This is a genomic window from Streptomyces sp. NPDC003284 (genome assembly GCF_053589675.1).
Window position 1 is genome coordinate 56666 of sequence record NZ_JBSFSI010000012.1, and the last position, 56771, is coordinate 113436.

Sequence of the window (56771 nt, forward strand, 5' to 3'; positions counted from 1 at the left end):
CCGGGCAGCAGGTTGCCGCGCTGCCCGAAGACCGCGCGGGACAGCGCCATGCCGGGCGCTCCGCCGCGCTTGCCGGAGATGCCGATGAGCCCCACCAGACCGTAGGAGACGACGGGCGCGGCGACGGCCACGACGAGCGCCTGCCACAGATTGAGGTGGTACGCCACGACGAGGCTCGCGCCCATCGTGAGCAGCAGCACGCTGATGTTGGCGCCGACCCAGGTGGGGAACAGCTCGCGGGTCCTGCCGGTGCGCTCATGATCGGGCACCTGTTCGATGCCGCGGGTTTCCAGGGCGCCTTCGACCTCGGCGGTCTTGCTCATGGGGAAGGTCCGTGCCTTGTTCGTGGGGGGAGTGGTCGCGGGGGAGTGTCTGTGGGGGGTGAGTCTCTGCGGGGGAGCGGAGAGGCGCACTCCGTGCTCGGGAAGGAGTGGCGGACGCCGTCCGCGGGCGGCGACGTCGGGGACTCTACGCGTGTTGACCCGCGCTCCACCATCGTACTTTGATACTACTCGCGTCTTTAGGTGGCGTTTGTCTCTCGGGGGAACCCACAAACGGCCTGTGGCCGGGACCCATGGCCGATACTGGACGCGTTATGGAAACCATCATCCTTGCTGTAGTCATCGCCGTGGTGGTGCTCGGCGCGCTCGGCGGGCTCGTCGTCGGAAGCCGGCGCCGCAAACCGCTGCCCCCGCCCCCGCCCGGCCCGCCCGACATCACCGCCGCCCCGCCGGCCGAACCGCACGTCGGCGAGGAGGCCGAGACGCCGCGCGAGGAGCCGCGGCGGACCATCGAGGAGGTGGACCTTCCGGGCGGCTCGGCCCCCACCGCCGTGGAGGAGCCGCCCGTCGTCGAGGAGCTGCCGGCTCCCGAGATCGAGGTCCCGGAGCCCACCGCAGGCCGTCTGGTCCGGCTGCGCGCCCGCCTCTCCCGGTCGCAGAACGCCCTGGGCAAGGGCCTGCTCACCCTGCTGTCCCGCGAGCACCTGGACGAGGACACCTGGGAGGAGATCGAGGACACCCTGCTGACCGCCGACGTCGGCGTCCGGCCCACCCAGGAACTGGTCGAGCGGCTGCGCGAGCGCGTCCGCGTGCTCGGCACCCGCACCCCCGAGGAGCTGCGCGCCCTGCTGCGCGAGGAGCTGCTCACCCTGGTCGGCCGCGACCTGGACCGCGCCGTGCGGACCGAGCCGCCCGGCGGCGGCCCCGGCATCGTGATGGTCGTCGGCGTCAACGGCACCGGCAAGACCACCACCACCGGCAAGCTCGCCCGGGTCCTGGTCGCCGACGGCCGCAGCGTCGTGCTCGGCGCCGCCGACACCTTCCGCGCCGCCGCCGCGGACCAGCTCCAGACCTGGGGCGAGCGGGTCGGCGCGCACACCGTGCGCGGCCCGGAGGCCGGTGACCCCGCCTCCGTGGCCTTCGACGCGGTCAAGGAGGGCAAGGAGCTGGGCGCCGACGTGGTGCTCATCGACACCGCCGGCCGCCTGCACACCAAGACCGGCCTCATGGACGAGCTGGGCAAGGTCAAGCGGGTCGTGGAGAAGCACGCCCCGCTGGACGAGGTGCTGCTCGTGCTCGACGCCACGACCGGCCAGAACGGCCTGGTTCAGGCCCGGGTCTTCGCCGAGGTCGTCGACATCAGCGGCATCGTGCTCACCAAGCTCGACGGCACCGCCAAGGGCGGCATCGTGGTCGCGGTCCAGCGCGAGCTGGGCGTCCCGGTCAAGCTGATCGGCCTCGGTGAGGGCGCGGACGACCTGGCGCCCTTCGAGCCGGAGGCGTTCGTCGACGCCCTGGTCGGCGACTGACGGCCGACGCGAGCGCGGTCGGCCGGCCGCCCCGCGCCCCGCAGCGGCGCCCGCCCCCGGATCCCGGTGGGGACGGGCGCCGCTGCCGTACGGCACGGGCCGCCCGGCGCGGATCACAGCGCCAGCAGACCGGCCGCCGTCTCCCGGAAGCCGCAGGCGTCGAGGTAGAAGGGGCGCAGCCGCGCCTCGTGGTCGACATGCAGCCACGCGCATCCGGCGGCACGCGCCCGCCGGGCCGCCGTCGCCACCAGCTCCGCCCCGATTCCGCGCGACCGGTGCTCCCGGGCCACCACCGTGTCCAGCACGAACGCGTGCTCGCCGCCGTCCCAGGCGACATTGACGAACCCGATCAGCCGGCCCTCCGACCGGGCGCACACCCAGCCGAGACTGTGCCGCAGCAGCCGCGCCCGCCACCCGGTCCGCCCGACGGGATGCCCGAACCCCTCCGCGTGCAGCGCTTCGAGCGCGGCGTCCTCGAACTCGCCGCGCCACTCGTACGTGATCGCCTCGCCGCCCGTGACCGTCTCGTCCGTGATCGTCATGCCGCGATCGTACGAGCACGCCCGCCCGGCTTCTCCGGGCGAGCGCGGAACCTCCCCGGGGCTACCCCCGGAACCGGTGCGCCACGTACGCCAGCGTGCCCAGCAGCAGCCGGGCCTCCGGCGGGTCGGCCGTGTCCAGGGCGGGGGAGCGCAGCCAGCGGGCCGGGCCGAGGCCCGCGCGGTCGGACGGCGGCGCCGTGAGATACGTACCCGGGCCCAGGCCGCGCAGGTCGAGGCCGGAGGGATCGTCCCAGCCCATGCGGTAGAGCAGGCCGGGCAGCTCGGCGGCGGCGCCGGGGGCCACGAAGAAGTGGACCCGGCCGTCCGGGGCCGCCGTCACCGGGCCGAGGGGCAGCCCCATGCGCTCCATCCGGGCCAGCGCCCGCCGCCCGACGGGCTCGGCGACCTCGATCGCGTCGAACGCGCGCCCGACCGCCAGCATCACCGCGGCGCCCGGCAGCTCGGCCCACGCCCCGCTCACCTCGTCCAGGGTCGCCCCGGCCGGGATCGGCGGCGCGAACTCCAGGGGATGCGCGCCCGGCGCCGGGCAGTCGAGCCGGCCGCACGAGCAGGCGCCGCCCGCGGCCCGCGCGCCCCGCACCACGTCCCAGCCCCACAGCCCGGTGTACTCGGCCACCGCGGTGCACTCGGACGAGCGGAACGACCGGCCGCGCCGCCGCGCGCCGGAGCGGATCTCGCGAATGCCGCCGATCGTGAACCCCATACCCCCTCCAACGGGCCCGTCCCCCCGATGGTTACGAGGCGGATGCGGAACGTGACGTTCTGTTCCCACCGGCTCCCCGGCCGCGCCCGGACCGGACGGCGCCCGGATGTGACGGGGGTGGTGCGTGAGGCGGCATGCGCCTCGCGGTGCATCGCTCCACCCGCTCGCGGTGGTCCCGTGTCAAGTGAATCGCGACGCGGCCACCGGGAGTTCATTCGAAGGGGTGGCGAATGGTGGCGTTTCCGGAATCCCCATGGCCGGGCCCGTGATCGTAGGATTACTGTGAGTGTGCGAGTCCTGGGGGTACACACGCTCGTGGGTATGCCGGAGGCAAGTCGGTATTCCGTTCGAAGGGTGGCAAGCACCGGACGGCGGCCGACGCCGACCGGCATTCTGATAGGGCTTGGCGCACTCGGCGGCAAGTGGTCTCAGGATTGGGGGCGTTCCAGTGAGCGGCAACGGCGGTGGCGGGACGAACTCGGCGGGCGCGGACAAGCGCCCCAACGAGCTGCTCGCCTCGTGGTTCGTGCGCAGCGGCTGGTCCAAGGGCGAACTGGCCCGCCAGGTCAACCGCCGCGCCCGCCAGCTCGGGGCGAACCACATCTCCACCGACACCTCGCGGGTGCGCCGCTGGCTCGACGGGGAGAACCCGCGCGAACCGATCCCGCGCATCCTGTCCGAGCTGTTCTCCGAGCGCTTCGGCTGCGTCGTCCCCGTCGAGGACCTCGGCCTGCGCACGGCCCGCCAGACCCCCTCCGCCACCGGCGTCGACCTGCCCTGGACGGGCCCGCAGACCGTCGCCCTGCTCAGCGAGTTCTCCCGCAGCGACCTGATGCTGGCCCGGCGCGGCTTCCTCGGCAGCGCGCTGGCGCTCTGCGCGGGCCCCTCCCTCATCGAGCCGCTCCAGCGCTGGCTGGTCCCCGCGCCCCCGGCCCCGCTCGCGCCGCCCGAGCAGGCCGCCGCCCGCCGCCCCGGCCGCCTCTCCCGCCCCGAGCTGGAGCTGCTGGAGAGCACCACGGTGATGTTCCGCAAGTGGGACGCCCAGTGCGGCGGCGGCCTGCGCCGCAAGGCCGTCGTCGGCCAGCTCCACGAGGTGACGGACCTGCTCCAGGAGCCCCAGCAGGAGGACACCACCCGGCGGCTGTTCCGGGTCGCCGCCGAATTAGCGGAGCTGGCCGGCTGGATGAGCTACGACGTCGGACTCCAGCCCACCGCCCAGAAGTACTTCGTGCTGGCCCTGCACGCCGCCAAGGAGGCCGGTGACAAACCGCTCGGCTCCTATGTGCTCTCCAGCATGAGCCGCCAGATGATCCACCTCGGCCGCCCCGACGACGCCCTGGAGCTGATCCACCTAGGCCAGTACGGCAGCCGGGACTGCGCCGGGCCGCGCACCCAGTCCATGCTGTATGCGATGGAGGCCCGCGCCTACGCCAACATGGGCCAGCCCGGCAAGTGCAAGCGGGCGGTGCGGATGGCCGAGGACACCTTCGCCGACGTCGAGGACTGGGACGAGCCCGACCCCGACTGGATCCGCTTCTTCTCCGAGGCCGAGCTGTACGGCGAGAACTCCCACTCCTTCCGCGACCTCGCCTATGTCGCCGGCCGCAGCCCCACCTACGCCTCCCTGGCCGAACCGCTCATGGACAAGGCCGTCCAGCTGTTCGCCGCGGACGACGAGCACCAGCGCTCCTACGCGCTCAACCTGATCGGCATGGCCACCGTCCACCTCCTCCAGCGCGAACCGGAGCAGAGCACCCGCTACGCCGCGCACGCGATGGACGTGGCCAAGAAGGTCCGCTCCGAGCGCGTCAACACCCGTATCCGCAAGACCGTCGGCAACGCCGTACGCGACTTCGGCGAGCTCGGCGAGGTCATCGACCTGACCGAGCAGCTCGCCGCCGAACTGCCCGAGACCGCCGAGGCGGTCTGAGCCCGGCCCCCGCAAGGCCCCCGCGCCGCTCCGGCACCACCCCCGGCGCCCCCCGCACCGCCCCCCCCGACGACCACCCTCGTACCCCCGGACGGCCCCGGCACCGCGCCGGACGACCCCGGAACCCCGGCCGCGGCCGGCCCTCCCGAACCGCCCGACTCGGCTCCCCCAGCCAGGTCATCGGAAGGCCGTCCGCGGCCGGTCCGGCGTCCGCCCGCAGTTCACCGACGCGTAACACTCCAGGCGCCTTCGTCACCCCGGCGAAACAACGAGGGGCACCCGCCGAAACCGCGCTGCGCGAATCTCATGGCGCAGAACCGGCCCACCCCTCACCCCCCGGACTCGCTGCCGGGACCGCTCCAGGCTTCGCCCGCACGGGGCCGTACAACCGACGAGGAGACGCCGATGGCACCAGCCATCATGCTTGCGGCGGACGCACCCCGGCTGTCGTCCGCCAACACCGGCTTCATGCTGATCTGCTCCGCCCTGGTCATGCTGATGACCCCGGGCCTCGCCTTCTTCTACGGAGGCATGGTCCGCGTCAAGAGCACCCTGAACATGCTGATCATGAGCTTCGTCAGCCTCGGCATCGTCACCCTCCTGTGGGTGCTCTACGGCTTCTCCCTCGCCTTCGGCACCGACAGGGGCTCCCTCATCGGCTGGAGCTCCGGCTTCGTCGGCTTCAGCGGCATCGGCAAGACGGACCTGTGGCCCGGATACACCGTCCCGGTCTTCGTCTTCGCCGTCTTCCAGCTGATGTTCGCCGTCATCACCCCGGCCCTGATCAGCGGCGCCCTGGCCGACCGGGTGAAGTTCACCGCCTGGTCGCTGTTCGTGGTGCTGTGGGCGACGATCGTCTACTTCCCCGTCGCCCACTGGGTCTGGGGCAGCGGCGGCTGGGCCTTCGACCTCGGCGTCATCGACTTCGCCGGCGGCACCGCCGTCCACATCAACGCGGGCGCCGCCGCCCTCGGCGTGATCCTCGTCATCGGCAGGCGGACCGGCTTCAAGAAGGACCCGATGCGCCCGCACAGCCTGCCCCTGGTCATGCTCGGCGCGGGACTGCTGTGGTTCGGCTGGTTCGGCTTCAACGCGGGCTCCTGGCTCGGCAACGACGACGGCGTCGGCCCGCTGATGTTCGTCAACACCCAGATCGCCACCGCCGCCGCCATGCTCGCCTGGCTGGCCTACGAGAAGATCCGCCACGGCGCCTGCACCACCCTGGGCGCCGCCTCCGGCGCGGTCGCCGGACTCGTCGCCATCACCCCCTCCGGTGGCGCGGTCTCCCCGCTCGGCGCCATCGCCGTCGGCGCGATCGCCGGTGTCCTGTGCGCCATGGCGGTCGGACTGAAGTACCGCTTCGGCTACGACGACTCCCTCGACGTCGTCGGCGTCCACATGGTCGGCGGCATCATCGGCTCCCTCTTGGTCGGCCTCTTCGCCAGCGGCACCGGCCAGTCCGACGTCAAGGGCCTCTTCTACGGCGGCGGCCTGGACCAGTTCTGGAAGCAGTGCGCGGGAGTCTTCGCCGTCCTCGCCTATTCTCTGGTCGCCTCCGCGGTCCTCGCCTTCCTCATCGACCGGACGATCGGGATGCGGGTCACCGAGGACGAGGAGATCTCCGGCATCGACCAGGCCCAGCACGCCGAGACCGCCTACGACTTCAGCGGCGCGGGCGGCGGTGTGGCAGGCGCCGTCACCGCCCTGGCCGCCGCCGCGCAGGGCAGGCCGGGCACCCCGAACAAGAAAGTGGACGCATGAAGCTCATCACCGCCGTCGTCAAACCGCACCGCCTCGACGAGATCAAGGAAGCCCTCCAGTCCTTCGGCGTCCACGGGCTCACCGTCACCGAGGCCAGCGGCTACGGCCGCCAGCGCGGGCACACCGAGGTCTACCGCGGCGCCGAGTACACCGTCGACCTGGTCCCCAAGATCCGGATCGAGGTGCTCGCCGAGGACGACGAGGCCGACCAGCTGATCGAAGCCGTCGTCAAGGCGGCCCGTACCGGCAAGATCGGCGACGGGAAGGTCTGGTCCCTGCCCGTCGACACCGTCGTCCGGGTCCGCACCGGCGAACGCGGCCCCGACGCGCTCTGACGGCTTCGGCAGACCCGCCGGTGCGACCGCTCCGCAGAACACTCCGGACCGGCCGCACCGGCGGGCGATCGAGACAGGAGTCACCGGTGACGAGCAGCAGCAGCGACCCCAGCGCCCCCAGCGGCGCGACCGGCCGGACGACCGCGACCGGCGGAAGCGGGAGATCCGGGGGAGACGGCACGCCCGCCGGATCGGGCGAGCCCCCGCGCCCGCACCCCGGCGGCTACGCGGCGGCCCGGCTGCGCCTCCTCCAGCAGGAGACGCGGTCCGGGCCGCCGCGCCGTACGGCCCTCGCCCGGCTCACCGACGACTGGCTCACCGCCCTGTTCACCGCCGCCGGGCCCCGCACGGGCGCGGCCCTCGTCGCCGTCGGCGGCTACGGCCGCGGCGAACTGTCCCCGCGCAGCGACCTCGATCTGCTCCTGCTGCACGACGGCCGCGACCCCGCCGCCGTCGCCGCCCTCGCCGACCGCCTCTGGTACCCGGTGTGGGACCTCGGGCTGGCCCTCGACCACTCCGTACGCACCCCCGCCGAGGCCCGCCGCACCGCGCACGCCGACCTCAAGGCCCACCTCGGCCTCCTGGACGCCCGCCACCTCGCCGGTGACCGCGGCCTCACCACCGCGCTGCGCACCACCGTCCTCGCCGACTGGCGCAACCAGGCGCCCGCCCGCCTGCCCGAACTCCGGGACCTGTGCGCCGCACGCGCCGAACGCCACGGCGAACTGCGCTATCTGCTCGAACCCGACCTGAAGGAGGCGCACGGCGGCCTGCGCGACACCACCGCGCTGCGCGCCGTCGCCGCCTCCTGGCTCGCCGACGCCCCGCGCGAGGGCCTCGCCGACGCCCGCCGCCGCCTCCTCGACGTACGGGACGCGCTCCACCTCACCACCGGCCGCGCCACCGACCGGCTCGACCTCCAGGAACAGGACCAGGTCGCCGCGGAACTGGGCCTGCTCGACGCGGACGCCCTGCTCCGCCAGGTGTACGAGGCCGCGGGGGTCGTCGCGTACGCGAGCGAGGTCACCTGGCGCGAAGTGGGGCGCGTGCTCAGGGCGCGCGCCGTACGGCCGAGGCTGCGCGCCCTGCTGGGCGGCGGCAGACCGGCCGCGGAACGGTCCCCGCTCGCCGAAGGGGTGGTGGAACAGGAGGGCGAGGTGGTACTCGCCCGCACCGCGCGCCCCGAACGCGACCCCGTCCTCCCGCTGCGCGCCGCGGCCGCCGCCGCACAGGCCGGACTCCCGCTCTCCCCGCACGCCGTACGCCACCTCGCCACCACCACGCGCCCCCTGCCCACGCCCTGGCCCGCCGAGGCCCGCGAGCAGCTCGTCACCCTGCTCGGCTCCGGCCGCCCCCTGGTGCGGGTCTGGGAGGCACTGGAGGCGGAAGGACTCGTCACCCGGCTCCTGCCCGACTGGGAACGCGTGCGCTGCCGCCCGCAGCGCAACGCCGTCCACCTCTGGACCGTCGACCGCCATCTGATCGAGACGGCCGTCCGCGCCTCCGCGCTCACCCGCCGCGTCGGCCGCCCCGACCTCCTCCTCGTCGCCGCGCTGCTGCACGACATCGGCAAGGGCTGGCCCGGCGACCACGCGACCGCGGGCGCCACCATCGCCGCCGACGTCGCCGCCCGCATCGGGTTCGACGCCGCCGACGCCGCCGTCCTCACCACCCTCGTACGCCACCACCTGCTCCTCGCCGAGACCGCCACCCGGCGCGACCTCGACGACCCGGCCACCGTCCGCGCGGTCGCCGACGCCGTCGGCACCCCGGGCACCCTCGAACTGCTGCACGCCCTGACCGAGGCGGACGCCCTCGCCACCGGCCCGGCCGCCTGGTCCTCCTGGCGCGGCTCCCTCGTCGCCGACCTGGTCCGCCGGGTCGCGGCGCACCTCGCCGGACACACCCCCGAGGCCCCCGGGCCCACCGCCGCCGAACCCACCGCCGAGCAGGAACGGCTCGCCGTCGAGGCCCTGCGCACCGGCGGCCCCGTCCTCGCCCTGCGCGCCCGCACCGAACCTCTCTCGGAGGGGACCGGCGGGGACCCGGCCGGGGCCGAACCGCTGGGCGTGGAACTGCTCATCGCCGTCCCCGACCAGCCCGGCGTCCTGCCCGCCGCCGCCGGGGTGCTCGCCGTGCACCGCCTCACCGTCCGCACCGCCGAACTGCGCACCGTCGACCTGCCCGGCGCCGTCGGCGACCGCGCCGTGCTGCTGCTGGAGTGGCGGGTCGCCGCCGAGTACGGCTCCCTGCCCCAGGCCGCCCGGCTCCGCGCCGACCTGGTCCGGGCGCTGGACGGCTCGCTCGACATCGCGGCGCGCCTCGCCGAACGGGACGCCGCCCAGCCGCGCCGCAAGGGCCTGCTGGCACCCCCGCCCCGGGTGACCCTCGCCCCGGCCGCCTCCCGGCACGCCACGGTGATCGAGGTCCGCGCCCAGGACGCCCCCGGCCTGCTCTTCCGCATCGGCCGCGCCCTGGAGGACGCGAAGGTCCACGTCCGCAGCGCCCACGCCGGCACCCTGGGCGCCAACGCCGTGGACGCCTTCTACGTCACCGGCCCGACCGGCACCCCGCTGCCGGACGAGGAGGCGGCAGCGGCGGTACGGACGGTGGAGGAGGCGTTGCGGGCACGACCGTGACCCGGTTCTGCCCGGCCGGGATACCCTGGAGGGCGATTCCTTCAGCCATCCCCGACCCCGAGGACCGCGAGCGCCGTGTTCGACACTCTCTCCGATCGCCTGTCAGCGACTTTCAAGAACCTGCGCGGCAAGGGACGGCTCTCCGAGGCGGACATCGACGCCACCGCGCGCGAGATCCGTATCGCGCTCCTCGAGGCCGACGTGGCCCTGCCCGTCGTCCGGACGTTCATCAAGAACGTCAAGGAGCGGGCCCTCGGCGCCGACGTCTCCAAGGCGCTGAACCCGGCCCAGCAGGTCCTCAAGATCGTCAACGACGAGCTGGTGACCGTGCTGGGCGGCGAGACCCGCCGCCTCCGCTTCGCCAAGCAGCCGCCGACCGTGATCATGCTGGCCGGTCTCCAGGGTGCGGGCAAGACCACCCTGGCGGGCAAGCTCGGCCGGTGGCTCAAGGAGCAGGGGCACTCCCCGCTGCTGGTCGCCTGCGACCTCCAGCGGCCCAACGCGGTCAACCAGCTCAGCGTCGTCGCCGAGCGCGCCGGTGTCGCGGTCTACGCGCCCGAGCCGGGCAACGGCGTCGGTGACCCGGTCAAGGTCGCCGAGGACTCGATCGAGTTCGCGAAGGCCAAGGTCCACGACATCGTGATCGTGGACACCGCGGGCCGCCTCGGCATCGACCAGGAGATGATGCAGCAGGCCGCGGACATCCGGGACGCGGTCCGGCCCGACGAGATCCTCTTCGTCGTCGACGCGATGATCGGCCAGGACGCGGTGAACACCGCGGAGGCGTTCCGCGACGGCGTCGGCTTCGACGGTGTGGTGCTCTCCAAGCTCGACGGCGACGCCCGCGGCGGCGCGGCCCTGTCGATCCGGCAGATCACCGGCAAGCCGATCATGTTCGCGTCCAACGGGGAGAAGCTCGACGAATTCGACGCCTTCCACCCGGACCGGATGGCCTCCCGCATCCTCGACATGGGTGACCTGCTCACCCTGATCGAGCAGGCGGAGAAGACGTTCAGTCAGGAAGAGGCCGAGAAGATGGCCTCCAAGCTGGCGTCGAAGAAGGGCCAGGACTTCACCCTGGACGACTTCCTGTCCCAGATGGAGCAGGTCAGGAAGATGGGCAGCATCAGCAAGCTGCTCGGGATGCTGCCCGGCATGGGGCAGATCAAGGACCAGATCAACAACCTGGACGACCGCGAGGTCGACCGCGTCGGCGCCATCATCAAGTCGATGACCCCGGGCGAGCGCCAGGACCCGACGATCATCAACGGCTCCCGCCGGGCCCGTATCGCCAAGGGCTCCGGTGTCGAGGTCAGCGCGGTGAAGAACCTGGTGGAGCGGTTCTTCGAGGCCCGCAAGATGATGTCGCGCATGGCGCAGGGCGGCGGCATGCCGGGCATGCCGGGGATCCCCGGCATGGGCGGCGGCCCCGGCCGCAGCAAGAAGCAGCCGAAGAAGGCCAAGGGCAAGCAGCGTTCGGGCAACCCGATGAAGCGCAAGCAGCAGGAGCAGGAGGAGGCCGCGCGGCGTGCCGCCGGGGCCCAGGGCGGTGCCCTCGGGCTGCCGCAGCAGGGCGGCCAGGACTTCGAGCTGCCGGACGAGTTCAAGAAGTTCATGGGCTGAGCGGTTCATGGGCTGAGATTCCGTACGACGTTCGAGGGCGCTCCCGTTCGGCGGGGGCGCCCTCAGCGCGTGCCGGGCCCCGCCATGTGCCGTAACGTCCAGATATGAGCAATGCCGCGCCACCACGCAAGGCCCCAGACCAGCCGTGGCGCACCGAGGGCACGCCGGACGAGCCGCCCCGGCGGCCCGGCGGCCGGCGGATGCGCGGCCGCTGGTGGGGGCTGCTGGTCACCGCGGTGGTCGTCTTCCTGGTGGCCTACGGCGCGCTGAGCTACTACAGCACCGGCAACGAGCCGACGATCTCGTACACGGAGTTCAGCCGGCAGGTGGACGCCGGCAACGTCAGCAAGATCTACTCCAAGGGCGACGCCATCCAGGGGCAGTTGAAGAGCGCCCGTGCGAAGCCGAGCGGCAGCGGCACGTACACGAAGTTCAAGACGCAGCGGCCGGCCTTCGCGGACGACAAGCTGTGGCAGAGCCTGAGCAGCCACCAGGTGACGGTGACCGCGCAGCCGGTCGTGCAGGAACGCGGTCTGCTGTCCAATCTGCTGCTGTCGCTGGCCCCCATCGTGATCATCGTCGCGCTGTGGGTGTTCTTCGCGCGGCGGATCGGCTCGGGGCTCGGCGGGCCGGGCGGGCTGCTGGGCCGCAAGGCGCCGCCGCGCCCGGTCGAGCTCCAGCCGGGCACCCAGCGCACGACGTTCGCCGATGTGGCGGGCATCGACGAGGTCAAGGGCGAGCTGGACGACGTCGTCGACTTCCTCAAGCATCCCGACGACTACCGGCGGATGGGCGCGAAGATGCCGCGCGGTGTGCTGCTGACCGGACCGCCGGGCACGGGCAAGACACTGCTGGCGCGGGCGGTGGCCGGTGAGGCGGGGGTGCCGTTCTTCTCCGCGTCCGCGTCGGAGTTCATCGAGATGATCGTCGGCGTGGGCGCCTCCCGGGTGCGGGAACTGTTCGCGGAGGCGCGCAAGGTGGCCCCGTCGATCGTGTTCATCGACGAGATCGACACCATCGGCCGGGCGCGCGGCGGCGGCGCGTCGATGGGCGGGCACGACGAGCGCGAGCAGACGCTGAACCAGATCCTGACCGAGATGGACGGCTTCTCCGGCTCCGAGGGCGTGATCGTGCTGGCCGCGACCAACCGCGCGGACGTCCTGGACCCGGCGCTGACCCGGCCGGGCCGGTTCGACCGGGTGGTGAGCGTCGCCCCGCCGGACCGCGGCGGCCGGGAGGCCATCCTGCGCATCCACACCCGGGAGATCCCGCTGGCCGCCGGTGTGGACCTGGCGCGGGTGGCGCGTACGACGCCGGGCATGACGGGCGCGGAACTGGCCAACCTCGCCAACGAGGCCGCCCTGCTGGCCGTGAAGCGGCGGCAGAGCGAGGTGACGCAGGCCGACTTCTCGGAGGCGCTGGAGAAGGTGCAGCTCGGCGCGGAACGCGCCCTGGTGATGCCGGAGGAGGAGCGGCGGCGCACCGCGTACCACGAGAGCGGGCACGCCCTGCTGGGCATGCTCCAGCCGGGCGCCGACCCGGTCCGCAAGATCACCATCGTGCCGCGCGGGCGGGCGCTGGGCGTGACCCTGTCCACGCCGGAGTCGGACAAGTACGCGTACACGGAGGAGTATCTGCGCGGCCGGATCATCGGCGCGCTCGGGGGCATGGCGGCCGAGCAGGTGGTGTACGGCGTCATCACGACCGGCTCGGAGAGCGATCTGGAGCAGGTCACGAACATCGCGCGCGGCATGGTGGCCCGCTGGGGCATGAGCGAGCACCTGGGCCGCCTGTCCGCGCTGCCGAACGACGCCCAGCAGGCGTACGGGCTCTCGGCCGCCCCGCAGACCCTGGACGCCATCGACACGGAGATGCGGCGGATCGTCGACGAGTGCTACGAGGAGGCGTGCCGCAAGCTGCGCGAGCACCGTCCGCAACTGGGCGCGCTGGCCGCGGCGCTGCTGGAGAACGAGACGCTGGAGGAGGCCGACGCCTACCGGGTGGCCGGTGTCACCCGCCTGAAGAAGGACCTGGAGGCGGAGGTGGAGTGAGGGCGGCGGGCCGGGCGGCGCCCGGAGGTCCGGGGGCCGCTCAGGGGGTCCGGGCGATCAGATAGCGGAACACATTGGGCATCCACACCGTGCCGTCCCGCCGCCGGTGCGCGTGGAGCGCCTCGGCGAGTTCCTTGACGACCTGGTCGTGCCCGGCGGTGGCGATCGCAGGGTCGAACCATCCGGTGGAGAGCATGCCGCGCACCGCGCTGTCCAGGTCGGCGTAGCCGAAGGGGCAGGCGACGCGTCCGGAGCCGTCCGGGCGCAGTCCGGCGTCGCGGGCGACGTCCTCCAGGCGGTCGCGGACGACGGGAAGCGGGTCGGCGGGCCGGGTGGCCACGCGCAGGACGTCGGCGGCCGCGCAGCGCTCGGGCGGGCCCCAGCCGGCCAGCACCACCGGTGCGCCGCGCCCGGCGAGCGGGACGGCCGCGGCGAGCGGCGCGGCGGGTTCCGGCGGATCACCGGCGGGGCAGCCCAGGGGCTCGAAGGCGGTCACGAGGGTGTACGGGGCCCGGTGGCCGCGGGCGGCGGGCGGGCCCTCGGTGAGCCGGGCCGTCGTCCGCGCGGGGGAGGCGGCGTCCGCGCACGCGCGCGTGCCCGCCGTCCCGGGAGCGCCGGGCGCCGCGGGCAGCAGCCGTTCGCGGGCCAGGGCCAGGTGTGCGGAGCGGGTGTCGGTGCCGGTGACCTCCGCGCCCCGGGCCGCCGCCAGGAGCAGGGCGAGCCCGGTGCCGCAGCCGAGGGCCAGCAGGCGGGTGCCGGGGCCCACGCCGAGCCGTTCGTGGACGGCTTCGTAGAGCGGTACGAGCATCCGCTCCTGGATCTCGGACCAGTCACGCGCGCGTGCACACTGGTCCACCCGGGGCGCGGGCCCCGTGAGGGACGGGTGCCGACGCACGAGCGTAGGTGTCATGGATGAGCGCCCCAATCCGCCGAGCTTTTGCCGCTGTGCCGGTTCCGTGGCCCCCGTGCTTCCCGTATGCCAGGTAACTCCCCGCTCCGCACGGCGTCCAGGGGTCGGGTGGGACTGTTCGTCCGTTCCGGGGGCCGGGTCCGGAGATTTCACATCCCGGAAACCGGGGGCTCACCCGGGCGTGACGGACGCACGGGGTGGGCCGGTGCGGGGCGGTGGGGGCGTGCCCGGTAACGTCACCGATGTCACAGACGCTGAGGGAGATACGGCACCCGTCCGGGAAGCGGCCGAAACGTCTCTTGTACACCGCGGGAACACCTGTACACCGGCGCGCGTGGAGATCCGCGCGCCCGGTGCGTACGCGGGGCTACGCACCACCTTGGTATGAGCTGTGAGGCTTCTCCGCAGATCAGCGCACCCGCCCGCGTCAGGACGCATCGGTGCCAACTGACGGGTACGTGCAAATTATTTGGGATGCCCCGGAATAGGAACACAGTGGCCCTCCCGCTCGTTGTCATTACGTGAGCACGACACAGACACCACCTGTTCTCGCCGCGGAGCTGGCACAGGCGTGGGCCGACATTCAGCGGTACCACCCCGAGCTGCCCGATCTCGCCGCACCCGAGTCCCTGATCGGGGAGTCGTCGTCCGCGTGCGGGCACGAACTCTCCTTCGAGCGACTGCTGCACGAGGCAGTCCACGGCATCGCCGCGGCGCGCGGGGTGCGCGACACCTCCCGCGCCGGCCGATACCACAACCGCCGGTTCCTGGCGATCGCCGAGGAGCTGGGCCTCGACCACCCCGACGAGCCGCACCCGAGCAGCGGCTTCTCCCTGGTCACGCTCAGCCCCGAGGCCAAGCGCCGCTACCGCCCGACGATCGAGCGCCTCCAGCGCGCCCTGAAGGCGCACACGGCGGCCACCTCCGCCGACACCGGCCGCAGCTTCCGCGGTCCGGCCGCCCGGCACGGTTCCTCCGGGGGAGGGGTCCGCGTCAAGGCGGTCTGCGACTGCGGGCGCAATGTGCGCGTCGTCCCCTCGGTGCTGGCCCAGGCCCCGATCGTGTGCGGCGGCTGCGGCAAGCCGTTCCGGATCCCGGAGGTCGTCGGCGCGGCGGGCTGAGACCGCGGCTGCTCGTGGCAGCCGCGCTCCGGCCGCCGTCCGGCGTCCCCGGTGCCACGGCACCCGTCCGCCGGGTGCCCCTGAGGCGTGCCCCGGTGCGGCCCACCCCGCGCCGGAAGGGCACCTCCAGGTGTGGCACAATGGCTAGCTGTACTCGACAGCCGCACAGGAACCCTCTCTCCTCCGGCTGACGCGTCCGTCGGGCACTCGGGTACCGCAACCCCACGCGGCGTCTCGCCGTGCCCCACCACGTCAAAATCAGGAGAACCCACTCCCGTGGCAGTCAAGATCAAGCTGAAGCGTCTGGGCAAGATCCGTTCGCCTCACTACCGCATCGTCGTCGCCGACTCCCGTACCCGCCGTGACGGCCGGGCCATCGAGGAGATCGGTCTGTACCACCCGGTGCAGAACCCCTCGCGCATCGAGGTCGACGCGGACCGCGTGGCGTACTGGCTCTCCGTCGGCGCCCAGCCGACCGAGCCCGTGCTCGCCATCCTGAAGAAGACCGGCGACTGGCAGAAGTTCAAGGGCGAGCCCGCCCCGGCTCCGCTGCTCCAGCCGCAGGAGAAGGCCGCCCGTCCGTCGTTCGAGTCGCTCGGCGGCGAGGACGAGGGCAAGGGTGAGGCCATCACCCAGAAGAAGAAGGCTGAGAAGAAGGACGAGGCGGCTGCCGAGTCCGAGTCCTCCGAGGCCTGAGCAGCATGCTCGAAGAGGCGCTTGAGCACCTCGTGAAGGGCATCGTCGACAACCCTGACGATGTGCAGGTGGCCTCGCGCAACCTGCGCCGCGGACGTGTGCTCGAGGTCCGGGTCCACCCCGACGACCTCGGCAAGGTGATCGGCCGCAACGGCCGCACCGCACGCGCCCTGCGTACCGTCGTGGGCGCCATCGGCGGCCGGGGCGTCCGGGTCGACCTCGTCGACGTGGACCACGTCCGCTGACGCTTCACCGCATCGCAACCGGCTCGGGCCGGGGAGGGCCACTGGGCCGTCCCCGGCCCGCAGTCGTATGACAGGAGATCGAGCACAGTGCAGCTGGTAGTCGCACGGATCGGCCGTGCCCACGGCATCAAGGGCGAGGTGACCGTGGAGGTACGCACGGACGAGCCGGAACTGAGACTCGCCCCCGGTGCCGTACTCGCCACCGACCCCGCCTCCGCCGGACCGCTGACCATCGCCACCGGCCGTGTCCACAGCGGACGGCTGCTCCTGCGCTTCGACGGCGTCACCGGCCGCGACGGCGCCGAGGCCCTGCGCAACACCCTGCTGATCGCCGACGTCGACCCGGACGAGCTGCCCGAGGACGAGGACGAGTTCTACGACCATCAGCTCATGGACCTGGACGTGGTCACCGAGGACGGCACCGAGGTCGGCCGGATCACCGAGATCTCGCACCTGCCCTCGCAGGACCTGTTCATCGTGGAACGCCCGGACGGCACCGAGGTCATGATCCCCTTCGTGGCGGAGATCGTCGCCGAGATCGACCTGGAGGAGCAGCGGGCCGTCATCACCCCGCCGCCCGGCCTGATCGACGACCGCGCCGAGATCGCCTCCGCCCGGGACGCCGCCGAATCCGGCGAGTCCGGTGAGTCCGCCGTGCCCACCGAGTCCGGCGAGTCCGGCGAGGGCCCGGACGGATCCGGTGACCCGGCGAAGCCGGGGGACGCCTCGTGATGCGCCTCGACGTCGTCACGATCTTCCCCGAGTACCTCGAACCGCTGAACGTCTCCCTCGTCGGCAAGGCACGCGCGCGCGGACAGCTGAACGTGCACGTGCACGACCTGCGCGCCTGGACGTACGACCGGCACAACACCGTCGACGACACGCCCTACGGCGGCGGCCCCGGCATGGTCATGAAGACCAACCCCTGGGGCGACGCCCTGGACACCGTCCTCGCCGACGGCTACGAGTCGGGGGCGCACACCCCCGCGCTGATCGTGCCGACCCCCAGCGGACGGCCGTTCACCCAGGAACTCGCCGTCGAACTGTCCGAGCGCCCCTGGCTGATCTTCACCCCGGCCCGCTACGAGGGCATCGACCGCCGCGTCATGGACGAGTACGCCACCCGGATACCCGTCCACGAGGTCTCCATCGGCGACTACGTCCTGGCCGGCGGGGAGGCCGCCGTCCTGGTCGTCACCGAGGCCGTGGCCCGTCTGCTGCCGGGCGTCCTCGGCAATGCCGAGTCCCACCGCGACGACTCCTTCGCGCCCGGCGCCATGGCGAGCCTCCTGGAGGGGCCCGTCTACACCAAGCCCCCGCTGTGGCGCGGGCGGGACATCCCCGACGTGCTGCTCAGCGGGCACCACGGGAAGATCGCCCGCTGGCGCCGCGACGAGGCACTGCGGCGCACCACCGCCAACCGGCCCGACCTCATCGAACGCTGCGCGCCCGCCGCGTTCGACAAGAAGGACCGCGAGATGCTCTCCATCCTGGGGTGGGCCCCGGACCCGGCGGGCGAGCGGTACGGCCGATTTTGGCGCAGGGCCGACGACGTGGAAGAATAGGCCGCTGCTGTGCGCCGTCCGGCGGCCGCCCCTGCCACGGGGGGACACGACGACCGCCCCGATCGCCCGGCAGACCTTCCGGAAAATCCTAGTTGCCGTTGATGACCTGTGGCATCAGCGAAGAAAGCAGAGACATGTCTCACCTGCTCGACACCGTCGACGCCGCGTCGATCCGCGACGACGTCCCCGCCTTCCGGCCGGGTGACACCGTCAACGTCCACGTCCGTGTCATCGAGGGCAACCGCTCCCGTGTGCAGCAGTTCAAGGGCGTGGTGATCCGCCGCCAGGGTTCCGGCGTGCGCGAGACCTTCACGGTCCGCAAGGTCTCGTTCTCCGTCGGCGTCGAGCGCACCTTCCCGGTGCACACCCCGATCGTCGAGAAGATCGAGCTGGTCACCCGTGGCGACGTGCGCCGCGCCAAGCTGTACTACCTCCGTGAGCTGCGCGGCAAGGCCGCGAAGATCAAGGAGAAGCGCGAGAGCTGAGTGCCTTCCGGGGTTCACGGCCGGGCGGGATAGCATTCCGCCCCGATGGACACCGAAGCACAGCCGAGCGAGCGCGACCGCTCCTCCCGCCCCGCTGCCGCCGGATCCGAAGGGACCCCGGACGCACAGGGACCGGAGGAGCGGTCGCGTTCGTCGTTGGCGGCGCGCCTCACCGGCGCCGTCCCCGGCGGGCGGCTCACCCTGGCCGCGCTGCTCGGCCTGGTCCTGCTGCTGCTCCTCAACACGTTCGTGGCGCAGCCCTTCCAGATCCCCAGCCGCTCGATGGAGCCGGGACTGGGCGTCGGGGACCGGGTCCTCGTGAACAAGACGGCGTACCGGTTCGGTGCCGGACCGCGGCGCGGTGATGTCGTCGTGTTCGACGGCTCCGGCTATTTCGGTGACGCCGACTACATCAAGCGCGTTGTGGGTGTGGGGGGAGACCATGTGGTCTGCTGTGACAAGGAGGGCAGGATCGAGGTGAACGGCACACCGGTCGACGAGTCGGCCTTCCTTCGTCCGGGTGACAGTCCCTCCACGGTCCCCTTCGACGTCGTGGTCCCCGGCGGCAGGCTGTTCCTGCTCGGCGACCACCGCGACGACTCCAGCGACTCACGCGACCACCTGGGCTCCCCGGGCGGCGGCATGGTGCCGGTCGGGGACGTGATCGGCCGGGCCGACTGGATCGTGTGGCCCTTCGGCCACTGGACCCGCATCACCCGTCCGGACGCGTACGCGCGCGTGGGCGCCGCCGGCTCCGCGGGCGGCACCCATGGGTAGCCGCGGCAGGCCGCGCGGCGCCCAGACCGCCGCCGAGGAGGAGCCGCCGCCCGCCGGGACCCGGCGGCCCTCCGGCCCGGCCGGCGGACGCACCCGCGCGGAGCGCCGCAAGCTCCAGCGCAAGGTCAAGCGCAGGCGGCGGCGTTCCGCGGTCCAGGAGATACCGCTGCTGGTCGGCGTGGCCGTGCTCATAGCGCTGGTGCTGAAGACCTTCCTGGTGCAGGCGTTCGTGATCCCGTCGGGCTCCATGGAGCAGACGATCCGCATCGGCGACCGCGTCCTGGTCGACAAGTTCACCCCGTGGTTCGGCGCGAAGCCCGCGCGCGGGGACGTCGTCGTCTTCCGCGACCCGGGCGGCTGGCTGGACGGGGAGGAGACGGCGAAGAAGCACGACCCCGTGGTCGTCAAACAGGTCAAGGAGGGCCTCACCTTCATCGGCCTGCTGCCCTCCGACAACGAGAAGGACCTGATCAAGCGGGTCGTCGGGGTCGGCGGAGACCACGTCAAGTGCTGCGACAAGCAGGGCCGGGTGACCGTCAACGGCGTTCCCCTGGACGAGGGCGACTACCTCTATCCGGGCAACGCCCCCTCCGACACCCCGTTCGACATCACGGTCCCCGAGGGACGCCTGTGGGTGATGGGCGACCACCGGGGCAACTCGGCCGACTCGCGTGCCCACCGGGACACCGCGTACGGCGGTACGGTCTCCGAGAAGTCCGTGGTGGGCAGGGCCCTCGTCATCGGCTGGCCGTTCGGCCACTGGCGCACGCTCAGAGAGCCGGAGACGTTCTCGGAGGTGACCGGCGCGGGCTCCGACGCGGCGGCCGGGTCGGACGCCGCCGGGCCGCCGTCGCATAGGGTTGCCCGCTACGATCCCAACAGATCGGTTCAACTCCCGAGCCCTGCGGAACTCCCGCTCGTTATGGGAGTGGTGGGCCTGCACCGTGCACGGGGCGGGCTGCGGCGAGGAGTGAGGAGTTGGCGTGGGGGATGTGGCGGTTGGCGCACGGTCCGGCAGCGACGGCGAGGAGCACCGCGGACACCCCGTGGACGCGGCGGGTCCTGCCGCTGACGGCACCGTGACCTCCGGGAACAAGAGCACGACAGCCGAGGACGGCACGGTGACGGAGCACAGCCAGAGCGATGAGCAGGCAGCGGACGGCGGCACCGGGGAGGCGAAGAAACCCCGCTCCTTCTGGAAGGAGCTGCCGATCCTGATCGTCATCGCCCTGGTGCTGGCGCTCCTGATCAAGACGTTCCTCGTCCAGGCGTTCTCCATCCCCTCGGACTCGATGCAGGACACCCTCCAGCGCGGCGACCGGGTCCTCGTCGACAAGCTCACCCCGTGGTTCGGCTCCGAGCCCGAGCGGGGCGAGGTCGTCGTCTTCCACGACCCGGACGACTGGCTGGCCGGTGAGCCCACCGCCAGCCCCAACGCCCTCCAGACGGTGCTCAGCTGGATCGGCCTGATGCCGTCCGCCGAGGAGAAGGACCTGATCAAGCGGGTCATCGGCGTCGGCGGCGACACCGTCGAGTGCCACGGCACCGGCCCCCTGCTCGTCAACGGCAAGGCGCTGAACGAGTCGTCGTACGTCTACCCCGGCAACACACCGTGCAGCCAGGACGACCAGGGCGGCCAGTTCAAGGTCAAGGTCCCCGAGGGCTTCATCTGGGTCATGGGCGACCACCGGCAGAACTCCCGCGACTCGCGCTACAACCAGGCCGACAAGAACCACGGCATGGTCCCGGTCAAGGAGGTCGTGGGCCGCGCCATCGTGCGGGCCTGGCCGATCAACCGCTGGGGCACCCTGCCCGTCCCCGACACCTTCGACCAGAAGGGCATCGGCGAGCACTCCTCGGCGGCCGGCGCGCTGACCGTCGCACCCGGCGGCGTGGCCCTCACCGCGGCCGTGCCGCTGGTGGTGTGGCGCCGCAGGCGCGTCCTGAAGGCGGAGAACGGCACCGGCACGCCCACCACGGCCACCGGCGGCCGCTGAACCCGTGAGACCCGAGACGGCGCGGACGGACATGTTCCGTCCGCGCCGTCCGCCGTGTCGTCCGCTTCCGCGGAGCCCCCGTGCGTGAAGCCTCGTGGAGCCGCTGCCCGGGGCCCCGAAGGGGGCTGCCCGGGGCCGGTACCGCCGGGTAGGGTGCGGATCCATGGGTGGCGAGAGCACGACACGTACGGCCCCGCGCGGCGGCGGCACCGGCAAGGCACCGGCTGGCGGCAGGACCGGACAGCGGCTGTCCGGGCTGGCCGTGGCGCTCGGCATGGTGCTGTTCCTCGGCGGCTTCGCGTGGGCGGCCGTCGTCTACCGGCCCTACACCGTGCCCACGAGCTCGATGTCCCCGACCATCGGCATCGGCGACCGCGTGCTCGCCCAGCGCGTCGACGGCGACGAGGTGCGCCGCGGCGACGTCGTCGTCTTCCACGACAGGACCTGGGTGGCGGACGCCCCCGTGGTCAAGCGCGTGGTCGCCGTCGGCGGCGACACGGTCTCCTGCTGTACCCGGGGCAGGCTCACCGTCAACGGCAAGCAGATCGACGAGCCCTATCTGAAGGGCGGCCCCGCCGAACTGACGGGCTTCACCACCGTGAAGGTGCCCGAGGGACGCCTGTTCCTGCTCGGCGACGAACGCCAGGGCTCGCTGGACTCCACCGCCCACCTCACCGACGCCGCCCGGGGCACCGTCGCCCGCACCGACGTCACCGCCCGCGTCGACTCCGTGATCTGGCCCATGAAGGGCATGCTGGAGCGCCCCACCGGGTTCGCCGAGCTGGGCGCGCTCTCGCAGCCCGGCCCGCTGCGCACGATCATCGCCCTGATCGTCGCGGGTGCCGTGCTGGTCCTGGCGGGCGGCGCGTACGGGCCGGTCGCCAGACTGCTGGGCGGCGGCCGCGGCCGGACCCGGACGGAGCCGGCCCGTGCCCGCTGACACCACGGACGCCGGGCACGGCGCGGACGCCGAGTACGGCGCGGACGGGTACGACGGCGGGCTGCGCAAGGTGGCGCGGGTGGTCCTGTTGGACCCCGAGGACCGCGTCCTGCTGCTGCACGGCCACGAGCCGGACGACGAGACCGACGACTGGTGGTTCACGCCCGGCGGCGGCCTGGAGGGCGACGAGACCCGCGAGCAGGCTGCCCTGCGCGAACTCGCCGAGGAGACCGGCATCACCGACGTACGGCTCGGCCCGGTGCTCTGGCGCCGCCGCTGCTCCTTCCCGTTCGCCGGCCGCCGCTGGGACCAGGACGAGTGGTACTTCCTGGCCCGTACGACACAGACGGAGACCGCGGCCACGGCCCTGACCGAACTGGAGCGGCTGAGCGTCGCCGGAGCGCGCTGGTGGACGTGTCGGGAACTGGAGCGGACGCATGAGACCGTGTACCCGACCAGACTCGCCGGGCTGCTGCGCGCACTGCTCGACGAAGGTCCCCCGCCCGCGCCCGTGACCCTGGACACCGAAATCGTCTAGGGGCCCCCGGGACTGGCGCACAATGGGGGGGACCGCACGGCTGAAGGGGAACATGCCATGAGCGCCGAGGACCTCGAGAAGTACGAGACCGAGATGGAGCTGAAGCTCTACCGGGAGTACCGCGATGTCGTCGGTCTGTTCAAATACGTGATCGAGACCGAGCGGCGCTTCTACCTCACGAACGACTACGAGATGCAGGTGCACTCGGTCCAGGGCGAGGTGTTCTTCGAGGTGTCGATGGCCGACGCCTGGGTGTGGGACATGTACAGGCCGGCCCGGTTCGTCAAGCAGGTGCGCGTCCTCACGTTCAAGGACGTGAACATCGAGGAGCTGAACAAGAGCGACCTGGAACTGCCGGGCGGCTGAGCGCCACGAGGGGCGGCGCCGCGGCCCGGGTGACTCGCGCCCGGGATTTCACTCGCGGGAGTGACGGAGTTGTCCACAACCCACGAGTAGCACACCAAGATCCACTCTGCGGCCCCTGATCCGTGAACGTTGGCGCCGGAGGTGGTGCCGACATGACCACGCAACAGGCGCGCAGCGCACTCGGCAGGTACGGAGAAGGGCTGGCCGCCCGCAGGCTGGCCCAGGCGGGCATGACGGTCCTGGAGCGCAACTGGCGCTGCGGCAGGACGGGCGAGATCGACATCGTGGCCCTCGACGGCGACATCCTGGTCGTCTGCGAGGTGAAGACCCGCAGGTCCGGGGCCTTCCAGCACCCGATGGCCGCGGTCACCCCCGAGAAGGCCGAACGACTGCGCGGCCTCGCCGAACGCTGGATCCAGTCCCACGGCGGAGCCCCGCCCGGCGGCGTCCGCATCGACCTGGTCGGCGTCCGGCTGCCCCCGCGCGGCGCACCCGTCGTCGAGCACGTACGGGGGGCCGCCTGATGGGATTCGCCCGTACGTGCTCCGTGGCCCTCGTCGGGGTCGAGGGCGTCGTCGTCGAGGTCCAGGCCGACCTCGAACCCGGCGTCGCCGCCTTCACCCTGGTGGGACTGCCCGACAAGAGCCTCACCGAGAGCCGCGACCGGGTCCGGGCCGCGGTCGTCAACTCCGGCGCCGAATGGCCGCAGAAGAAACTCACCGTGGGACTCAGCCCCGCCTCGGTGCCCAAGGCCGGCAGCGGCTTCGACCTCGCCGTGGCCTGCGCGGTGCTCGGCGCCGCCGAGCGCATCGACCCCCGGGTGCTCGCCGACATCGTCATGATCGGAGAACTGGGCCTGGACGGCCGGGTACGCCCCGTGCGCGGCATCCTCCCCGCCGTCCTGGCCGCCGCCGACGCCGGATACGAACAGGTGGTCGTACCCGAGTGCGCCGCCGCCGAGGCCACCCTCGTGCCCGGGATCTCCGTACTCGGCATCCGCAGCCTGCGCCAGCTGATCGCCGTCCTCACCGACGAACCCGTACCGCAGGAGGAACCCGACGAGCAGGGCCGCCCGGACCCGCTGCTGGCCGGACTGCGCATGCCCGGCACCGGAGCGGCCACCGGCATGCACAGCATGGGAGCCGCCCAGCACGACCAGGGACACGACCTCGCCGACGTCGTCGGCCAGCGCTCCGCCCGCACGGCCGTGGAGGTCGCCGCGGCCGGCGGACACCACCTCTTCCTGGAAGGACCGCCCGGCGCCGGGAAGACCATGCTCGCCGAGCGCCTGCCCGCCGTCCTGCCCCCGCTGCGGCGCCAGGAGTCCCTGGAGGTCACCGCGGTCCACTCGGTGGCCGGACTGCTGCCACCGGGCAAACCGCTGGTCGACCTCGCCCCCTACTGCGCCCCGCACCACTCCGCCACCATGCAGGCCCTCGTCGGCGGCGGTCCGGGCATCGCCCGCCCCGGGGCCGTCTCCCTCGCCCACCGGGGCGTGCTCTTTCTGGACGAGACCCCCGAGTTCAGCGGTCACGCCCTCGACGCCCTGCGCCAGCCCCTGGAGGCGGGCCACGTCGTGATCGCCCGCAGCGCCGGTGTCGTACGGTTCCCGGCGAAGTTCCTCATGGTCCTCGCCGCCAACCCGTGCCCCTGTGGGCGCTTCTCCCAGCGCGACACCCTGTGCGAGTGCTCACCGGCGGCGATCCGCCGCTACCAGGCCAGACTCTCCGGGCCCCTGCTGGACCGCGTCGACCTGCGCGTCGAGGTGGACCCGGTCACCCGCGCCGAACTGGCCCGCCCGGACGCCCGCGGCGAGTCCACGGCGACCGTGGCCGACCGGGTGCGGGCCGCCCGCGAGCGCACGGCCGCCCGGCTCACCGGCACCCCCTGGCACACCAACAGCGAGATCCCGGGGCGCGAGCTGCGCAGCCGCTGGCAGGCCGCCCCCGGTGCGATGGACGAGGCCGAACGCGGCCTGGAGCGCGGCTTTCTCACCGCACGGGGACTCGACCGCGTGCTCCGCGTCGCCTGGACGGTCGCCGACCTCGTCGGCCACGCCCGCCCCGACGCCACGGACGTCGCCCTCGCCCTCCAACTGCGCACCGGAGTACCCCGCGGCGTCCCCATGGCCCTCGGAGCGACGGCATGACCGCCCCGGGCTGCCCCCGCGCGGCCGCTCCGGGCCATCACGTGACCGTCTCGGTGCGCGGTGGACCGGCGGGCGCCCGGCTTTCGCCGGAGCGCTCGACTCCCGCTGACGGCTCGACCCCGGCCGGGGACCGGCTTCCGGCGGGGGACCGGCTTCGGGCGGGGGACCGGCTTCGGGCCGGGGGAGGGGCGTCGACCGGTGGCGGGGACTCGTCCGGCGATCCGGCCCCGGGCGGTGGCCGGGACTCGCCCGTCGGATCGGCCCCTGGCGGTGGGCCGGTCTCGCCCGTCGGATCGGCCCCGACTGGGGCCTCCGCGTCCGCTGATCCGCGCCCCTCCGCACACCCACGACCTTCCGCTCAGGCACCCCCGCCCGGCCGCTCGCGCCCGCCGGAGGGCTCGCCCCCAGGGGAGGACTCTCACCCACCGAATCGGCCGGGGCCGCCTGACGGGGCGGCTCCGACCGGCGGCCCCGGCCGACCGGAAGGTGGCCGACCGGAAGGGCCCGCCACGGAACTCCTCGCACGGGTCTTCCTCAGCCGAGTGCTGGAGCCCGGGGACGTGACCGGAGGGCGGTGGGTGCGGGAACTGGGCGCACCGACCGTGGCACGGCGACTGCGGGACGGCACACCACCGCTGCCCGGGGTGTCGGGCAAACGGTGGGCCGGCCTGTGCGCCCGCGCCGTCCGGGCCGACCCCGAGCGGGACCTCGCCGTCGCCCGGGAGACCGGGGTGCGCTTCGTGCACCCCGGCGGCACCGAGTGGCCGGCCCAGCTCGACGACCTGGAGGACGCCCGGCCCACCGGCCTGTGGGTGCGCGGCCGGCCCAGCCTGCGCATGTGGGCGCTGCGGTCGGTGGCACTGGTCGGCGCCCGCGCCTGCACCGACTACGGCGCGCACATGGCGGCCACGCTCGCCGCGGGACTGACCGAACGCGGCTGGGTGGTGGTGTCCGGCGGAGCCTACGGAATCGACGGCGCGGCCCACCGCGGCACGCTCGCCGGTGCGGGCGCCACCGTCGCCGTGCTGGCCTGCGGCGTCGACCGCCCCTACCCGCGCGGCCACACCGGTCTCATCACCAGGATCGCCCAGCAGGGCCTGGTGATCGGCGAGCTGCCGCCGGGCGAGCACCCCACACCCAGCAGATTCATCGTCCGCAACCGGGTCATCGCGGCCCTCACCCGCGGCACGGTGGTCGTCGAGGCGGCCCACCGCAGCGGCTCCCTGGTCACCGCACGGGCCGCACAGCGCCTGGGCCGGCACACCATGGGGGTGCCCGGACCGGCCACCAGCGCCCTGTCGGCAGGCGTCCACGAACTGCTGCGCGGCGGCGCGACGCTGGTCACCGACGCGGCGGAGGTCGCCGAGCTGATCGGCGACATCGGCGAGCTGGCCCCCGAGCGGCGCGGCCCCGTCCTCCCGCGCGACCTGCTGCCACCCGAGACACGGCAGATCCTGGCCGCACTGCCCGCGCGCGGTGCGCCGACCGCGGCCGAGATCGCCCGCGGCGCCCGCACCACACCGGACGACGCGGTCGCCGGACTCTACGAACTCCGCTCGCTCGGTTACGTCGAACGACATGGCGACGGATGGAAGTTGACACGCCAGGCGGTGATCTCCGGACGACGAGATCCGGAGCCTTGTTGACCGAGCGTGTTCGGCCGTCCGGGGGAACGCCTACGCCTGCGCAAATTCCCGCAGTTGGGCGTTCCCCACATCACCCAGGGTGACGCGCGTGACCCGGTGGAGCGCCTAGCGGAACGTATCTGCGCACGCGCTGTGCCCCGTCGTTCGCGCACCGCGACACTTCAGTCACGCTACGCTCACGTGGTTCCGACGCGGACAACCCGATACCGAACCCAGACCGACAGCTCACCCAGAAAGCCGCACCCCACGGCAGAACGGCACAAGGCGACGAATGCCCCAGCACACCTCCGGGTCCGACCGGGCGGCGATCCCCCCAGCCGCCCGCGACGGTGGCAGCGTGCGGCCGCCCGCTCCCTCGACGCTCGACGAGCTGTGGCGGTCGTACAAGGCGACGGGGGACGACAGGCTGCGGGAGCAACTGATCCTGCACTACTCGCCGCTGGTGAAATACGTCGCGGGACGGGTGAGCGTCGGCCTGCCGCCCAATGTGGAACAGGCCGACTTCGTGTCCTCGGGCGTCTTCGGGCTCATCGACGCGATCGAGAAGTTCGACATCGACCGGGAGATCAAGTTCGAGACGTACGCGATCACCCGGATCCGCGGCGCCATGATCGACGAACTGCGGGCACTGGACTGGATCCCCCGCTCCGTGCGGCAGAAGGCGCGCAACGTCGAGCGGGCCTACGCGACGCTGGAGGCCCGGCTGCGGCGCACCCCCTCGGAGGGCGAGGTGGCCACCGAGATGGGCATCGCGGTCGACGAACTCCACGCGGTCTTCAGCCAGTTGTCGCTGGCCAACGTGGTGGCGCTGGAAGAGCTGCTGCACGTGGGCGGCGACGGCGGGGACCGGCTGAGCCTGATGGACACGCTGGAGGACACCGCCGCCGACAATCCGGTGGAGGTCGCCGAGGACCGGGAACTGCGCCGGTTCCTGGCCCGCGCGATCAACACACTGCCCGAGCGGGAGAAGACCGTCGTCACCCTGTACTACTACGAGGGCCTCACGCTCGCCGAGATCGGCAATGTGCTCGGCGTCACCGAGAGCAGGGTCAGCCAGATCCACACCAAGTCCGTCCTCCAGCTGCGCGCGAAACTGGCGGGTTTCGGCCGCTGAGCGTGCGGGCGAGCACCGCCCGGGACGCGGTGTGCGCCCGGTGCGACTCCCGCCGCGGGCGCCGCGTCCGTAGAGTGGACGACGTGCCAAGGATTCGAGCGGCCTCCGTGGCCGAGCACCGGTCGATGCAGCGTGCCGCCCTGCTGGACGCGGCGCGCACCCTGCTGTCCCAGGGCGGTACGGAGGCGCTGACCTTCCCCGCGCTGGCCGAGCGGACAGGGCTCGCGCGCTCGTCGGTGTACGAGTACTTCCGGTCGCGGGCTGCCGTGGTCGAGGAGCTGTGCGAGGCCGACTTCCCGGTCTGGGCCGCGGAGGTGTCGGCGGCGATGGACGCCGCGGACGGCCCCGGGCCCAAGGTCGAGGCGTACGTCCGCGCCCAGCTGGACCTCGTCGGCGACCGGCGGCACCGGGCCGTCGTGGCGATCTCGGCGAGCGAGCTGGACGCCGGCGCCCGGGAGAAGATCCGGGCCGCGCACGGCGGACTGGTCGCCATGATCGTCGAGGCGCTGGCCGAGCTGGGCCACGAGCAGCCCCGGCTGGCCGCGATGCTGCTCCAGGGCGTGGTCGACGCGGCCGTGCGCCGGATCGAGCTGGGAGTCGAGGAGCCCTCGGCCGTCGCGGAGGCTGCCGTGGCGATGGCCCTCCGGGGCGTCCGCGGCTGACCCGCACACCGCCTCGCTGCCCCCAGCTCCCCCCCGGGGGGGCCCTCCCCCTCCCCCCCACCCCCCATCCCCCCCGCCCCTCTCCCTCCCCCCTCCCGCCCCCGTCACGGAGGCAGCGGCACCCCGAGGACCGGCAGCAGGCGTGCCGGACCGCCGTTCAGCAGCCGGGGCGGCAGGAGCAGCAGGGGGTCGAGGTAGGTCTCGCCCCGGAGCAGGCCCCAGTGCAGACAGCCGGGGCCGCAGTGGGAAGCCGTCTCCGCCGCCTCCACCGTCCCGATGACCTCACCGGCCGCCACCTCGGCGCCCCGGGGCACGGACGCCCGTACCGGCTCGTATGTCGTGCGCAGGGCTGGGGAGCCCGTCCCCGCCAGTTCCACGGAGACCACGCCCCGCCCCGCCACGGCTCCGGCGAAGGAGACGCGACCGGCCGTCACCGCGCGTACCGCGGTACCCGGCGGCGCGCCCAGGTCCACGCCCCGGTGGCCGGGACCGTAGGGCGTGGCCGGAGGTTCCCAGCCGCGCAGGACCGGCGGGTGTGACCCCACCGGCCAGGCCTGGCCCACTGCGGGCACCGGCGCATCGGCCGAAGCTCCCGCGCCCAAGCCCGCGCCCGCAGTGCCGCTCACGCCCCCCACGTCTCTCACGCCCCCCGCGTCTCTCGCGCTCCCGGCGTCCCGCGCGCTCCCCGCACCCCAGGCCACCGGCACCGACAGCACCGCCGTCGCCCCCAGACACAGCCCCGCGAGCCACCGGCCCACCCACCGCTCCACACCCGCACCGCCCTCCGTATCCGCCCGTATCCGCAGCCGCACCCGTATGCGCACCCGCATCCGGGACATGCCTCCACACTCCCGCGAACGGCCGGAATCGGCCGGAGTCTGTGGACGACGCACCGGTTGTGGAGAGCGGCGTCACCCGGCACCTTCCGGGTCCCGTACACTTCTGGTGGCGATCCGGGTCACCGGGTCGACTTCGCACGCCCCGACACTCCGGCCGGCAACGGTCGGTGTCAGCGCCCCTCGGTCCTTCGTGGCACGGCGCGCCGCGGGCGTCAGGCGCGGGAGCCGTCCGGCACCCGCGGCACAACCGAGAAATTCAAGGAGATACGGCCATGGCCGTCGTCACGATGCGGGAGCTGCTGGAGAGCGGCGTCCACTTCGGTCACCAGACCCGTCGCTGGAACCCGAAGATGAAGCGCTTCATCTTCACCGAGCGCAACGGCATCTACATCATCGACCTGCTCCAGTCGCTGTCGTACATCGACCGCGCCTACGAGTTCGTCAAGGAGACCGTGGCCCACGGCGGCACGGTCATGTTCGTCGGCACGAAGAAGCAGGCGCAGGAGGCCATCGCCGAGCAGGCCACCCGCGTCGGCATGCCCTACGTCAACCAGCGCTGGCTGGGCGGCATGCTCACCAACTTCTCGACCGTCTACAAGCGCCTTCAGCGCCTGAAGGAGCTCGAGCAGATCGACTTCGAGGACGTGGCCGCCTCCGGCCTCACCAAGAAGGAGCTGCTGGTCCTCTCCCGCGAGAAGGCCAAGCTGGAGAAGACCCTCGGCGGTATCCGCGAGATGCAGAAGGTGCCCAGCGCCGTCTGGATCGTGGACACCAAGAAGGAGCACATCGCGGTCGGCGAGGCCCGCAAGCTCAACATCCCGGTCGTCGCCATCCTCGACACCAACTGCGACCCCGACGAGGTCGACTACAAGATCCCGGGCAACGACGACGCGATCCGCTCCGTCACCCTGCTCACCCGTGTGATCGCCGACGCCGTCGCCGAGGGCCTCATCTCCCGTTCCGGCGTCAACGCCGGTGACAAGGGCGAGAAGGCCGCGGGCGAGCCGCTCGCCGAGTGGGAGCGCGACCTGCTCGAGGGCGAGAAGAAGGCGGACGAGTCCGCCGAGGCCGTCGAGGCCGCCGCCGAGGCTCCGGCCCCCGACGCCCCGGTCTCCGAGGCCGTCGAGGAGGCCGCCGCCGAGGTGAAGGCCGAGACCGAGACCGAGACCGACACCGAGGTCAAGGCCGAGGGCGAGCAGGCCTGATCTGCCGACGTCAGAGTTGACGGCGGGGGCCGACGGCATACCCCTCCCGTGCCGCGCAGGCACGGGAGGGGCGCCCGCAGCCCCCGCCGTTCACCCGTGGATCGGTGGCGTGTCGGTGGACTCTGGTACAAGGGCCGCGACCCCCTGATCTTCGATCTTCCAGACTTCGAGAAAGATTCACAGACTCATGGCGAACTACACCGCCGCCGACGTCAAGAAGCTCCGTGAGCTCACGGGCGCCGGCATGATGGACTGCAAGAAGGCGCTGGACGAGGCCGAGGGCAACGTCGAGAAGGCCGTCGAGGCACTGCGCATCAAGGGCCAGAAGGGCGTCGCCAAGCGCGAGGGCCGCTCCGCCGAGAACGGCGCCGTGGTCTCGATCCTCGCCGACGACAACTCCTCCGGTGTCCTCGTCGAGCTGAAGTGCGAGACGGACTTCGTCGCCAAGGGCGACAAGTTCCAGGCCGTGGCCACGACCATCGCCGAGCACGTCGCCAAGACCTCCCCGGCCGACCTGGAGGCCCTGCTCGCCTCCGAGATCGAGGCCGGCAAGACCGTCCAGGCGTACGTCGACGAGGCCAACGCCAACCTCGGCGAGAAGATCGTCCTGGACCGCTTCGCGCAGTTCTCCGACGGCTTCGTGACCGCGTACATGCACCGCACGATGCCCGACCTGCCCCCGCAGATCGGTGTCCTCGTCGAGCTGGACAAGCCGAGTGCCGAGGTCGCCAAGGGCATCGCCCAGCACATCGCCGCCTTCGCGCCGAAGTACCTCTCCAAGGAGGACGTGCCGGCCGAGGTCGTCGAGTCGGAGCGCCGCATCGCCGAGGAGACCACCCGCGCCGAGGGCAAGCCCGAGGCCGCGATCGCCAAGATCGTCGAGGGTCGGGTGAACGGCTTCTTCAAGGACGCCACCCTGCTCGGCCAGCCCTACGCGCTGGACAACAAGAAGTCCGTCCAGAAGGTGCTGGACGAGGCCGGTGTCACCCTGAAGCGCTTCACGCGCATCAAGGTCGGCATCTGAGTCCGCACCGCGCCGGACGCCGGACCCGGATAGGGTCGACAGCAGTCGTCCACGCCACGCGCGCCTGCCACCGCGCACGCGCGCACGGCGGACGACAGCAGAACTGACGAGGAGGCCATTGCCGCTGCATGGGATGCGAACCACCCCACCGGCAATGGCCTTCTTCGCATGTGTACCACGTAACAGAGGCGGGATCTCATGACCACCAAGGCCCAGAAGAGCGACGACGGCAAAGTGACCGGCCGGTTTCTGCTGAAGCTGTCCGGAGAGGCCTTCTCCGGTGGCGGGGGCCTGGGCGTCGACCCGGACGTGGTGCACGCCATCGCCCGTGAGATCGCCGCCGTCGTCCGGGACGGCGCGCAGGTCGCGGTCGTCATCGGCGGCGGCAACTTCTTCCGCGGCGCCGAGTTGCAGCAGCGCGGCATGGACCGCGCCCGCTCCGACTACATGGGCATGCTCGGCACCGTGATGAACTGCCTCGCCCTCCAGGACTTCATCGAGAAGGAGGGCATCGACACCCGGGTCCAGACCGCCATCACCATGGGCCAGGTCGCCGAGCCCTACATCCCGCTGCGCGCCGTGCGCCACCTGGAGAAGGGCCGTGTGGTCATCTTCGGCGCCGGTATGGGCATGCCGTACTTCTCCACCGACACCACCGCCGCCCAGCGCGCCCTGGAGATCGACGCCGAGGCGCTGCTCATGGGCAAGAACGGCGTGGACGGGGTGTACGACTCCGACCCGAAGACCAACCCGGACGCCGTGAAGTTCGACGCCCTCGGCTACGGCGAGGTCATCACCCGGGACCTGAAGGTCGCCGACGCCACCGCGATCACGCTGTGCCGCGACAACCGGCTTCCGATCGTCGTCTTCGAGCTCCTGAAGGAGGGCAATATCGCCCGCGCCGTCAAGGGTGAGAAGATCGGCACGCTTGTGGGTGACCAGCCCGGCCGGGAGTGACCGGGCCCACCCGTCCCGGACCGGTGGCCCGTCCCGCCCCGGCGCCCTTCCCCACCCGGTGACGGTCCGGGGTGCGGCACCTGTCCGGGGGACGGACGGGACGGAGCCGGACCGGGGGATGGACAATGTCCTGCCGGTCGGGAACCGTGCAGGAAGAAGACGCGACGCAGCCGGACGGCGGCCCCGACCAGGAACCGCAGCCGGGCCTACTCAAGACACGCAGGAGCAAGTGGTGATCGAAGAGACCCTCCTCGAGGCCGAGGAGAAGATGGAGAAGGCCGTCGTGGTCGCCAAGGAGGACTTCGCCGCGATCCGCACCGGCCGTGCGCACCCGGCGATGTTCAACAAGATCGTGGCCGACTACTACGGCGCGCCGACGCCGATCAACCAGCTGGCCTCGTTCTCCGTGCCGGAGCCGCGCATGGCCGTCGTGACCCCGTTCGACAAGACCGCGCTGCGCAACATCGAGCAGGCGATCCGCGACTCCGACCTGGGCGTCAACCCGAGCAACGACGGCAACATCATCCGAGTGGTGTTCCCGGACCTGACCGAGGAGCGCCGCCGCGAGTACATCAAGGTCGCCAAGGGCAAGGGCGAGGACGCCAAGGTGTCCATCCGCTCCGTGCGCCGCAAGGCCAAGGACGCCATCGACAAGCTGATCAAGGACGGCGAGGTCGGCGAGGACGAGGGCCGCCGTGCGGAGAAGGAGCTCGACGACACCACCGCGAAGTACGTCGCACAGGTGGACGAGCTGCTCAAGCACAAGGAAGCGGAGCTGCTCGAGGTCTGATGAACGACTCTTCCTGGGGAGCGCCGCAGCAGGCCGGGTACTGGGGGCCCGCCGACGGGGCACCCGGCCAGGTCCCCGTCCCGGGGGCCACCCCCGCGGGCCCCGCGTACGATGCGCCGGGCGCTCAGCACACCCGCCCCATGCCCATCGTGCCCGAGGTGCCCGCACACGGCGGAAACCAGGATGACGACCGGGGGGCCGCGCGCATGCCGGGCGGCCCCTTGTTCCGCGACGAGGCGCCGCGGCAGCAGCCGTACGACCCGTCGCAGCCGCACCCGCAGCCGCACCCGCAGCAGCCGTACGACCCGGTCCGGCCGCCGCAGGCACACCCGCAGCCGCACCCGCAGTCGTACGACAGGCCGCAGTCCCACCCGCAGCCGCATCCGCATCCGCAGCCGTACGAGGCGCCGCAGCCGCGGCCCTACGACACGCCGCGGACGCCGCCCGCCCACGGGTCGGCGCCGCAGAATCCGGAGCCCATGCCCGACGCCCCGCAGCCGGCGCCCGCCCCGCAGGCACCGCAGAAGAAGAGCGCGGGACGGGACCTCGGCGCGGCCATAGGCGTCGGTCTCGGACTCGGCGTGGTGATCGTCGCGTCGCTGTTCGTCGTCAAGGCCGTCTTCGTGGGCGTCATCGCGGTCGCCGTCGTGGTCGGCCTGTGGGAGCTGACCTCGCGGCTCCAGGAGCGCAAGGACATCAAGGCGCCGCTCGTGCCGCTGGCGGTCGGCGGCGCCGCGATGGTGGTCGCCGGGTACGTCCGGGACGCCGAGGGCGCCTGGGTGGCGATGGCGCTCACCGCGCTCGCCGTCCTGGTGTGGCGGATGACCCAGCCGCCGGAGGGCTACCTCAAGGACGTCACGGCGGGCGTCTTCGCCGCGTTCTACGTCCCGTTCCTGGCCACCTTCGTGGCGATGCTGCTCACCGCGCACGACGGGCCGTACCGCGTCCTGACCTTCCTGATCCTCACCGTGGTCAGCGACACCGGCGCCTACGCCGTCGGCTGGCGCTTCGGCAGGCACAAGCTCGCCCCGCGCATCAGCCCCGGCAAGACCCGCGAGGGCCTGCTCGGCGCGGTCGCCTTCGCGATGGTGGCGGGCGCGCTGTGCATGCAGTTCCTGATCGACGACGGAGCCTGGTGGCAGGGCCTGTTCCTGGGCCTCGCGGTCGCCGCCAGCGCCACCCTCGGCGACCTCGGCGAGTCCATGATCAAGCGCGACCTCGGCATCAAGGACATGGGCACCCTCCTGCCGGGCCACGGCGGCATCATGGACCGCCTCGACTCCCTCCTCCCCACCGCCCCGGTGGTCTGGCTCCTGATGGTCCTCTTCGTCGGCTCCACCTGACCCAGCCCCCCCCGGCCCGGCCCCGCGCCGCCTCACAGCCCGGACGAGGCCCCTCCCCACCGGGGGAGGGGCCTCGCCCGCTCCCGCCCCGCTCACCGCACCGACCGGCCCACCCAAGTCGATCTGCGACACTGGTACCACCATGCCCAAGCCCGGAGAACTCACTTTCGTCGCGCCGCGCGGAGCCCAGAAGCCGCCGCGGCATCTTGCCGATCTCTCGCCCGCCGAGCGCAAGGAGGCTGTGGCCGCGATCGGTGAGAAGCCGTTCCGTGCCAAGCAGCTCTCGCAGCACTACTTCGCGCGGTACGCGCACGACCCCGAGCAGTGGACGGACATCCCGGCCGGCTCGCGGGAGAAGCTGCGCGAGGCGCTGCTGCCGGAGCTGATGACGGTCGTACGGCATCTGTCGACCGACGAGGGGACGACGCGCAAGACGCTGTGGCGGATGTTCGACGGGACGCTCGTCGAGTCGGTGCTGATGCGCTACCCGGACCGGGTGACGATGTGCATCAGTTCGCAGGCCGGGTGCGGGATGAACTGCCCGTTCTGCGCGACCGGGCAGGCCGGTCTCGACCGCAATCTGTCGACCGCCGAGATCGTGCACCAGATCGTGGACGGCATGCGCGCGCTGCGCGACGGCGAGGTGCCGGGCGGACCGGCGCGGCTGTCCAACATCGTGTTCATGGGCATGGGCGAGCCGCTGGCCAACTACAAGCGGGTGATCGGCGCCATCCGTGCCCTGACCGACCCGGAGCCGGACGGGGTCGGGCTGTCGCAGCGCGGCATCACCGTGTCCACGGTCGGCCTGGTCCCGGCGATCAACCGGTTCACCGACGAGGGCCTCAAGTGCCGGCTCGCGATCTCCCTGCACGCCCCCGACGACGAGCTGCGCGACACCCTCGTGCCGGTCAACACGCGGTGGAAGGTGCGGGAGGTGCTGGACGCCGGGTTCGAGTACACCGCCCGGTCCGGGCGGCGGCTGTCCATCGAGTACGCGCTGATCCGGGACATCAACGACCAGGCGTGGCGCGGCGACCGGCTCGGCCGCCTCCTCCGGGGCAAGCCGGTGCACGTCAACCTCATCCCGCTCAACCCGACGCCGGGCTCCCGGTGGACCGCCTCGCGGCCCGAGGACGAGAAGGCGTTCGTCGAGGCCATCGCCGCGCACGGCGTGCCGGTGACGGTCCGGGACACCCGCGGCCAGGAGATCGACGGGGCCTGCGGACAGCTGGCCGCCACGGAGCGGTAGCGCCGCCGGGCCGCCCGGCCCGGTCCGCCGCCCGCGCCGGACGGTAGTCTGAGGGCCGTACACACATCTTCATATTCCGACAGGGGAGCGCCACAGCGCTGAGAGTGCGGCACCGGCCGCAGACCCTCTGAACCTCGCCCAGGTCATTCTGGGTAGGAAGTTCGGTCATCACTCGAGCTGTTGCGCCCTGCCCGGCGTCCCGCGTCCCGCGCGGACACCGGGCAGGGCCGCGTCTCTTCCTGGCCACCATCCAGGAGGAAAATCCAGTGCACCACAAGACGTTCGCCGCCGCCGCGGCCGGCCTCGGCCTCGTCGCCCTCTCCGCGTGCGGGTCCTCCGGGGGCGAGGCGGCCGACTCCACGACCGTGACCGTGGTCAGCCATGACTCGTGGGCCGCGTCCAAGAGTGTCGTCGCGGACTTCGAGAAGCGCTCCGGGTACAAGGTCCGCATCCTCAAGGACGGCGACGCCGGACAGGCCGTCAACAAGGCCATCCTCACCAAGGACAACCCGCAGGGCGACGTCTTCTTCGGCGTCGACAACACGCTGCTCTCCCGCGCCCTCGACAACGGCCTCTTCCAGCCGTACGAGGCGAAGGACTCCGGCACGGTCGACCCGCGCTACCGCGTCGACCAGGCCAAGCACCGCGTCACGCCCGTCGACACCGGCGACATCTGCGTCAACTACGACAAGAAGTACTTCGCCGACCACAAGCTGGCCCCGCCCGCCTCCTTCGACGACCTGCTGAAGCCGCAGTACAAGAACCTCCTGGTCACCGAGAACGCGGCGACCTCCTCGCCCGGCCTCGGCTTCCTGCTCGGCACCGCCGCCCAGTACGGCGAGAAGGGCTGGCAGGACTACTGGAAGAAGCTGAAGGACAACGGCGTCAAGGTCGTCGACGGCTGGGAGCAGGCGTACAACCAGGAGTTCTCCGGCTCCGCGGGCGGCCGGAAGGCCAAGGGCGACCGGCCGCTCGCCGTCTCCTACGCCTCCTCGCCGCCCGCCGAGGTCATCTACGCCGACCCCCGGCCGAAGACCGCGCCGACCGGCGTCGTGGACGCCACCTGCTTCCGGCAGGTCGAGTACGCCGGGCTGCTCAGCAACGCCGGGAACACCAAGGGCGGCAAGGCGTTCCTCGACTTCCTGCTCAGCAAGGAGTTCCAGCAGGACATGCCGCTGAACATGTTCGTCTACCCGGTGCGCGCGGGCGCCGCCGTGCCCGCCGACTTCACGGCGTACGGCCCGCAGGCCAAGGACCCCCGGACCATGGCCCCCGACCGCATCGCCGCCAACCGCGACCAGTGGGTCAAGACGTGGTCCTCCCTCGTAGTGAAGTAGCCCCCGCGGCAGGCCCCGCCGCGGGGGACCGGGCGCGGCGCCGCCGGGCGAACGCGGCGCGGCTCGGCCTGATGGCCGTGCCCGTCGCGTTCTTCGCGCTGTTCTTCGCCTACCCGGTGGCCGCGATCGTCCGGCGCGGCCTGCACTCCGGCGGCGCCTGGCAGTGGGGCCCGTTCGGCGAGGTGCTGGGCCGGGCCGACATCCGGCACGTGCTGTGGTTCACCACCTGGCAGGCGCTGGCCTCCACCGCGCTCACCCTGCTGATCGCCCTGCCCGGCGCCTACGTGTTCGCCCGCTACGACTTCCCGGGACGGAATGTACTGCGGGCCGTGGTCACCGTGCCGTTCGTCCTGCCCACGGTCGTCGTCGGCACCGCCTTCCTCGCCCTCGTCGGACGCGGCGGCCTCCTCGACGACCTGTGGGGGGTGCGCCTGGACACCACCGTGTGGGCGATCCTCCTCGCCCATGTCTTCTTCAACTACGCCGTCGTCGTACGGACCGTGGGCGGCCTGTGGGCTCAGCTCGACCCGCGGCAGGAGGAGGCCGCGCGGATGCTCGGCGCCTCGCCGCTGACGGCCTGGCGCAAGGTCACCCTGCCCGCCCTGGCGCCCGCCGTCGCCGCCGCCGCGCTGATGGTCTTCCTGTTCACCTTCACCTCCTTCGGCGTGGTGCAGATCCTCGGCGGCCCCGGCTTCTCCACCCTCGAAGTGGAGATCTACCGGCAGACCTCGCAGATGTTCGACCTGTCCACGGCCGCCGTCCTCACCCTCGTGCAGTTCGCCGCCGTGGGCGCGATCCTCGCCGTGCACGCCTGGACCGTACGGCGCCGGGAGAGCACGCTGCGGCTGGTGGACGCCGCCCGCACCGCCCGCCGCCCGCGCGGCGCCGGGCAGTGGACGCTGCTGGCCGCCGTCCTCGCCAGCATCGCGCTGCTCGTGCTGCTGCCGCTCGCCGTGCTGGTGCAGCGCTCGCTCACCGCACCCGGCTTCGGCTACTACCGCGCGCTGGCCGACCCGGACGGCGGCACCTTCCTGGTCGCGCCGCTCCACGCCGTCGGCGCCTCCCTGTCCTACGCCGCCGCCGCGACCGCCATCGCCGTCGCCATCGGCTCCCTCGCCGCCGCCGCGCTCACCCGGCGGGACGCCGGACGCCTGGTCCGCGGCTTCGACGCGCTGCTGATGGTGCCGCTCGGCGTGTCGGCGGTGACCGTGGGCTTCGGTTTCCTGATCGCCCTGGACAAGCCCCCGCTGGACCTCAGGCAGTCCTGGATCCTGGTCCCGCTCGCACAGGCCCTGGTCGGCGTGCCCTTCGTCGTACGGACCATGCTGCCGGTGCTGCGCGCGGTCGACGTACGGCTGCGCGAGGCGGCGGCCGTGCTCGGGGCGTCGCCGTGGCGGGTGTGGCGGGAGGTGGACCTGCCGCTGGTGCGGCGGGCGCTGCTGATCGCCGCCGGGTTCGCCTTCGCGGTCTCCCTCGGGGAGTTCGGGGCGACCGTGTTCATCGCCCGGCCCGACAACCCGACCCTGCCGGTGGCCGTGGCCCGGCTGCTCTCCCGGCCCGGCGACCTCAACTACGGCCAGGCCATGGCCCTGTCGACGATCCTCATGGTGGTGTGCGCGGTGGCGTTGCTGGTACTGGAGAGACTGCGCGGCGGCGAGCGGACGGGGGAGTTCTGATGCTGCTCGACCTGCGCGGTGCCACCGTGCGCTTCGGCGGCCGGGCCGCCCTGGACGCCGTCGACCTGGCGGTCGCCGAGCACGAGACCGTGTGCGTGCTCGGCCCCAGCGGCAGCGGCAAGTCGACGCTGCTGCGGGCGGTGGCCGGACTCCAGGCGCTGGACTCGGGGCAGGTGCTGCTCGACGGGCGCGACCAGGCGCGGGTGCCGGTGCACCGGCGCGAGGTCGGCCTGATGTTCCAGGACCACCAGCTCTTCCCGCAGCGGGACGTGGCCCAGAACGTCGCCTTCGGGCCGCGGATGCACGGCGCGACCCGGCCGGAGCAGGCCGCGCGGGTGGCCGAACTCCTCGAACTCGTCGGCCTGCCGGGCGCGGGCGCGCGTCCGGTGGCCGCCCTGTCCGGCGGCGAGCAGCAGCGCGTGGCCCTCGCCCGCGCCCTCGCGCCCCGGCCCCGGCTGCTCATGCTCGACGAACCCCTCGGCCAGCTCGACCGCTCGCTGCGCGAACGGCTCATCGTCGAACTGCGGGAGCTGTTCGGGCGGTTGGGCACCACCGTGCTCGCCGTCACCCATGACCAGGGCGAGGCGTTCGCGCTCGCCGACCGGGTGGTGGTGATGCGGGACGGCCGGATCGCCCAGTCCGGTACGCCGCTCGAGGTGTGGCAGCGTCCCGCGGACGCCTTCGTCGCCCGCTTCCTCGGCTTCGAGAACGTGATCGAGGCGAAGGTCGACGGCACGACCGCACTCACCCCCTGGGGCAAGGTCCCGGTCCCCGAGGACGCGCCCCAGGGCACCCGGACCCTCCTCGTACGCCCCGCCGGTGTCCGCCTCGTCCCGGCGGAGGAGGGCCTGCGCTGCACGGTGGCCGCCCGCACCTTCAAGGGCACCCATGTCGCCCTGCGCCTCCAGCCGCGCGACGCGCCGCCGCTGGAAGCCGCCTGCCCGCTGCGCGCGGCCCCCGGGACCGGGGAGGAGACGGGCGTGGCGTTCGACCCGGACGACGTGGTGGTGCTGGGCTGAGACCGTACGCCGACGCCTTCCCCCTCCGGTGCGTCGGCGTACGGGAGCGTGCGGCGCTCAGCGCTCGCTGTGCGCGCCCCGTCGGCGCAGCCCGTAGAACACCGCGCCGCCACCGACGGCGACCAGGGCGGCCGCGATGCCGACGATCAGGCCGGTGTTCGAGTTCGCCCCGGTCTCGGCCAGGCCGGAGTTCCCGGCTGCGGGCGAGGGGGCACTGCTCCCGGCGCCCGCGGGAGCGGCGGCGCTCAGCGAGGCGGTCGGCGCCGGGGCCGGTGCGGTGGACTGCGTCTGCGGGGGAGTCGGCGCCGCCGTCGTCGCGCTCGGCGTGGGCGCCGGGGCGGTGGTGCCCGGCTGCGACGGGGAGGCGGGGCCGCTCGGGAACGCCGAGGCGCTCGGGGAGGCCGGGGAGCAGGCGGTGGACGGCGCGGTCAGGTCCGGCCGGATGTCCTGGTCGACCAGGGTGCCGCCGGCCTTGACGTGGACGCGGTAGACGGCGCCGGGCCGCCAGTCCTCGGTGAACGTGATCTCGGTGCCCCGCGCCGAGCCCTTGACCGACTGCTCGCCGATCTTCTGCGCACCGGCGCCGCTGTCCTGCCGGTACACGGTGACGACGGCGGGGGTGCCGGACCGGTCCTTGTCGGTGACGACGATGACGCCCTGGCCGCCGGTGCAGCGGGCCTCGGCGGAGAACTCGCCGATGTCGCAGGCGAACGCGTGCCCGGCGGCGCCGAGAGCGAGCGCGGCGGACGCGGCGGCGACCCCGAGGGCCCGCCCGGAGCGCACGGAACGCACGGTACGGCGGGGACGGGAGGGAGAAGAGGGAGAAGAGGGGAGCGAGGGAGAAGAGGGGGACAAAATAGCCACGGTGCCCTTCACGGTTGCACAAGTGCGGGAAGCGGAAGGGGGGTTGGGGCGGCCGAGAGAGGCGAGGAGCGCCCCGGCACCCCCAGGGGGCACAGGTCTACAAGTGCCCCGCCGGGGGTGTCAACGGATAAGCGGAGGAAGGATGTTTACTTTGCTAGTTCCTTAACTCCGTTGCCCCTCGGGCGGGTTCAGCCCTCCACCGCCGCCGGGTCCATCCACACGATCTCCCAGGAGTGGCCGTCGAGGTCGTCGAAGGAACGGCCGTACATGTACCCGTGGTCCTGCGTCTCGCCGCTCACCGTGCCGCCGGCGGCGACCGCCCTGTCGATCATCTCGTCGACCTTCTCGCGGCTCTCGGCGCTCAGACAGAGCAGCACCTCGCTGGTCCGGGTGGAGTCCGCGATCTCCTTCCCGGTGAAGTCCGCGTACCGCTTCTTGCCGAGCAGCATGGCGATGATGGTGTCGCTGATGACGACGCAGGCGCAGTCGTCGCCGGAGAACTGCGGGTTGATGGTGTAGCCCAGCTCGGTGAAGAACGTCCGCGACGCGGCTACGTCCTCGGTCGCCAGGTTCACGAAGATCATCTGCTGGTAGGCGTGCGCCATGGTGGGTCTCTCCCCGCTCGGTGTGTTCGCTGTGTGTGAGCCGTTCGGAAGGGTGGACCGGGGCGCGCCGCAGAACTCATCGGTGGAATCGTCCGGACCCGCCGCCTGCTCGCCGCCCGCCCGCTGCCGCCCGCCGGTCAGCGGGTCAGCGGCAGGGCGGCGAGCGCGGCGATCAGCAGGGTCAGGGGCACGAACAGGGCCAGCAGCGCCCCGGCGCGCAGCGCGGCGGCGGAGCGGAGCGTGGCGCCGGGGGCGCCGAGCCTGCGCAGGGCCGCGATGGTGGCGGCCCGGGACTGCCGGGCCTCCACGGCGGCGGTGAGCAGCACGGCCACCGCGCAGCCGGCCACGAGGGCAGCGCCGAGGGCGGTCAGCGGCCCCGGGGAGGGCGCGGCGCCGCCGGACAGCGCGCTCACGGCGTACGCGCCGGAGGCCACCGCGCACACGACGCCCAGCGGGCGCCCGATGCGCCCCGCCTCCTCCATCAGCACCCGCCCGGCGAGCAGGCGTACGGCGCCGGGGCGCACCGCCTGGAGGAGCAGTCCGCACAGATGGGTGAGAGCGGGCCCGGCCAGAGCGAGGCCGAGCGCGGTCAGCAGCCAGCCGACGAGGACGGGCGAGGAGTCGGCGCTGAGCCCGCCGGGCAGCGCGGTGCGGGAGGCGTGGACCCGCCCGGCGTAGGCCTCGACCGTCAGGCCCACGGCCAGGACGGCGATGCCCCAGGGCAGGCCGGTGGGGGGCCGGTGCGGCGGGAGCGGCCGGTGCGGGTCGTCGTCGTCCTCGGGCGCGTCCGGGGCCGGGGCTGCTCCGGGCTCCGTACCGGACGCGAGACCAGCGGCCGTCGGCCCGCCGGACGCGGAACCGGCAGCCGCCGCCCCGGCGGGCGCGGCGCCCCCGGCCGCGGAACCGTCGGCCGTGGGACCGGTGACCGTGGAACCCGTGGCCGTGGAACCGGTGACCGTGGCGCTGTCGGCCGTGGGACCACCGGCCGTGGTGTCACCGGCCGAGGGCCGCTCCGGACGCGGCGCGGGCCGGGGTTCGCGCGGGCGCAGGGACCAGGCCACCGCCGCCGACGCCAGGGCCGGGACGGTCGCCAGCAGCGTCAGCGTCCCCGGCACCGGCAGCCGCTTGCGCGCGGCCAGGAAGTGGGAGGCGGCGCCGTCCAGGGGCAGGCCGGTCAGGTCGCCGCGCAGATGCAGGAAGGCCAGCAGCGCGAGCAGGCAGCCGGTCGTGCAGCACACGGCGCTGGTGACCGCCGAGACGGCCATCAGACGGCCCGGCCCCAGACCCAGCGCGGACAGCGCGGTGCGCGGCCGGGTACCCGGGTCGGTGCGGGCCACGGCGACGGTCAGGTAGACGGTGGCGGCCAGCGGCGCCGCGCACCAGGAGAGCCGCAGCAGCGCGGCGCCGGAGTGCTCCGGGTGGGCCAGCGCGTAGGCCAGGCTCGACAGCAGCAGGAAGCCGGTGCCCGCCGACGCGGCCACCACCGCCAGGCGGCGCAGCTGGACGGCGGGCCGGGCGACTCGGGTCAGACGGAGAGCGAGCACGCCGCCCGGCCTTCCGTCGCGTCGCCCGCGGGAGGCAGGTGCACGCTCTTCACGCACCGCCCGTCGAGCAGGGCCACCGTGCGGTCGGCGAGGGCGGCGGTCTCCGCGTCGTGGGTGGCCAGCACCACGGTGATGCCGTGCGAGCGGGCCGCCGTGGTGAGGGTGCGCAGCACATGGGCGCGGTCGGCGCGGTGCAGCGGGGCGGTCGGCTCGTCGGCGAAGAGCACGGTGGGCGCGGTGGCGAGGGCGCGGGCGATGCAGACGCGCTGGCGTTCGGCCTGGCGGAGCTGGTGCGGGCGCCGCCGGGCCAGCTCGCCGACGTCCAGGCGTTCCAGCCACTCCAGGGCGGCCACCTTGGCGCGGCGCCGCCCGCCGCCGCGCAGCATCAGCGGCAGCGCGGTGTTCTCCCAGACGTTCAGCTCGGGGACGAGGGCCGGGGCGGGGTCGACCCAGCCGAACCGTTCGCGGCGCAGCCGTTCGCGGGCGAGCGGCCCGAGGGTGTGCACGGGGGCGCTGTTGAACCAGACCTCGCCCTCGCGGACCCGCACCGTGCCGGACAGACAGCGCAGCAGGGTGGTCTTGCCGCTGCCGCTCGGTCCGGCGACCGCGAGGATCTCGCCCTGGCGCACGCCGAGCGAGACGCCGCAGAGGGCGGGGGAGCCGTCCTTGTGGGTGTAGTGCAGGGCGCGTGCCCAGAGCACGTCGTTGTCCGGCGGGGCCACCATGGCGTACACCTCGGTTCGGATCAGGAATGCCGCGCGGGGTGCCGTGCGGGTCCGGGGATCCCTCGTGCCCGTTCTCCGTACGAATCCCTCGTACGGGGGAACGAAGGCGGAGCCGATCGGTCACGTCACGCTAGGCAGCCGAGGCCGGGAGGCCGGACAGCACACGGCCCCGGGCCGCCGTTTCCCACTCGAACGGACGGCACCGGGGCCTGTGATGATCAGATCGGAGGTACGCGCCTCAGCGGGCGCTCACCGTGCCTGCGGCCTGTGACCCGGGGGTCACAGCTTGGTCCATGCCTCCGTCAGCACCGCGCGCAGGATCTGCTCGATCTCGTCGAAGGTCTCCTGGTCGGAGATCAGCGGCGGGGCGAGCTGGACGACCGGGTCGCCGCGGTCGTCGGCCCGGCAGTACAGGCCGTTGTCGTACAGCGCCTTGGAGAGGAAGCCGTACAGGACGCGCTCGGTCTCCTCGTCGTTGAAGGACTCCTTGGTGTTCTTGTCCTTCACCAGCTCGATGCCGTAGAAGAAGCCGTTGCCGCGGACGTCGCCGACGATCGGCAGGTCGTGCAGCTTCTGGAGGGTGGACAGGAACGCGCCCTCGTTGTCCAGCACGTGCTGGTTGAGGCCCTCGCGCTCGAACAGGTCGAGGTTGGCGAGGCCGACCGCGGCGGAGACCGGGTGGCCGCCGAAGGTGTAGCCGTGCAGGAAGGTGTTGTCGCCCTTGTAGAACGGCTCGGCCAGGCGGTCGGAGATGATGCAGGCGCCGATCGGGGAGTAGCCCGAGGTCATGCCCTTGGCGCAGGTGATGATGTCCGGGACGTAGCCGAACTTGTCGCAGGCGAACATCGTGCCGAGGCGGCCGAAGGCGCAGATGACCTCGTCGGAGACGAGCAGCACGTCGTACTGGTCGCAGATCTCGCGCACCCGCTGGAAGTACCCGGGCGGCGGCGGGAAGCAGCCGCCCGCGTTCTGCACCGGCTCCAGGAAGACGGCGGCGACCGTCTCCGGGCCCTCGAAGAGGATCTGCTGCTCGATCTGGTCGGCGGCCCAGCGGCCGAAGGCCTCCGGGTCGTCGCCGAAGATCGGGGCGCGGTAGATGTTGGTGTTGGGGACCTTGTGCGCGCCCGGCACCAGCGGCTCGAAGGGGGCCTTCAGGCCCGGCAGGCCGGTGATGGACAGGGCGCCCTGCGGGGTGCCGTGGTAGGCGACCGCGCGGGAGATGACCTTGTACTTGGTGGGCTTGCCGGTCAGCTTGAAGTACTGCTTGGCGAGCTTCCAGGCGGTCTCCACGGCCTCACCGCCGCCGGTGGTGAAGAAGACCTTGTTCAGGTCGCCCGGCGCGTAGTCGGCCAGCCGCTCGGCCAGCTCCACGGCCTTGGGGTGGGCGTACGACCACACGGGGAAGAAGGCCAGCTCCTGCGCCTGCTTGAACGCGGTCTCGGCCAGCTCGGTGCGGCCGTGTCCGGCCTGGACCACGAACAGGCCCGCGAGGCCGTCCAGGTAGCGCTTGCCCTGGTCGTCGTAGATGTAGGTGCCCTCACCGCGCACGATGGTCGGCACGGGGGCGTTCTCGTACGAGGACATGCGGGTGAAGTGCATCCACAGGTGGTCGTACGCGGTTCGGCTGAGGTCCTTGCTCACGGTTATCGGGTTCCCCACATGTAGGTCTGCTTCTTGAGCTTCAGGTAAACGAAGCTCTCGGTGGAGCGCACCCCGGGCAGCGCCCGGATGCGTTTGTTGATGACGTCCAGCAGGTGGTCGTCGTCCTCGCAGACGATCTCGGCGAGGATGTCGAACGAGCCCGCGGTCATCACCACGTACTCGACTTCCGACATGTCAGTCAGCGCGTCCGCGATGGCCTCGACATCACCCTCGACGTTGACACCGACCATCGCCTGCCGGCGGAAGCCCACGGTGAGCGGGTCCGTGACGGCGACGATCTGCATGACGCCCTGGTCCAGCAGCTTCTGCACGCGCTGGCGCACGGCCGCCTCGGAGAGGCCGACGGCCTTGCCGATCGCCGCGTAGGGACGGCGGCCGTCCTCCTGGAGCTGCTGGATGATGGCGAGGGAGACGGCGTCCAGCTGGGGGGTGCCGTTCCCGGTGCGGGACTCGCGGGACGAGTCCCTCTGCTCTGCGCTTCGACTGGCCACGTCCTCACTGTGCACGACGTCTCGACCGTTCCGCAAGCCCAAAGCGATGAAATTCGTTGTTTGGGACGTCGAGACATACGGATTTCGCAGAAGTCCTCGGGCTGGGGGTGTTGAAAACGTCGGCAGGCGGACTAGGGTGGGTGTCTCAGCCAATGGACACCTTGACCCCACCAGGAGGGCCGGCAGTGAGCACCGAGCTGCGTCGTCTGCGCAACTACATCGACGGTGAGTTCCGGGACGCCGCCGACGGACGGACCACCGAGGTGGTCAACCCCGCGACCGGAGAGGCGTACGCGACCGCGCCGCTGTCCGGTCGGGCGGACGTCGACGCCGCCATGGCGGCCGCCGCCGCGGCCTTCCCGGCCTGGCGCGACACCACCCCGGCCGAGCGGCAGCGGGCGCTGCTGAAGATCGCGGACGCCTTCGAGGAGCGCGCCGAGGAACTGATCGCGGCCGAGGTGGAGAACACGGGCAAGCCCATCGGGCTGACCCGCTCCGAGGAGATCCCGCCGATGGTCGACCAGATCCGCTTCTTCGCGGGCGCGGCGCGGATGCTGGAGGGCCGCTCGGCCGGCGAGTACATGGAGGGGCTGACCTCCATCGTCCGGCGCGAGCCGATCGGCGTCTGCGCGCAGGTCGCGCCGTGGAACTACCCGATGATGATGGCCGTCTGGAAGTTCGCCCCCGCCCTCGCGGCCGGCAACACCGTCGTGCTCAAGCCCTCGGACACCACCCCCGCCTCCACGGTCCTGATGGCCGACATCATCGGCTCGGTCCTGCCCGAGGGCGTCTTCAACGTCGTCTGCGGCGACCGCGACACCGGCCGCCTCATGGTCGAGCACGACACCCCGGCGATGGCCTCCATCACCGGCTCCGTGCGAGCCGGGATGTCGGTCGCCGAGTCTGCCTCCAAGGACCTCAAGCGCGTCCACCTGGAGCTGGGCGGCAAGGCCCCCGTCGTGGTCTTCGAGGACGTCGACATCGACAAGGCCGTCGAGGACATCGCCATGGCCGGGTACTTCAACGCCGGGCAGGACTGCACGGCCGCCACCCGCGTACTGGTCCAGGAGTCGGTGCACGACGCGTTCGTCGCCGCGCTCGCCAAGGCCGCCGAGGACACGAAGACGGGGCAGCCCGACGACGAGGACGTCCTGTACGGCCCGCTGAACAACCCGAACCAGCTCCAGCAGGTGGCCGGCTTCATCGAGCGGCTGCCCGCCCACGCCAAGGTCGAGGCCGGCGGCCACCAGGTCGGCGACAAGGGCTACTTCTACGCCCCGACCGTCGTCTCCGGTCTCAGGCAGGACGACGAGATCATCCAGAAGGAGGTCTTCGGCCCGGTCATCACCGTCCAGTCCTTCACCGACGAGGACCAGGCCGTCGAGTGGGCCAACGGCGTCGAGTACGCGCTCGCCTCCTCCGTGTGGACCAAGGACCACGGCCGCGCCATGCGGATGTCCAAGAAGCTCGACTTCGGCTGCGTGTGGATCAACACCCACATCCCGCTGGTCGCCGAGATGCCGCACGGCGGCTTCAAGAAGTCCGGCTACGGCAAGGACCTGTCCGCGTACGGCTTCGAGGACTACACGCGCATCAAGCACGTGATGACGTCGCTGGACGGCTGAGCCCGTACGGCCGTACACCCGTACAGCGGCACCCCTGGCCCGCACCGCGGCCCCGGACGGAGGACGGACCGTCCGGGGCCGCGGTGCGCTGTCGTGCGGGAGCGGGATGCGGCCGTACGTCCTTGGCGTCGCCGCGCTCCCGCAGGGCGCCGGGATCGACAAGGTGTCGGGAAGCCCCCGCCGGGCTCGACGGAGCGTCGATTGTCCGGCGGGGAAACGGGCGGCATGCTGCGGGGATGCCCCGGACACCGCTGACGCCCCCGTTCCGCACCCCGCCGCGCACACCGGCCCCGCCCTCCCGCCGCTCGCTGCTGCGCGCCCTCGGCGGCACCGCCGTGCTCGGGGCGCTCGCCGGATGCGGGGTCCCCGCCGCCTACGTCAGCCCCGGCGACCGCGCCGCCACCGACACCTCCGCCACCGACAAGCGGCTGAACTGGTCGAACTGGCCGCTCTACATCGACACCGACGACAAGAACCCCAACCGGCGGCCCACCCTCGACGCCTTCCAGAAGCGCACCGGGATCTCCGTCCACTACGCCGAGGACATCAACGACAACGACGAGTTCTTCGGCAAGATCAGCCCGTCCCTGATGAACCACCAGAAGCCCGGCCGCGACCTCGTCGTCATCAGCGACTGGATGTGCGCGCGCTTCGTGCGCCTGGGCTGGGTGCAGGAGATGGACCGCGCCCGGCAGCCGAACGTCGCCCGCCACCTCGACCCGCTGCTGCGCTCACCCGCCTTCGACCCCGGGCGCAAGTTCACCGTGCCCTACCAGTCGGGCATCACCGGCATCGCCTACAACCGCCGCAAGCTCGGCCGGGACATCCACCGCGTCGCCGACCTGTGGGCGAGCGACCTCAAGGGCCGGGTGACCCTGCTCTCCGGCCTCGACGAGGCGTTCGCCCTGCTGATGCAGGCCGACGGCGTCGACATCCGCGCGTGGACGGCGGGCGACTTCCACCGGGTCTGCGACCAGGTGGAGCGGCAGCTGGCCCGCGGCCAGATACGCCGCTTCACCGGCAACGACTACACCAAGGACCTGGTCAGCGGCGACGTCCTGGCCTGCCAGGCGTACTCCGGCGACGTGATCCAGCTCCAGGCCGACAACCCCGACATCCGCTTCGTCGTCCCCGAGGAGGGCGCCGAACTCTGGTCGGACTCCCTGATGATCCCCAACCTGGCCGACCACAAGGCCAACGCCGAGCGTCTGATCGACTACTACTACCAGCCCGAGGTCGCCGCCGAGCTGGCCGCCTGGGTGAACTACGTCTGCCCGGTCCCCGCCGCCCAGGAGATCCTCGCCGCCTCCGACGACGAGGACACCGCCGCCCTCGCCGAGAACCCCCTCATCTTCCCCGACGCCACCATGCGCCGCCGCCTCGCCATCGCCCGCGACATCACCTCCACGGAACGCGTCGAGTTCGCCAAGCGGTGGAACACGCTGGTGGGGTTGTAGGGGGCGGAGCGGGCTGCTCGGGACGAGGATTTCCAGCGGGAGCGAAATCCCCTGGCGTCGAGCAGGGGCTGCGGGTGCGGCAACGCGCTCAGATCCGGGCGTGAGAGGTGATGTCGGAGGTGAACTCGTCGATGACGGCCGGGGTCACGGTCGGCCGGCACTGTCCCAGGGCGGTGAGGTAGTCGTCGGTGCGCGCGCCTGCTTCGGCGGCGTTGCGTTCGAAGGCAGCCTGGGCGGCGATCCGCGCCGCGTGCTCGATGTCGGCCGGAGTGAACAGCTCGCTCGCCGCGACCAGCGCGTCCAGATCGACGTCGTCGCGCTGTGCGGAGTAGCGCGACCAGATCGCCGCGCGGGCGGCCGCGTCCGGAGTGCCGATGGGAATGAGGTAGTCGAAGCGCCCGGGACGGAGAAAGGCGGGATCGAGGGAGCGAATGGAGTTGGTGGCGCAGACCAGCAGACGCTCGTCGCGTTCGCGGAACCCGGGGATGAGTTTGAGGAGTTCGTTGGTGACGCCGTGCATCGAGGGTTCGGGGTTCGCTCCGCGCACGGCTGCGATCTCCTCGACCTCGTCGATGAAGACCAGGGCTCGTTCCAGCTCCGAGATCCGGGCGAAGGCCGTACGCAACGCGGCGGCGAGGTTGCCTTCGTGCGCCAGGCGGGAGGGCAGCAGTTCGACGAAGGGCCAGCCGAGGCGGGAGGCGATGGCGCGGGCGAAGGTGGTCTTGCCGGTCCCGGGCGGACCGAAGAGGGTGATGGCACGCGGCGGGATCACGCCGTGTCTGGCGGCCCGTTCCGGTTCGGCCAGTGGCAGAACGACGCGACGCTCGATCAGGACCTTCTCCGACTCCATCCCGGCGACCTTGTCCCACAGGTCACCGGCGAGGAGTCTGCCGCCCAGTTCGTCCAGCAGGTTCGCCGTCGTCCCGGTGGCAGGTTCGGTCTTCTCGAAGTACGCGACGGCCGGCCGCCGCGTGTAGCCCGCCTTCCGCAGCCCTTCGCCGAGCAGCTCCTCCTCGGCCAGGACGTACGCGATACGGCGCACCCTTGCCTCGACCAGTCGGCGTTCGAGCTCCATCAGCAGCGCGCTGGCCAGCCCTCGGCCGCGCCAGGAAGGCTCGATGGCGATGCGCATCACCCACGCCCGGCCGTCGCGCACATGGGCGAGCGCCGTGCCGATCGGCACGCCCCGGTGGACTGCGACCACAGCGGGCTGGCGGGAGGTCAGCGCGCCGATGCACTCGGCGACGGAGAAGACCGACTCCTGGCCGAGACCGGCTGTGCTGTCGATGAGATGGACCACGGCGGCCAGATCGTCCTCGCGGTAGTCATGTATGAGCCAGTTCATCTGCTGCTCCCTTCCTCAGGTGTTCCGAAAACGTAGAGCGTGCGCAGCAGGCGGTCATCCTCCGTCACGGACAATCACCGGTCCGCAGCCGTACAAAGAGGAGAGCGGCGGGTCCGGCGCATCGCGGCTATGTGAACGGCCTGGTGACGCGCCGGACATGCTCGAACACCACGGTCCGCCTGCCCGCTGCCGCGGCGGCGAGCAGAGGGCGGCCGGTGCGACGACGGCCCGTCCACCGAGGAACCCCAGGGGGTGCGGGCTCCCTGGTTACGGCACGGGCTGCTGCTGGGTGACGCAGTGGATTCCGCCGCCGCCGGTGCCGAGGCGGTCGATGTCGAGCTGTTCGACGACCCGGCCGGGGTAGAGCCTGGCCAGCGTGGCCTTGGCCGCCGCGTCGGCTTGGGCGTCGCCGAACTGGCCGGAGACGACGGCGCCGTTGCATACGTAGTAGTTGGCGTAGGAGGCGAGGAAGTCCCTGTTGGTGGAGCGGATCCTGTCGTAGTCGGGGCCCTGGAGCTTCGACACCGACATCCGGCCGCCGCTCGCCGTGGTGGAGGAGGACAGGGTCTGGTACTGCTGGCGCGCGTCCTTGGCGTAGACGTCCGTGTCCGTCGCCAGGGGCATCTGGACGAGCGCCTCCCCGGGGGCCCGGAAGCGCGAGGTGGCGTCGACGTGGTCGTCGGTGATGTCCTGCCCGGACACACCGTCGAACCAGAGGACCTTGGAGGCCCCGTACGCGGCGCACATGGCGGATTCGAGCTGCGCCTGTGACATGCCGGGGTTGCGCTGGGCGCTGATGAGGCTGCTGCGGGTCGCCATCAGGGTGCCGGCGCCGTCCTGTTCGATCGCGCCGCCCTCTCCGACCAGGCCCGCGGAGGTGAAGGGGACACCCACGTAGGCGGCGATCCGCTGGGCGACGAGTGCGTCCTTGGCGTGGGTCTGCTTCTTCCCCCAGCCGTTGAAGTTCAGTCCGACCGCGTCGAGGCCGCCGGTCCCGTCGGTGCGGAAGACCGGGCCGCTGTCGCGCATCCAGCAGTCGTCGACCGGGATGGAGGTGAGGACGGTGACCGAGGACCCGCACATCGCACGGGCACCGGCAGCGCTGCCGGAGTTGGCGCACATGATGACCGGCTCGTACCGTGCGACGGTGCGCGCGATCAGCGCGATGTCGGCCTGGACACCGCTGAGCAGCTTGCGGCCCCAGATCGAGCTGCTGTCCGGCCAGGCCATCCAGGTGCGGGTGTGGGGGACGTCCTCGATCGGGACCCTGAAGGAGCCCGCCGCAGCGGCCTGACCGCGCGGGGACGCGGCGCGGGCCCGCCCCTCGGCAGCGGCGAGGGCCGCGCCCGCGGCGGTGAGCCCCGCTGCCGCGAGGAACCCGCGCCTGCGCAGACTTCCGTAGGAATGGTTCACAGCGTGCTCGTTCATGTGGTGGTTCTCCTCTGCCGTTTCAGCCGACCGCAGGGGCACGGTGGGAGCCTGAAAACTAGAACTGACCGAGCGCTCGGTCAATAGTGTGGGCGACGGATCCTGCGGATACCCGCAACTACGCAGGTGGGAGCCGGGGTGCTCGTTAGAGTGACGTCATGGCAGCATCAGCGACAGGCCCCCAGAAACCCTCCTCGGCTCCTGTCCGGCCGGGGCGACCGCGTGTGTCGGCGAAGGGTGAGCAGACCCGGGCACGCCTGATCGCGGCCGCTCGGACCCTGCTGGCCGGTGAGATGAGTGAGCGGTTCACCACTCGCAACGTGGCGGCACTGTGTGGGGTTTCGCACGGAATGTGCCATTACCACTTCCAGGATCGCACCGACCTAGTTCTGGCGGTCCTCGAAGACATGCGCCCCGAGTGGATCTCCCCGTTGGAGGCCGCGGTCTCCGCACCCGGCACGTTCGCCGAGCGTGCCGAGCGCGTGGTCGTTCTGCTCGGACGGCCCGAGAGCACGGACCTCGCACACCTGCACTCGGCACTGCACTGGCACGCGTTGAACGACGACAGGGTGCGGGACGCCCTTGAGGCCGAGTACCGGCGCTGGCGCACCGCCTTCGTCGACCTGTTCCAGGTCCTGGCCGACGAACGGGGCGGCCGGCTCGATCCCCGGCCGCTGGGCGAGGCCGTCGCCGCCGCCGTCGACGGCCTCGCCGCCGCGGAGTCACTGGACGCGGGACTCGACACCGGGCCGGTCCTGCGGACCCTCGTCCGCACTCTCGCGGCCGGTGCCTGAGCCGGTCACGGCGGGCTCCAGCGCCCGGCGCGCGGCCGAGATCGCTTCCGGGTCCCAGCCGGGCCGGGGCACGGAATCCAGCAGGAGCCGGGTGTAGGGGTGCCGGGGCGCGGCGAGCACCTCGGCCGTGGGACCCGCCTCGACGACGGCACCATGGCGCATGACGACGATCTCGTCGGTGACACACCGGACCACCCCCAGGTCGTGGGTGATGAACAGGTATCCGACCGAGGTCTCCTCCCTGATGTCGGCCAGGAGGTTGAGGATCTGCGCCTGCACCGACACGTCCAGTGCGGCGACCGCTTCGTCCAGGACGAGCACGGCGGGCTCGACGGCCAGGGCCCGCGCGATGGCCACGCGCTGGCGCTGCCCGCCGGAGAGCCGGCGCGGCAGGGCGTCGGCGGCGCGGGTTCCCAGGCCCACCTGGTCGAGGAGTTGGCGTATGCGCTTGTCCGGGTCCCGCTCGGGGAAGTGGAGGCGCAGTGTCTCGCGGAGGACCGCCTCGACACTCGTCCTCGGGTCGAGGGAGAGGTAGGGGTCCTGGAAGACCATCTGGACCTCGCGGGCCCGGGCCAGACGCCGTGCCCGGCCCCGCCCCGCACCGCGCTCCCGCTCGGCGCGGGACCGGCCGCGCACCAGGACGTCGCCCTCGTCGGCCTGTTCCAGGCCGACGACGATCCGTGCGGTGGTGGTCTTGCCGGAGCCGGACTCGCCCACGATGCCGAGGGACCCGCCCTCCGGCAGCGTGAAGGACACATCGTCCACGGCGCGTACGCTCCCGAAGGTCCGTCGCAGGCCCTTGACGGCCAGGGCGTTCTCAGGCATCGACGGCGCTCCCTTCGAGCCGGTCGCTGTGGTGACAGGCGGCCTGGTGTTCCGGCCCGCCGGGGGCGGGCAGCGCGGACGGTGCCTCCTGCTCGCAGAGTCCGGTCGCGAGGGGACAACGGGCGGCGAAGGCACAGCCCTTCAGTTCCTGACGGAGATCGGGGGGCTGGCCGTCGATGGCGGCGAGGCGGCCCGTGGGCCCCTCCATCCGCGGGGTGGAGGCGAGCAGGGCGGCCGTGTACGGGTGGCGGGGATGCCTGAAGAGGACTTCCGCGGGGCCGCTCTCGGCGATCCGTCCGGCGTACATGACGTAGACACGGTCACTGACGGCCGCGGCGAGACCGAGATCGTGGGTGACGAAGAGCAGTCCGGTGCCGAAGCGTTCCCGCAGCCGGCTCAGGAGGGCGATGACCTCGGCCTGGGTGGTGACGTCCAGCGCGGTGGTGGGCTCGTCGGCGAGCAGGAGGGCCGGGTCTCCCATGAGAGCGGCGGCGATCATGACGCGCTGGAGCATGCCGCCGGACACCTGGCCGGGGTACTTGCGCAGCGCGGAGGCGTCCAGACCCACCGCATCGAGGAGTTCACCGGCCCGGGCGGTGGCCTCCGTCCGGTTCATGACCTTGGTCAGCCGGACGCTCTCGGTGAGGAAGTCCCCGATGCGGCGCAGCGGGTTGATGGCGGCCCGTGGGTCCTGGAAGATCATGGCGACCGTGCCGGTGCGCAGGGCGCGCAGCTGCCGGGCGTCCATGGTGAGCACATCGTGGCCGTCGACGCGGACGGTGCCTTCGGTGACGGCGGCCGGTGGCAGCAGCCGCAGCGCGCTGCGTGAGGTGAGCGTCTTTCCGGAGCCGGACTCGCCGACGAGTGCCACGGTCTCGCCGGCGCCGACGGTGAGGTCGATCCCGTCGAGGACCGGGCGGGCGGTGCCGGGCAGGGTGATGCGCAGTCCCTGGATGTCGAGGGTGTTCATCGGTCTCTCCTGGCGACGCGGTCGGCCCAGCGTTCCCCGACCACGTTGAACGCGACGACGGTCAGCACGATGAGCACGCAGGGCAGGATCGCGGACAGCGGGTAGCCGCGCTGGACGGCGGTCTGTCCGTCGAACACCATGCGGCCCCAGTCGGGGGTGAGCGCGGGGATGCCGAGCCCGAGGAAGGACAGTCCCGCGAGGTCCATCAGGGCGTAACCGAAGTTGACGGCGGACTGGGCGAGGACGACGGGGGCGACGTTGGGCAGGATGTGGCGCAGGCAGATCTGGAGGCCGGAGTGCCCCTGGACCCGGTAGGCGCTGACGTAGGGGCGCTGCCGTTCGGCCAGGACCAGTGAGCGCGTCAGCCGGCTGACGTAGGGCAGATAGGCGATCGCCAGGGCGATGACCGGCGCGAGCAGACCCTCTCCGTAGATCGAGATGATGAGGATCGCCAGCAGCATCCCGGGGAAGGCGAAGACCAGTTCGGTGCTGCGGGAGAGCACCGAGTCCAGCCAGCCGCCCCGCCAGGCCGCGGCCATTCCGACGACGACACCGGCGACGGTGGAGAAGGCGATCACCCCGAGCGGGCCCAGCAGGGAGGCGCGCGCGCCGATCAGCAGACGCGAGAGGGTGTCGCGGCCCGCCCCGTCCACACCGAGCGGATGACCGGCGGAAGGGCCCGCGAGCGCGTTGCCCAGGTCGACGGCGTTGGGGTCGTGCGGTGCCACCGCACCGGCGAGCAGCGCCCCGGCGACGACGAGGACCACGAACCCCAGACAGCACAGGTGGAGCGGCGACCCGGCCGAGCGGATCCGGGCGAGGCCGGGCCGGCGGGTGAGAACGGCGGTCATGCGGCAGACCTCCTCGATCCGAGGGTGATCCGCGGGTCGACCAGCGGCATCAGCAGGTCGACGACGAGGTTCACGATCATGAACAGGGCCACGATGATCAGGGAGATGGCCTGGACGGTGGGGAAGTCCTTGGTGGTGGTCGACAGTTCGAGGAGCTGTCCGATGCCGCCGATGCTGAAGGCGCTCTCCACCAGGATCGTGCAGACCAGCAGCGTCGAGACGATCAGACCGCCGGTGGTCAGCACCGTACCCAGCGAGTTGCGGAACACATGCCGCCGGATGACCTCACGCTCCGGCACGCCCCGGCTGCGGGCCACGGTGACGTGTTCGCCGTCGAGGGCCTCCAGCATCGCCGAGCGGGTGACCCGGGCGAGCAGACCGATCAGGTAGAGGGCGAGCGCGACGGCCGGGAGCGTCAGATGCCACACCTGGTCGAGGAAGCCGTCGCCGGCACCCCCGCTGGGGAACCAGCCGAGCTTGACGGCGAACAGGCCCTGGAGCAGCACGGCCGCGACGAAGGACGGGGTGCCGACGGCGAACGTGGTGGTGACCAGGACGGTGGAGTCGGTGGCGCCGCCGCGTACGGCCGCGAGCCGGCCGAGTGCCAGGCCGACGACGACCACCACGGCCAAGGACATGCCGACCAGCAGCAGGGTGGTGGGCAGACGGTCGGCCAGCAGCCGCGAGACATCGGTGCGGTAGGTGATCGACCGCCCGAAGTCGCCGTGTGCCATGTCGCCCAGCCAGCGCAGGTACCGGACGAGGAAGGGATCGTTCAGGTGGTACTGCGCGTCGATCGCGGCGAGGGCCTCCGGCGAGGCGGAGCGGCCCGAGAGCAGAAAGCTCGCGGGGCTGCCCGGCGCCAGATACATCGCACCGAACACCACGAACGACGCACAGAGCAGGGTGGCGGTCATCTCCGCCAGCCGCCGCAGCGCGAATCTCGTGAAGCTCACTGGGCGGCCCCCACGTCGGCCGCCCACGGGTAGTACATGTACGAGATGGTGGTGGGCGCTCCGGTGATCCTCTTGTTGAGGAACAGGGAGGTCGGCCACTCGGCGACCGGGATCCACAGCAACTGGTCGGCGGCGCGCTTCTGCAGCTGCGCCTCGATCATCGTCCGCGCCCGGGGGTCGTAGGCGGCGGTCGCCCGGTCGACGAGGCCGTCGTACTGCTTGTCGCTGTAGCCGGCGAAATTCATGTACGAACCCGTCTTGAAGTTGGAGAGCAGGTCCAGCGGGTCGGTGATCGAGTCGTAGTAGGTGAGCGGGAACATGTCGATGCCCACGCGCGCCCTGGGGTCGGTGAACAGCGCGGTGAACGCGTTCGGGGCGATGGTCCTGAGCTTGATGTCCAGGCCGATCCGGGTGCCCGCGGCCTGCACGGCGGTGGCGAGCACGGAGACGTCCTGGCCGATGGAGCTGGTGGCGACGGTCAGGGTCTTCCCGGTGGCACCGGCCTGCTTGATCAGCGCCGTGGCCTTCTCGATGTCCGGCGCGGTCGGCGGCAGGCCGTCCAGC

54 protein-coding genes (2 of these 54 running past the window's edge) are annotated in these 56771 nt (G+C 72.4%); 36 read left to right on the forward strand and 18 right to left on the reverse strand.

Going from position 1 to position 56771, the window contains the following annotated elements; genetic code table 11:
- On the reverse strand, positions 1 to 323 hold the 5' portion of the coding sequence (locus ACWDYF_RS24105; protein WP_389470323.1) for a cytosine permease. It extends 1138 nt beyond the left edge of the window; 323 of the gene's 1461 nt are visible here — the first part of the coding sequence; it begins with the start codon at positions 321 to 323; the stop codon falls past the left edge of the window.
- A gap of 272 nt (positions 324 to 595) precedes the next feature.
- On the opposite strand from ACWDYF_RS24105, the gene ftsY reads away from it, so the two are divergent.
- Complete coding sequence (gene ftsY / locus ACWDYF_RS24110; protein ID WP_381741177.1) at positions 596 to 1810, forward strand: signal recognition particle-docking protein FtsY; 1215 nt, start codon at positions 596 to 598, stop codon at positions 1808 to 1810.
- 113 nt (positions 1811 to 1923) lie between these two features.
- On the opposite strand, the gene ACWDYF_RS24115 is transcribed toward ftsY, so the two are convergent.
- Both ACWDYF_RS24115 and ACWDYF_RS24120 read right to left on the reverse strand, forming a co-directional pair.
- Positions 1924 to 2352 (reverse strand): GNAT family N-acetyltransferase, encoded by a 429-nt coding sequence (locus ACWDYF_RS24115; protein ID WP_389470326.1) that lies wholly within the window; start codon positions 2350 to 2352, stop codon positions 1924 to 1926.
- A 61-nt stretch (positions 2353 to 2413) separates the two neighbouring features.
- On the reverse strand, positions 2414 to 3076 hold the full coding sequence (locus ACWDYF_RS24120) for a bifunctional DNA primase/polymerase (RefSeq protein ID WP_389470329.1): 663 nt from the start codon (positions 3074 to 3076) through the stop codon (positions 2414 to 2416).
- Between the two features lie 448 nt (positions 3077 to 3524).
- Between ACWDYF_RS24120 and nsdA the strand changes: the two genes are divergently transcribed.
- The 6 genes from nsdA (at position 3525) to ftsH (ending at position 13415) form a co-directional block, all read left to right on the forward strand.
- A complete protein-coding gene (nsdA, locus tag ACWDYF_RS24125; RefSeq protein WP_389470332.1) occupies positions 3525 to 5006 on the forward strand; it encodes a transcriptional repressor NsdA in 1482 nt (493 codons plus the stop codon).
- Positions 5007 to 5411: 405 nt separating this feature from the next.
- On the forward strand, positions 5412 to 6767 hold the full coding sequence (locus ACWDYF_RS24130) for an ammonium transporter (protein ID WP_389470335.1): 1356 nt from the start codon (positions 5412 to 5414) through the stop codon (positions 6765 to 6767).
- Positions 6764 to 7102: a P-II family nitrogen regulator gene (locus ACWDYF_RS24135; protein ID WP_018567940.1), complete on the forward strand. Its 339-nt coding sequence runs from the start codon at positions 6764 to 6766 to the stop codon at positions 7100 to 7102. Before ACWDYF_RS24130 ends, ACWDYF_RS24135 begins: the two co-directional genes overlap by 4 nt.
- Positions 7103 to 7341: 239 nt before the next feature.
- The gene (locus tag ACWDYF_RS24140) at positions 7342 to 9741 is read left to right on the forward strand and encodes a [protein-PII] uridylyltransferase (protein WP_389470457.1); all 2400 of its coding nucleotides are present in this window, start codon (positions 7342 to 7344) and stop codon (positions 9739 to 9741) included.
- A gap of 75 nt (positions 9742 to 9816) precedes the next feature.
- Positions 9817 to 11364, forward strand: a complete 1548-nt coding sequence (gene ffh / locus ACWDYF_RS24145; protein ID WP_018567942.1) for a signal recognition particle protein — start codon at positions 9817 to 9819, stop codon at positions 11362 to 11364.
- 104 nt (positions 11365 to 11468) lie between these two features.
- Positions 11469 to 13415, forward strand: coding sequence for an ATP-dependent zinc metalloprotease FtsH (ftsH, locus tag ACWDYF_RS24150; RefSeq protein WP_389470339.1), 1947 nt, complete (start codon positions 11469 to 11471; stop codon positions 13413 to 13415).
- 40 nt (positions 13416 to 13455) lie between these two features.
- On the opposite strand, the gene ACWDYF_RS24155 is transcribed toward ftsH, so the two are convergent.
- Positions 13456 to 14325, reverse strand: a complete 870-nt coding sequence (locus ACWDYF_RS24155; protein WP_389470342.1) for a class I SAM-dependent methyltransferase — start codon at positions 14323 to 14325, stop codon at positions 13456 to 13458.
- Between the two features lie 521 nt (positions 14326 to 14846).
- Between ACWDYF_RS24155 and ACWDYF_RS24160 the strand changes: the two genes are divergently transcribed.
- From ACWDYF_RS24160 to ACWDYF_RS24240, 17 genes are all read left to right on the forward strand, one after another.
- Positions 14847 to 15446, forward strand: a complete 600-nt coding sequence (locus ACWDYF_RS24160; protein ID WP_018567945.1) for a hypothetical protein — start codon at positions 14847 to 14849, stop codon at positions 15444 to 15446.
- A 276-nt stretch (positions 15447 to 15722) separates the two neighbouring features.
- On the forward strand, positions 15723 to 16142 hold the full coding sequence (rpsP, locus tag ACWDYF_RS24165; protein WP_018567946.1) for a 30S ribosomal protein S16: 420 nt from the start codon (positions 15723 to 15725) through the stop codon (positions 16140 to 16142).
- Positions 16143 to 16147: 5 nt separating this feature from the next.
- Entirely contained in the window at positions 16148 to 16387 is a 240-nt protein-coding gene (locus tag ACWDYF_RS24170) for an RNA-binding protein (RefSeq protein WP_003973401.1), read from the forward strand.
- Between the two features lie 87 nt (positions 16388 to 16474).
- Positions 16475 to 17119 carry a ribosome maturation factor RimM gene (rimM, locus tag ACWDYF_RS24175; protein WP_389470345.1) on the forward strand — a complete coding sequence of 215 codons (645 nt, stop codon included), beginning with the start codon at positions 16475 to 16477 and terminating at the stop codon, positions 17117 to 17119.
- Positions 17119 to 17952, forward strand: coding sequence for a tRNA (guanosine(37)-N1)-methyltransferase TrmD (gene trmD / locus ACWDYF_RS24180; RefSeq protein WP_389470348.1), 834 nt, complete (start codon positions 17119 to 17121; stop codon positions 17950 to 17952). The genes rimM and trmD overlap by 1 nt, the downstream gene beginning before the upstream one ends.
- 134 nt (positions 17953 to 18086) lie before the next feature.
- Complete coding sequence (gene rplS, locus ACWDYF_RS24185; protein ID WP_018567949.1) at positions 18087 to 18437, forward strand: 50S ribosomal protein L19; 351 nt, start codon at positions 18087 to 18089, stop codon at positions 18435 to 18437.
- A 45-nt stretch (positions 18438 to 18482) separates the two neighbouring features.
- The gene (lepB, locus tag ACWDYF_RS24190; protein WP_381741192.1) at positions 18483 to 19214 is read left to right on the forward strand and encodes a signal peptidase I; all 732 of its coding nucleotides are present in this window, start codon (positions 18483 to 18485) and stop codon (positions 19212 to 19214) included.
- The gene (gene lepB / locus ACWDYF_RS24195; RefSeq protein WP_389470356.1) at positions 19207 to 20286 is read left to right on the forward strand and encodes a signal peptidase I; all 1080 of its coding nucleotides are present in this window, start codon (positions 19207 to 19209) and stop codon (positions 20284 to 20286) included. The genes lepB (ACWDYF_RS24190) and lepB (ACWDYF_RS24195) overlap by 8 nt, the downstream gene beginning before the upstream one ends.
- A complete protein-coding gene (gene lepB / locus ACWDYF_RS24200) occupies positions 20198 to 21211 on the forward strand; it encodes a signal peptidase I (protein WP_381741194.1) in 1014 nt (337 codons plus the stop codon). Before lepB (ACWDYF_RS24195) ends, lepB (ACWDYF_RS24200) begins: the two co-directional genes overlap by 89 nt.
- A 163-nt stretch (positions 21212 to 21374) precedes the next feature.
- On the forward strand, positions 21375 to 22151 hold the full coding sequence (gene lepB, locus ACWDYF_RS24205; protein WP_381741196.1) for a signal peptidase I: 777 nt from the start codon (positions 21375 to 21377) through the stop codon (positions 22149 to 22151).
- Complete coding sequence (locus ACWDYF_RS24210) at positions 22141 to 22689, forward strand: NUDIX hydrolase (protein WP_389470360.1); 549 nt, start codon at positions 22141 to 22143, stop codon at positions 22687 to 22689. Before lepB (ACWDYF_RS24205) ends, ACWDYF_RS24210 begins: the two co-directional genes overlap by 11 nt.
- Before the next feature lie 57 nt (positions 22690 to 22746).
- Positions 22747 to 23055 carry a DUF2469 domain-containing protein gene (locus ACWDYF_RS24215; RefSeq protein WP_003965949.1) on the forward strand — a complete coding sequence of 103 codons (309 nt, stop codon included), beginning with the start codon at positions 22747 to 22749 and terminating at the stop codon, positions 23053 to 23055.
- 122 nt (positions 23056 to 23177) lie between these two features.
- The gene (locus tag ACWDYF_RS24220) at positions 23178 to 23579 is read left to right on the forward strand and encodes a YraN family protein (protein WP_078531133.1); all 402 of its coding nucleotides are present in this window, start codon (positions 23178 to 23180) and stop codon (positions 23577 to 23579) included.
- On the forward strand, positions 23579 to 25204 hold the full coding sequence (locus tag ACWDYF_RS24225) for a YifB family Mg chelatase-like AAA ATPase (protein ID WP_381741199.1): 1626 nt from the start codon (positions 23579 to 23581) through the stop codon (positions 25202 to 25204). The genes ACWDYF_RS24220 and ACWDYF_RS24225 overlap by 1 nt, the downstream gene beginning before the upstream one ends.
- Before the next feature lie 560 nt (positions 25205 to 25764).
- Positions 25765 to 26850, forward strand: coding sequence for a DNA-processing protein DprA (dprA, locus tag ACWDYF_RS24230; RefSeq protein ID WP_389470368.1), 1086 nt, complete (start codon positions 25765 to 25767; stop codon positions 26848 to 26850).
- A 271-nt stretch (positions 26851 to 27121) separates the two neighbouring features.
- The gene (gene whiG, locus ACWDYF_RS24235; protein WP_018567958.1) at positions 27122 to 27964 is read left to right on the forward strand and encodes an RNA polymerase sigma factor WhiG; all 843 of its coding nucleotides are present in this window, start codon (positions 27122 to 27124) and stop codon (positions 27962 to 27964) included.
- A gap of 107 nt (positions 27965 to 28071) precedes the next feature.
- Complete coding sequence (locus ACWDYF_RS24240) at positions 28072 to 28626, forward strand: TetR/AcrR family transcriptional regulator (protein WP_018567959.1); 555 nt, start codon at positions 28072 to 28074, stop codon at positions 28624 to 28626.
- 104 nt (positions 28627 to 28730) lie between these two features.
- Here ACWDYF_RS24240 and ACWDYF_RS24245 read toward each other — a convergent pair whose 3' ends face one another.
- Positions 28731 to 29432: a peptidoglycan DD-metalloendopeptidase family protein gene (locus ACWDYF_RS24245; protein WP_389470461.1), complete on the reverse strand. Its 702-nt coding sequence runs from the start codon at positions 29430 to 29432 to the stop codon at positions 28731 to 28733.
- Between the two features lie 305 nt (positions 29433 to 29737).
- On the opposite strand from ACWDYF_RS24245, the gene rpsB reads away from it, so the two are divergent.
- The 9 genes from rpsB to ACWDYF_RS24290 all read left to right on the forward strand — a co-directional run bounded on the left by rpsB (position 29738) and on the right by ACWDYF_RS24290 (position 40065).
- Positions 29738 to 30670, forward strand: a complete 933-nt coding sequence (rpsB, locus tag ACWDYF_RS24250) for a 30S ribosomal protein S2 (RefSeq protein ID WP_381741205.1) — start codon at positions 29738 to 29740, stop codon at positions 30668 to 30670.
- A gap of 187 nt (positions 30671 to 30857) precedes the next feature.
- Positions 30858 to 31694 (forward strand): translation elongation factor Ts, encoded by an 837-nt coding sequence (gene tsf / locus ACWDYF_RS24255; protein ID WP_018567962.1) that lies wholly within the window; start codon positions 30858 to 30860, stop codon positions 31692 to 31694.
- A gap of 198 nt (positions 31695 to 31892) precedes the next feature.
- A complete protein-coding gene (gene pyrH, locus ACWDYF_RS24260; protein ID WP_018567963.1) occupies positions 31893 to 32651 on the forward strand; it encodes a UMP kinase in 759 nt (252 codons plus the stop codon).
- A 232-nt stretch (positions 32652 to 32883) separates the two neighbouring features.
- On the forward strand, positions 32884 to 33441 hold the full coding sequence (frr, locus tag ACWDYF_RS24265; RefSeq protein WP_018567964.1) for a ribosome recycling factor: 558 nt from the start codon (positions 32884 to 32886) through the stop codon (positions 33439 to 33441).
- Positions 33441 to 34784 (forward strand): phosphatidate cytidylyltransferase, encoded by a 1344-nt coding sequence (locus ACWDYF_RS24270; RefSeq protein WP_389470374.1) that lies wholly within the window; start codon positions 33441 to 33443, stop codon positions 34782 to 34784. The genes frr and ACWDYF_RS24270 overlap by 1 nt, the downstream gene beginning before the upstream one ends.
- 142 nt (positions 34785 to 34926) lie before the next feature.
- The gene (rlmN, locus tag ACWDYF_RS24275; RefSeq protein ID WP_381741213.1) at positions 34927 to 36033 is read left to right on the forward strand and encodes a 23S rRNA (adenine(2503)-C(2))-methyltransferase RlmN; all 1107 of its coding nucleotides are present in this window, start codon (positions 34927 to 34929) and stop codon (positions 36031 to 36033) included.
- 266 nt (positions 36034 to 36299) lie between these two features.
- Complete coding sequence (locus ACWDYF_RS24280) at positions 36300 to 37370, forward strand: thiamine ABC transporter substrate-binding protein (protein WP_389470377.1); 1071 nt, start codon at positions 36300 to 36302, stop codon at positions 37368 to 37370.
- A gap of 71 nt (positions 37371 to 37441) precedes the next feature.
- On the forward strand, positions 37442 to 39046 hold the full coding sequence (locus tag ACWDYF_RS24285; protein ID WP_389470380.1) for an ABC transporter permease: 1605 nt from the start codon (positions 37442 to 37444) through the stop codon (positions 39044 to 39046).
- A complete protein-coding gene (locus ACWDYF_RS24290; RefSeq protein ID WP_389470383.1) occupies positions 39046 to 40065 on the forward strand; it encodes an ABC transporter ATP-binding protein in 1020 nt (339 codons plus the stop codon). Before ACWDYF_RS24285 ends, ACWDYF_RS24290 begins: the two co-directional genes overlap by 1 nt.
- 57 nt (positions 40066 to 40122) lie before the next feature.
- On the opposite strand, the gene ACWDYF_RS24295 is transcribed toward ACWDYF_RS24290, so the two are convergent.
- From ACWDYF_RS24295 to ACWDYF_RS24320, 6 genes are all read right to left on the reverse strand, one after another.
- A complete protein-coding gene (locus tag ACWDYF_RS24295; protein ID WP_389470386.1) occupies positions 40123 to 40857 on the reverse strand; it encodes an LAETG motif-containing sortase-dependent surface protein in 735 nt (244 codons plus the stop codon).
- Positions 40858 to 41117: 260 nt separating this feature from the next.
- Positions 41118 to 41534, reverse strand: coding sequence for a VOC family protein (locus ACWDYF_RS24300; protein WP_381741222.1), 417 nt, complete (start codon positions 41532 to 41534; stop codon positions 41118 to 41120).
- A gap of 137 nt (positions 41535 to 41671) precedes the next feature.
- Entirely contained in the window at positions 41672 to 43078 is a 1407-nt protein-coding gene (locus tag ACWDYF_RS24305) for a hypothetical protein (RefSeq protein WP_389470389.1), read from the reverse strand.
- Positions 43060 to 43803 carry an ABC transporter ATP-binding protein gene (locus ACWDYF_RS24310; RefSeq protein WP_389470392.1) on the reverse strand — a complete coding sequence of 248 codons (744 nt, stop codon included), beginning with the start codon at positions 43801 to 43803 and terminating at the stop codon, positions 43060 to 43062. The genes ACWDYF_RS24305 and ACWDYF_RS24310 overlap by 19 nt, the downstream gene beginning before the upstream one ends.
- A 279-nt stretch (positions 43804 to 44082) precedes the next feature.
- The gene (locus tag ACWDYF_RS24315; RefSeq protein WP_381741226.1) at positions 44083 to 45462 is read right to left on the reverse strand and encodes an aspartate aminotransferase family protein; all 1380 of its coding nucleotides are present in this window, start codon (positions 45460 to 45462) and stop codon (positions 44083 to 44085) included.
- Entirely contained in the window at positions 45447 to 45971 is a 525-nt protein-coding gene (locus ACWDYF_RS24320; RefSeq protein ID WP_018567992.1) for an Lrp/AsnC family transcriptional regulator, read from the reverse strand. The genes ACWDYF_RS24315 and ACWDYF_RS24320 overlap by 16 nt, the downstream gene beginning before the upstream one ends.
- A gap of 170 nt (positions 45972 to 46141) precedes the next feature.
- Between ACWDYF_RS24320 and ACWDYF_RS24325 the strand changes: the two genes are divergently transcribed.
- Both ACWDYF_RS24325 and ACWDYF_RS24330 read left to right on the forward strand, forming a co-directional pair.
- Positions 46142 to 47581 (forward strand): gamma-aminobutyraldehyde dehydrogenase, encoded by a 1440-nt coding sequence (locus ACWDYF_RS24325; RefSeq protein ID WP_381741227.1) that lies wholly within the window; start codon positions 46142 to 46144, stop codon positions 47579 to 47581.
- 236 nt (positions 47582 to 47817) lie between these two features.
- Complete coding sequence (locus ACWDYF_RS24330) at positions 47818 to 49038, forward strand: ABC transporter substrate-binding protein (RefSeq protein ID WP_381741229.1); 1221 nt, start codon at positions 47818 to 47820, stop codon at positions 49036 to 49038.
- Positions 49039 to 49126: 88 nt separating this feature from the next.
- Here ACWDYF_RS24330 and ACWDYF_RS24335 read toward each other — a convergent pair whose 3' ends face one another.
- A complete protein-coding gene (locus ACWDYF_RS24335) occupies positions 49127 to 50383 on the reverse strand; it encodes an ATP-binding protein (RefSeq protein ID WP_389470397.1) in 1257 nt (418 codons plus the stop codon).
- A 267-nt stretch (positions 50384 to 50650) separates the two neighbouring features.
- Positions 50651 to 51811 carry an agmatine deiminase family protein gene (locus tag ACWDYF_RS24340; RefSeq protein ID WP_389470400.1) on the reverse strand — a complete coding sequence of 387 codons (1161 nt, stop codon included), beginning with the start codon at positions 51809 to 51811 and terminating at the stop codon, positions 50651 to 50653.
- A 158-nt stretch (positions 51812 to 51969) separates the two neighbouring features.
- Between ACWDYF_RS24340 and ACWDYF_RS24345 the strand changes: the two genes are divergently transcribed.
- Complete coding sequence (locus ACWDYF_RS24345) at positions 51970 to 52605, forward strand: TetR/AcrR family transcriptional regulator (protein WP_389470402.1); 636 nt, start codon at positions 51970 to 51972, stop codon at positions 52603 to 52605.
- Here ACWDYF_RS24345 and ACWDYF_RS24350 read toward each other — a convergent pair.
- The 5 genes in view from ACWDYF_RS24350 to ACWDYF_RS24370 are tightly spaced (each overlapping or abutting the next) and all read right to left on the reverse strand, a layout consistent with a single transcriptional unit that may run on beyond the window.
- Entirely contained in the window at positions 52534 to 53430 is an 897-nt protein-coding gene (locus ACWDYF_RS24350) for an ABC transporter ATP-binding protein (protein WP_389470404.1), read from the reverse strand. The two genes, ACWDYF_RS24345 and ACWDYF_RS24350, sit on opposite strands and share 72 nt — an antisense overlap.
- Positions 53423 to 54400 carry an ABC transporter ATP-binding protein gene (locus ACWDYF_RS24355; protein ID WP_389470407.1) on the reverse strand — a complete coding sequence of 326 codons (978 nt, stop codon included), beginning with the start codon at positions 54398 to 54400 and terminating at the stop codon, positions 53423 to 53425. Before ACWDYF_RS24355 ends, ACWDYF_RS24350 begins: the two co-directional genes overlap by 8 nt.
- Entirely contained in the window at positions 54397 to 55251 is an 855-nt protein-coding gene (locus ACWDYF_RS24360) for an ABC transporter permease (RefSeq protein WP_389470410.1), read from the reverse strand. The genes ACWDYF_RS24355 and ACWDYF_RS24360 overlap by 4 nt, the downstream gene beginning before the upstream one ends.
- Positions 55248 to 56207 carry an ABC transporter permease gene (locus ACWDYF_RS24365; protein ID WP_389470413.1) on the reverse strand — a complete coding sequence of 320 codons (960 nt, stop codon included), beginning with the start codon at positions 56205 to 56207 and terminating at the stop codon, positions 55248 to 55250. The genes ACWDYF_RS24360 and ACWDYF_RS24365 overlap by 4 nt, the downstream gene beginning before the upstream one ends.
- Positions 56204 to 56771: the end of an ABC transporter substrate-binding protein gene (locus ACWDYF_RS24370; RefSeq protein ID WP_389470415.1), read on the reverse strand. It continues 1094 nt past the right edge of the window; the window shows 568 of its 1662 coding nt (coding positions 1095–1662); the start codon falls outside the window, past its right edge; the stop codon is at positions 56204 to 56206. The genes ACWDYF_RS24365 and ACWDYF_RS24370 overlap by 4 nt, the downstream gene beginning before the upstream one ends.

What these genes read in the sequence shown, in the direction of transcription:
- ACWDYF_RS24285 (WP_389470380.1), top strand. Translation starts at nt 37,442, where the DNA reads ATGGCCGTGCCCGTCGCGTTCTTCGCGCTGTTCTTCGCCTACCCGGTG.
- ACWDYF_RS24310 (WP_389470392.1), bottom strand. Translation starts at nt 43,803, where the DNA reads ATGGTGGCCCCGCCGGACAACGACGTGCTCTGGGCACGCGCCCTGCAC.
- lepB (WP_389470356.1), top strand. Translation starts at nt 19,207, where the DNA reads ATGGGTAGCCGCGGCAGGCCGCGCGGCGCCCAGACCGCCGCCGAGGAG.
- rpsB (WP_381741205.1), top strand. Translation starts at nt 29,738, where the DNA reads ATGGCCGTCGTCACGATGCGGGAGCTGCTGGAGAGCGGCGTCCACTTC.
- ftsY (WP_381741177.1), top strand. Translation starts at nt 596, where the DNA reads ATGGAAACCATCATCCTTGCTGTAGTCATCGCCGTGGTGGTGCTCGGC.
- lepB (WP_381741196.1), top strand. Translation starts at nt 21,375, where the DNA reads ATGGGTGGCGAGAGCACGACACGTACGGCCCCGCGCGGCGGCGGCACC.
- ACWDYF_RS24170 (WP_003973401.1), top strand. Translation starts at nt 16,148, where the DNA reads ATGCTCGAAGAGGCGCTTGAGCACCTCGTGAAGGGCATCGTCGACAAC.
- ACWDYF_RS24135 (WP_018567940.1), top strand. Translation starts at nt 6,764, where the DNA reads ATGAAGCTCATCACCGCCGTCGTCAAACCGCACCGCCTCGACGAGATC.
- ACWDYF_RS24270 (WP_389470374.1), top strand. Translation starts at nt 33,441, where the DNA reads ATGAACGACTCTTCCTGGGGAGCGCCGCAGCAGGCCGGGTACTGGGGG.
- ACWDYF_RS24225 (WP_381741199.1), top strand. Translation starts at nt 23,579, where the DNA reads ATGGGATTCGCCCGTACGTGCTCCGTGGCCCTCGTCGGGGTCGAGGGC.
- rplS (WP_018567949.1), top strand. Translation starts at nt 18,087, where the DNA reads ATGTCTCACCTGCTCGACACCGTCGACGCCGCGTCGATCCGCGACGAC.
- lepB (WP_381741192.1), top strand. Translation starts at nt 18,483, where the DNA reads ATGGACACCGAAGCACAGCCGAGCGAGCGCGACCGCTCCTCCCGCCCC.
- ACWDYF_RS24155 (WP_389470342.1), bottom strand. Translation starts at nt 14,325, where the DNA reads ATGACACCTACGCTCGTGCGTCGGCACCCGTCCCTCACGGGGCCCGCG.
- ACWDYF_RS24350 (WP_389470404.1), bottom strand. Translation starts at nt 53,430, where the DNA reads ATGCCTGAGAACGCCCTGGCCGTCAAGGGCCTGCGACGGACCTTCGGG.
- trmD (WP_389470348.1), top strand. Translation starts at nt 17,119, where the DNA reads ATGCGCCTCGACGTCGTCACGATCTTCCCCGAGTACCTCGAACCGCTG.
- ACWDYF_RS24300 (WP_381741222.1), bottom strand. Translation starts at nt 41,534, where the DNA reads ATGGCGCACGCCTACCAGCAGATGATCTTCGTGAACCTGGCGACCGAG.
- whiG (WP_018567958.1), top strand. Translation starts at nt 27,122, where the DNA reads ATGCCCCAGCACACCTCCGGGTCCGACCGGGCGGCGATCCCCCCAGCC.
- ACWDYF_RS24120 (WP_389470329.1), bottom strand. Translation starts at nt 3,076, where the DNA reads ATGGGGTTCACGATCGGCGGCATTCGCGAGATCCGCTCCGGCGCGCGG.
- pyrH (WP_018567963.1), top strand. Translation starts at nt 31,893, where the DNA reads ATGACCACCAAGGCCCAGAAGAGCGACGACGGCAAAGTGACCGGCCGG.
- ACWDYF_RS24360 (WP_389470410.1), bottom strand. Translation starts at nt 55,251, where the DNA reads ATGACCGCCGTTCTCACCCGCCGGCCCGGCCTCGCCCGGATCCGCTCG.
- tsf (WP_018567962.1), top strand. Translation starts at nt 30,858, where the DNA reads ATGGCGAACTACACCGCCGCCGACGTCAAGAAGCTCCGTGAGCTCACG.
- rlmN (WP_381741213.1), top strand. Translation starts at nt 34,927, where the DNA reads ATGCCCAAGCCCGGAGAACTCACTTTCGTCGCGCCGCGCGGAGCCCAG.
- ACWDYF_RS24330 (WP_381741229.1), top strand. Translation starts at nt 47,818, where the DNA reads ATGCCCCGGACACCGCTGACGCCCCCGTTCCGCACCCCGCCGCGCACA.
- ACWDYF_RS24130 (WP_389470335.1), top strand. Translation starts at nt 5,412, where the DNA reads ATGGCACCAGCCATCATGCTTGCGGCGGACGCACCCCGGCTGTCGTCC.
- ACWDYF_RS24335 (WP_389470397.1), bottom strand. Translation starts at nt 50,383, where the DNA reads ATGAACTGGCTCATACATGACTACCGCGAGGACGATCTGGCCGCCGTG.
- ACWDYF_RS24355 (WP_389470407.1), bottom strand. Translation starts at nt 54,400, where the DNA reads ATGAACACCCTCGACATCCAGGGACTGCGCATCACCCTGCCCGGCACC.
- ACWDYF_RS24290 (WP_389470383.1), top strand. Translation starts at nt 39,046, where the DNA reads ATGCTGCTCGACCTGCGCGGTGCCACCGTGCGCTTCGGCGGCCGGGCC.
- ACWDYF_RS24340 (WP_389470400.1), bottom strand. Translation starts at nt 51,811, where the DNA reads ATGAACGAGCACGCTGTGAACCATTCCTACGGAAGTCTGCGCAGGCGC.
- ACWDYF_RS24345 (WP_389470402.1), top strand. Translation starts at nt 51,970, where the DNA reads ATGGCAGCATCAGCGACAGGCCCCCAGAAACCCTCCTCGGCTCCTGTC.
- ftsH (WP_389470339.1), top strand. Translation starts at nt 11,469, where the DNA reads ATGAGCAATGCCGCGCCACCACGCAAGGCCCCAGACCAGCCGTGGCGC.
- ACWDYF_RS24115 (WP_389470326.1), bottom strand. Translation starts at nt 2,352, where the DNA reads ATGACGATCACGGACGAGACGGTCACGGGCGGCGAGGCGATCACGTAC.
- ACWDYF_RS24215 (WP_003965949.1), top strand. Translation starts at nt 22,747, where the DNA reads ATGAGCGCCGAGGACCTCGAGAAGTACGAGACCGAGATGGAGCTGAAG.